Origin of the sequence: Flaviflagellibacter deserti (assembly GCF_042652085.1) — a bacterium.
Lineage (GTDB): Bacteria > Pseudomonadota > Alphaproteobacteria > Rhizobiales > Methylopilaceae > Flaviflagellibacter > Flaviflagellibacter deserti.
This window is the reverse complement of record NZ_JBHSJF010000006.1, coordinates 958225-1015895: the sequence shown is the minus strand read 5'-3', so window position 1 is coordinate 1015895 and position 57671 is coordinate 958225. Positions and strand designations below refer to the sequence as shown.

The 57671-nt window shown below is 63.2% G+C and carries 47 protein-coding genes and 2 pseudogenes (2 of these 49 only partly in view); 11 read left to right on the top strand and 38 right to left on the bottom strand.

Annotation, left to right across the window (positions count from 1 at the left end; genetic code table 11):
• Positions 1–173 carry the 3' portion of a hypothetical protein gene (locus tag ACFPFW_RS11910; RefSeq protein ID WP_114956094.1) on the top strand. Its footprint begins 244 nt before the window's first position, so 173 of the gene's 417 nt are visible here — the last part of the coding sequence; its start codon lies off the left edge, out of view; the stop codon is at positions 171–173.
• A gap of 44 nt (positions 174–217) precedes the next feature.
• Here the strand turns inward: ACFPFW_RS11910 and ACFPFW_RS11905 are convergent, their stop codons facing one another.
• From ACFPFW_RS11905 to ACFPFW_RS11845, 13 genes are all read right to left on the bottom strand, one after another.
• Positions 218–1531: an HlyD family type I secretion periplasmic adaptor subunit gene (locus tag ACFPFW_RS11905; protein ID WP_114956095.1), complete on the bottom strand. Its 1314-nt coding sequence runs from the start codon at positions 1529–1531 to the stop codon at positions 218–220.
• A gap of 11 nt (positions 1532–1542) precedes the next feature.
• Positions 1543–3738 (bottom strand): calcium-binding protein, encoded by a 2196-nt coding sequence (locus ACFPFW_RS11900; protein WP_114956096.1) that lies wholly within the window; start codon positions 3736–3738, stop codon positions 1543–1545.
• A complete protein-coding gene (locus ACFPFW_RS11895) occupies positions 3735–5474 on the bottom strand; it encodes a type I secretion system permease/ATPase (RefSeq protein ID WP_114956097.1) in 1740 nt (579 codons plus the stop codon). The genes ACFPFW_RS11900 and ACFPFW_RS11895 overlap by 4 nt, the downstream gene beginning before the upstream one ends.
• Before the next feature lie 64 nt (positions 5475–5538).
• A complete protein-coding gene (locus ACFPFW_RS11890; protein WP_114956098.1) occupies positions 5539–15774 on the bottom strand; it encodes a peroxidase family protein in 10236 nt (3411 codons plus the stop codon).
• A 322-nt stretch (positions 15775–16096) separates the two neighbouring features.
• Positions 16097–16765: a LuxR C-terminal-related transcriptional regulator gene (locus ACFPFW_RS11885; RefSeq protein ID WP_114956099.1), complete on the bottom strand. Its 669-nt coding sequence runs from the start codon at positions 16763–16765 to the stop codon at positions 16097–16099.
• A 412-nt stretch (positions 16766–17177) separates the two neighbouring features.
• Positions 17178–17369, bottom strand: coding sequence for a hypothetical protein (locus ACFPFW_RS11880; RefSeq protein WP_114956100.1), 192 nt, complete (start codon positions 17367–17369; stop codon positions 17178–17180).
• Positions 17370–17379: 10 nt separating this feature from the next.
• Complete coding sequence (locus tag ACFPFW_RS11875; protein WP_114956101.1) at positions 17380–18090, bottom strand: hypothetical protein; 711 nt, start codon at positions 18088–18090, stop codon at positions 17380–17382.
• Positions 18091–18094: 4 nt separating this feature from the next.
• Positions 18095–19141, bottom strand: a complete 1047-nt coding sequence (locus tag ACFPFW_RS11870) for a formate dehydrogenase subunit gamma (protein ID WP_114956102.1) — start codon at positions 19139–19141, stop codon at positions 18095–18097.
• Positions 19142–19151: 10 nt separating this feature from the next.
• Positions 19152–19748, bottom strand: coding sequence for a formate dehydrogenase FDH3 subunit beta (gene fdh3B, locus ACFPFW_RS11865; RefSeq protein ID WP_114956103.1), 597 nt, complete (start codon positions 19746–19748; stop codon positions 19152–19154).
• A 15-nt stretch (positions 19749–19763) separates the two neighbouring features.
• Positions 19764–22703 carry a formate dehydrogenase subunit alpha gene (locus tag ACFPFW_RS11860; RefSeq protein ID WP_114956104.1) on the bottom strand — a complete coding sequence of 980 codons (2940 nt, stop codon included), beginning with the start codon at positions 22701–22703 and terminating at the stop codon, positions 19764–19766.
• 7 nt (positions 22704–22710) lie between these two features.
• Positions 22711–22932 carry a formate dehydrogenase gene (locus ACFPFW_RS11855; protein ID WP_114956105.1) on the bottom strand — a complete coding sequence of 74 codons (222 nt, stop codon included), beginning with the start codon at positions 22930–22932 and terminating at the stop codon, positions 22711–22713.
• A gap of 40 nt (positions 22933–22972) precedes the next feature.
• On the bottom strand, positions 22973–23596 hold the full coding sequence (locus ACFPFW_RS11850; RefSeq protein ID WP_379770838.1) for a TorD/DmsD family molecular chaperone: 624 nt from the start codon (positions 23594–23596) through the stop codon (positions 22973–22975).
• 132 nt (positions 23597–23728) lie between these two features.
• Positions 23729–24430, bottom strand: coding sequence for a DUF3306 domain-containing protein (locus ACFPFW_RS11845; RefSeq protein ID WP_114956107.1), 702 nt, complete (start codon positions 24428–24430; stop codon positions 23729–23731).
• On the opposite strand from ACFPFW_RS11845, the gene ACFPFW_RS11840 reads away from it, so the two are divergent.
• Positions 24417–25679: a c-type cytochrome gene (locus ACFPFW_RS11840; protein WP_114956200.1), complete on the top strand. Its 1263-nt coding sequence runs from the start codon at positions 24417–24419 to the stop codon at positions 25677–25679. The two genes, ACFPFW_RS11845 and ACFPFW_RS11840, sit on opposite strands and share 14 nt — an antisense overlap.
• A gap of 149 nt (positions 25680–25828) precedes the next feature.
• On the opposite strand, the gene ACFPFW_RS11835 is transcribed toward ACFPFW_RS11840, so the two are convergent.
• Positions 25829–27559, bottom strand: a complete 1731-nt coding sequence (locus ACFPFW_RS11835) for a 4Fe-4S dicluster domain-containing protein (RefSeq protein WP_114956108.1) — start codon at positions 27557–27559, stop codon at positions 25829–25831.
• Between the two features lie 84 nt (positions 27560–27643).
• Here ACFPFW_RS11835 and ACFPFW_RS11830 point away from each other — a divergent pair, with 84 nt between their 5' ends.
• From ACFPFW_RS11830 to ACFPFW_RS11810, 5 genes are all read left to right on the top strand, one after another.
• Positions 27644–28336 (top strand): biotin/lipoate--protein ligase family protein, encoded by a 693-nt coding sequence (locus ACFPFW_RS11830; RefSeq protein ID WP_379770833.1) that lies wholly within the window; start codon positions 27644–27646, stop codon positions 28334–28336.
• The gene (locus tag ACFPFW_RS11825) at positions 28327–28869 is read left to right on the top strand and encodes a DUF6505 family protein (RefSeq protein WP_114956109.1); all 543 of its coding nucleotides are present in this window, start codon (positions 28327–28329) and stop codon (positions 28867–28869) included. Before ACFPFW_RS11830 ends, ACFPFW_RS11825 begins: the two co-directional genes overlap by 10 nt.
• Positions 28866–29864 (top strand): DUF6352 family protein, encoded by a 999-nt coding sequence (locus ACFPFW_RS11820; protein ID WP_114956110.1) that lies wholly within the window; start codon positions 28866–28868, stop codon positions 29862–29864. Before ACFPFW_RS11825 ends, ACFPFW_RS11820 begins: the two co-directional genes overlap by 4 nt.
• On the top strand, positions 29864–30313 hold the full coding sequence (locus tag ACFPFW_RS11815; protein ID WP_114956111.1) for a DUF3305 domain-containing protein: 450 nt from the start codon (positions 29864–29866) through the stop codon (positions 30311–30313). Before ACFPFW_RS11820 ends, ACFPFW_RS11815 begins: the two co-directional genes overlap by 1 nt.
• 153 nt (positions 30314–30466) lie before the next feature.
• Positions 30467–31567, top strand: coding sequence for an HD-GYP domain-containing protein (locus ACFPFW_RS11810; protein WP_114956112.1), 1101 nt, complete (start codon positions 30467–30469; stop codon positions 31565–31567).
• Between the two features lie 39 nt (positions 31568–31606).
• Here the strand turns inward: ACFPFW_RS11810 and ACFPFW_RS11805 are convergent, their stop codons facing one another.
• The 5 genes and pseudogenes from ACFPFW_RS11805 to ACFPFW_RS11785 all read right to left on the bottom strand — a co-directional run bounded on the left by ACFPFW_RS11805 (position 31607) and on the right by ACFPFW_RS11785 (position 36157).
• Positions 31607–33199, bottom strand: a complete 1593-nt coding sequence (locus ACFPFW_RS11805) for a gamma-glutamyltransferase family protein (protein ID WP_114956113.1) — start codon at positions 33197–33199, stop codon at positions 31607–31609.
• Between the two features lie 7 nt (positions 33200–33206).
• Entirely contained in the window at positions 33207–33470 is a 264-nt protein-coding gene (locus ACFPFW_RS11800; RefSeq protein ID WP_379771475.1) for a TRAP transporter large permease subunit, read from the bottom strand.
• A 118-nt stretch (positions 33471–33588) separates the two neighbouring features.
• Positions 33589–34533 (bottom strand): annotated as a pseudogene (locus ACFPFW_RS11795) (TRAP transporter large permease); the annotation flags it as partial.
• Positions 34520–35071 (bottom strand): TRAP transporter small permease subunit, encoded by a 552-nt coding sequence (locus ACFPFW_RS11790; RefSeq protein ID WP_114956114.1) that lies wholly within the window; start codon positions 35069–35071, stop codon positions 34520–34522. The gene ACFPFW_RS11790 and the pseudogene ACFPFW_RS11795, both read right to left, overlap by 14 nt.
• Positions 35072–35077: 6 nt before the next feature.
• A complete protein-coding gene (locus ACFPFW_RS11785) occupies positions 35078–36157 on the bottom strand; it encodes a TRAP transporter substrate-binding protein (protein WP_114956202.1) in 1080 nt (359 codons plus the stop codon).
• A gap of 377 nt (positions 36158–36534) precedes the next feature.
• On the opposite strand from ACFPFW_RS11785, the gene ACFPFW_RS11780 reads away from it, so the two are divergent.
• The 3 genes and pseudogenes from ACFPFW_RS11780 (at position 36535) to ACFPFW_RS11770 (ending at position 40243) form a co-directional block, all read left to right on the top strand.
• Positions 36535–38868: an acetamidase/formamidase family protein gene (locus ACFPFW_RS11780; RefSeq protein WP_114956115.1), complete on the top strand. Its 2334-nt coding sequence runs from the start codon at positions 36535–36537 to the stop codon at positions 38866–38868.
• A gap of 170 nt (positions 38869–39038) precedes the next feature.
• Positions 39039–39552: pseudogene (locus ACFPFW_RS11775) on the top strand (HlyD family type I secretion periplasmic adaptor subunit); the annotation flags it as partial.
• Between the two features lie 100 nt (positions 39553–39652).
• Positions 39653–40243, top strand: coding sequence for a biliverdin-producing heme oxygenase (locus ACFPFW_RS11770; protein WP_114956116.1), 591 nt, complete (start codon positions 39653–39655; stop codon positions 40241–40243).
• Positions 40244–40420: 177 nt separating this feature from the next.
• Here ACFPFW_RS11770 and ACFPFW_RS11765 read toward each other — a convergent pair whose 3' ends face one another.
• The 14 genes from ACFPFW_RS11765 to ACFPFW_RS11700 form a co-directional block, all read right to left on the bottom strand.
• On the bottom strand, positions 40421–41404 hold the full coding sequence (locus ACFPFW_RS11765) for an NAD(P)-dependent oxidoreductase (protein ID WP_114956117.1): 984 nt from the start codon (positions 41402–41404) through the stop codon (positions 40421–40423).
• Positions 41404–42003: a DUF1989 domain-containing protein gene (locus ACFPFW_RS11760; protein WP_114956203.1), complete on the bottom strand. Its 600-nt coding sequence runs from the start codon at positions 42001–42003 to the stop codon at positions 41404–41406. Before ACFPFW_RS11760 ends, ACFPFW_RS11765 begins: the two co-directional genes overlap by 1 nt.
• 2 nt (positions 42004–42005) lie before the next feature.
• On the bottom strand, positions 42006–42833 hold the full coding sequence (locus ACFPFW_RS11755) for an amino acid ABC transporter ATP-binding protein (RefSeq protein WP_114956118.1): 828 nt from the start codon (positions 42831–42833) through the stop codon (positions 42006–42008).
• Entirely contained in the window at positions 42830–43480 is a 651-nt protein-coding gene (locus ACFPFW_RS11750; protein ID WP_114956119.1) for an amino acid ABC transporter permease, read from the bottom strand. Before ACFPFW_RS11750 ends, ACFPFW_RS11755 begins: the two co-directional genes overlap by 4 nt.
• Entirely contained in the window at positions 43477–44133 is a 657-nt protein-coding gene (locus ACFPFW_RS11745; RefSeq protein WP_114956120.1) for an amino acid ABC transporter permease, read from the bottom strand. The genes ACFPFW_RS11750 and ACFPFW_RS11745 overlap by 4 nt, the downstream gene beginning before the upstream one ends.
• A gap of 17 nt (positions 44134–44150) precedes the next feature.
• Entirely contained in the window at positions 44151–44996 is an 846-nt protein-coding gene (locus ACFPFW_RS11740; RefSeq protein WP_114956121.1) for a transporter substrate-binding domain-containing protein, read from the bottom strand.
• A gap of 79 nt (positions 44997–45075) precedes the next feature.
• The gene (gene speB, locus ACFPFW_RS11735) at positions 45076–46026 is read right to left on the bottom strand and encodes an agmatinase (RefSeq protein ID WP_114956122.1); all 951 of its coding nucleotides are present in this window, start codon (positions 46024–46026) and stop codon (positions 45076–45078) included.
• 12 nt (positions 46027–46038) lie between these two features.
• Entirely contained in the window at positions 46039–47019 is a 981-nt protein-coding gene (speB, locus tag ACFPFW_RS11730; RefSeq protein WP_114956123.1) for an agmatinase, read from the bottom strand.
• 4 nt (positions 47020–47023) lie between these two features.
• A complete protein-coding gene (locus tag ACFPFW_RS11725) occupies positions 47024–47797 on the bottom strand; it encodes a creatininase (RefSeq protein WP_114956124.1) in 774 nt (257 codons plus the stop codon).
• A 9-nt stretch (positions 47798–47806) separates the two neighbouring features.
• Positions 47807–48502, bottom strand: a complete 696-nt coding sequence (locus ACFPFW_RS11720) for an SDR family NAD(P)-dependent oxidoreductase (RefSeq protein WP_114956125.1) — start codon at positions 48500–48502, stop codon at positions 47807–47809.
• Complete coding sequence (locus tag ACFPFW_RS11715; RefSeq protein WP_114956126.1) at positions 48502–49260, bottom strand: SDR family NAD(P)-dependent oxidoreductase; 759 nt, start codon at positions 49258–49260, stop codon at positions 48502–48504. The genes ACFPFW_RS11720 and ACFPFW_RS11715 overlap by 1 nt, the downstream gene beginning before the upstream one ends.
• The gene (locus ACFPFW_RS11710; RefSeq protein WP_114956127.1) at positions 49257–50033 is read right to left on the bottom strand and encodes an ABC transporter ATP-binding protein; all 777 of its coding nucleotides are present in this window, start codon (positions 50031–50033) and stop codon (positions 49257–49259) included. The genes ACFPFW_RS11715 and ACFPFW_RS11710 overlap by 4 nt, the downstream gene beginning before the upstream one ends.
• 7 nt (positions 50034–50040) lie before the next feature.
• Positions 50041–50901 (bottom strand): ABC transporter permease, encoded by an 861-nt coding sequence (locus ACFPFW_RS11705; RefSeq protein WP_379770819.1) that lies wholly within the window; start codon positions 50899–50901, stop codon positions 50041–50043.
• Between the two features lie 3 nt (positions 50902–50904).
• Positions 50905–51882 carry an ABC transporter substrate-binding protein gene (locus tag ACFPFW_RS11700; protein ID WP_114956128.1) on the bottom strand — a complete coding sequence of 326 codons (978 nt, stop codon included), beginning with the start codon at positions 51880–51882 and terminating at the stop codon, positions 50905–50907.
• A gap of 103 nt (positions 51883–51985) precedes the next feature.
• Between ACFPFW_RS11700 and ACFPFW_RS11695 the strand changes: the two genes are divergently transcribed.
• A complete protein-coding gene (locus ACFPFW_RS11695; protein WP_114956129.1) occupies positions 51986–52921 on the top strand; it encodes a LysR family transcriptional regulator in 936 nt (311 codons plus the stop codon).
• Here ACFPFW_RS11695 and ACFPFW_RS11690 read toward each other — a convergent pair.
• The 5 genes from ACFPFW_RS11690 to ACFPFW_RS11670 form a co-directional block, all read right to left on the bottom strand.
• Positions 52918–54060, bottom strand: coding sequence for an ABC transporter ATP-binding protein (locus ACFPFW_RS11690; protein WP_417387723.1), 1143 nt, complete (start codon positions 54058–54060; stop codon positions 52918–52920). The genes ACFPFW_RS11695 and ACFPFW_RS11690 overlap by 4 nt on opposite strands.
• Complete coding sequence (locus ACFPFW_RS11685) at positions 54041–54847, bottom strand: ABC transporter permease (protein WP_114956130.1); 807 nt, start codon at positions 54845–54847, stop codon at positions 54041–54043. The genes ACFPFW_RS11690 and ACFPFW_RS11685 overlap by 20 nt, the downstream gene beginning before the upstream one ends.
• Positions 54844–55707 (bottom strand): ABC transporter permease, encoded by an 864-nt coding sequence (locus ACFPFW_RS11680; RefSeq protein ID WP_114956131.1) that lies wholly within the window; start codon positions 55705–55707, stop codon positions 54844–54846. The genes ACFPFW_RS11685 and ACFPFW_RS11680 overlap by 4 nt, the downstream gene beginning before the upstream one ends.
• 53 nt (positions 55708–55760) lie before the next feature.
• Positions 55761–56792 carry an ABC transporter substrate-binding protein gene (locus ACFPFW_RS11675; RefSeq protein WP_379770812.1) on the bottom strand — a complete coding sequence of 344 codons (1032 nt, stop codon included), beginning with the start codon at positions 56790–56792 and terminating at the stop codon, positions 55761–55763.
• 279 nt (positions 56793–57071) lie between these two features.
• Positions 57072–57671, bottom strand: partial view of a 2-hydroxyacid dehydrogenase gene (locus ACFPFW_RS11670; RefSeq protein ID WP_114956133.1) — the 3' portion only. It continues 333 nt past the right edge of the window; the window shows 600 of its 933 coding nt (coding positions 334–933); its start codon lies off the right edge, out of view — the gene reads right to left on this strand; its stop codon occupies positions 57072–57074.

The window sequence follows — 57671 nt, the reverse complement described above, 5'->3', positions numbered from 1 at the left end:
CCGATGACGCCAACGCCTATGCCGGCTCGATCTCACCGAGCTCGGAGGCCGTGAACGACAACGGCGACTACGGTCGCTTCATCAACGAGGTGCTGGAAACTGTCCGCAATACGAAGTTCAAGCCGGCTATCGGCGTAGGCGACGACCGCATTAAGGGCTTCCGCGGCGGGTGAGGCCGCCAGCGGACCCCTTCACAGATCCAGATTCGCTAGCGTTTTCATTCCTCCCGGAAGGCGCGCTTCACCTGATCGACGAACGGCTTCGTGAGATAGGAGAGGGCGGTTCTCTGGTCGGTCGAGATATAGACCTCGACCGGCATGCCGGGAATGAGCTTGCGCTCGCCCAGCCGGGCCATTTCTTCCGCGGATACCTCGATATCGGCGATGTAATAAATGTCGCCCGTGACCGTGTCCCGCGTGGTCGCCGGTGAGACATAGACGACCTGTCCAGACAATTCCGGCGTGGCGTTCCGGTTGAATGCCGAGAACCGAAGGCGGGCGTGCTGCCCGGTCGCGACTTGATCTATATCGCCCGGTATCAGCTTCGCCTCGGTCCGCAGCGTAGCGTTCTCGGGGACGATCGTGATCAGCCGTTCAGCTGGGGTGATGACACCGCCGATGGTGTGGACGGACACTTCGTTGATGTAGCCCGAGAGCGGAGCGCGGATATCTGTTCGAGACAGCCTGTCCTCGACCGCGATCCGGCGTTCGTTCAGCTCGGATATCTTCGCTTCGACCGCGCTGAGTTCGCGCTGGGCTTCGGTGCGGCTGGTCTGGTCGACAGCGATGATCTGCAGGCGGATCTCGCTCATCGTCGCATTGGCGCGCGCGATGCCGGCCTCGACCTCGCCGCGGCTGCCGAGAAGCCGGGCCGCCTCGCGATCGGTGTTGTAGACGCGCAGATTCTCGATCAGACCCTTCTGAAGAAGGTGCTTCAGTTTGGTGTTCTCGGAATCGATCAGCTTGATCTCGTCGACCTTGGCGACACGCTGAGCTTCCAGGCCCGCGATCTCCTTTTCGACCTGAGCGACCCGGAGCTCGAGCTGCTCCTTCTGGCTTTGCCGGTGGGTGAGATTGCCCTTGAACAGATTGGTCTCGCTTGTGGCGACCGCGGACGCTTCCGCAGAGGATTCCACGAAACCCTGCGGGAAAGTCAGCTCGGAGAGCATGTCGCGCTCGGCGGCGAGGCGTGCCCGGCGGGCCGTCATCTCGATCAGTTGCGCGCGGATGATGGACAGTTCGGCGCGCGTCTGCGCGTCGTCGAGACGAAGCAGGACCTGGCCCTTCTGGACGAAGTCGCCTTCACGGACGGATATTTCGCCGATGATCCCTCCGTCGCGATGCTGGATCGCCTTCAAGTTCCTGTCGATCTTGACCGAGCCCTGCGCAACGATCGCGCCCGACAGTTCGGCAAGGACGGCCCACGAGCCGCACCCGACGATGAGCAGCATGCTGAGGAGGATGCCGGCAACGACCCGCCGGCCGATATGAAAGCCGAAATCACCGGCAGAGTTGGATTCCGCGCGAGACATGGTCGGCCTCCTCAGGAGATGTTTTCGGCAATAAACAGGATGTGATGACCATCGAGGTTGATGGCGAGTTCGAAGGTCATGTCGCCGTCAAGATCAGCTTCGATCTTCGTCCTTTCCATCTCGTCGACGCGCTCGTTCTGATAGCGGACCTGCCGCCGGTTCTGGCCGGACTGGTCGCCATAGACGCTGTCGAATGGACTGGAACCTTCGCCCTGCTCGGACGAGATCCGGTAGCCCGCGACGCGGATGCGGTCGCCGACGTCGAAGTCGTGAATGCTGTAGGAGCCAGGGCCGCTGTTGTCGCGTTTGGAGAAGTCGAACTCGTCGTCTCCGCCGCCGCCGCTTAGCGAGGCGGGCTCGTCGGATAGAACGAATGTGTCGTTGCCCTGGCCACCCATGACCTCCTCGATATCCCTGAGGAGGTCCGCGCCGATTTCGACGCCGACCGCCTGACCGGTGTCTAGGTTGACGAGGATGCCCATCGTCGCCGCCGAATAGTCGACAGTGTCGCTGCCGCTGCCGCCATCGTAGACGTCCGAGCTGGCGTCGGTTGCGGCCACGATGCAATCGTCGCCATCGCCGCCATAGACGGTATCGCTGCCGAGATCGTCGCAGATCGTGTCGTTCCCACCGCCGCCGTCGAGCACATTGTCTTCGGCGTCACCGCGCAGCACGTCGTCGCCATCGCCGGCGATGACCTTCTCGATATTGGCGAGGAGATCGGCACCGATTTCGACGCCTGTGGCCAGTCCTGTCTTCAGGTCGAGGATGATGCCGGTGGCCGCCGCCGAATAGTCGACGGTGTCCTGTCCGTCGCCACCGTCGTAGACGTCGGCGGCCGCATCCGTTGTGCCGGTGATGACGTCGTCGCCCTCGTCGCCGTAGACCTGGTCCTCGTCGGCGCCGCCGTCGAGCACATCGTTGCCGGTCATGCCGCGCAGGAGATCGTCGCCCGTACCACCCTGCAGGACGTCGTTGTCGGCGCCGGCATAAAGCTCGTCGTCGTCCGCGCCTCCATCGAGGGTGTCATCGCCCGGACCGCCGTCCAGCTTGTCCTTGCCGTCTTCGCCCTTGAGGACGTCGTCGCCTTCCTCGCCGAAGACGCGGTCATCACCGGCTCCCGCCCATACGACATCATTGCCGAGGCCCGCGAAGATGAGATCGTTGCCGGCGCCCGCCACGACGATGTCGTCGCCCGATCCGGCGTTGATGTGGTCGTCGCCGCCACCGGCCCAGATCGTGTCGTTGCCCGCGCGTGCATCGACATTGTCGTTGCCCTCACCGGCGTCGATCTGGTCCTTGTGCAGCGTGCCGACCAGCGCGTCGGCGGCCACGGTGCCGTTGATCTCATGATAGTCGACGACGCGGAACTGGGCCGTGTGCTGGACCGACAGTTTGCCGTCGCTGATTGTGTAGGTGAGCGTGGCGAAGCCAGTCATGCCTTCGGCCGGCGTGTAGATCCAGCCGCCGTTGACCGCCGTCAGGGTTCCGTTCGAAACCGAGACATTGCTGATCGAGAGGCGGTCCCCATCGGGATCGCCCGCGTTCTGCAACAGCGCCGCGAAAGCGATGACCGCGGCGTGGCCGCTGACGAAATCGCCGAGATAGGCCGTGCCTTTCGAGCGCGGCGCGCGATTGACCGGATCGTCGTCATCATCGTCGCCGTTTCCCGGGCCGTCGTCGCCTGGATTCGATGATCCGTTGCCGCCGCCACCTCCGCCGGAGTGATTGCCGCCGCCATTGCCGCGGGCGAGGCCCATATTGTCGTTTCCGGCACGGGGCCGAACTTCATAGGAGTCCGGCCGAAGGCGGACCGCTACGTCAGGAACCTGGTAGGAGATGGGCGGGGAATCGAACATCACGAAGGATGGATCCTCCGACTGGATCGTCGGGCTGCCGGAACTGTTCGGCCCCGGTTCTTCCTCGGGGATTTCCTCCTCCGGAACCGGCCCATCCCCTTCGACAGACGCGGTCTCCACCACCGGCGCGCCGTCTTCGTCCGGCTGCGGTGCCGGCTTGTCCTCGTGGGGCGGGGCCGGCTCGGCCATGCTCGGGAAGAAGGTCTTCAGATAGAGCAGGAAGGCGGAGATGAGCACGCCGATATAGATCGGCGTCTTCGTGAAGATCGCGCCTTTGAGGAGGTAGCGATCGCGGGATTCCGTGGGATTGGCGGCGTCGGTCTTGGTCGCCTTGACGCTGATGGTCATGCCGGCACCCTCATTTCTGTCGTTCTGCGGTTCGCTTTCGACGGAGCCTGGGCAGGCGACGAGATGATCTCGTCCTTCGGTCCGAAGCCGGCGAGGCGGCCGTTCTGGACGACCGCGACGAGATCGACTGCGGCGAGCGCGCTCGGCCTGTGCGCGACCACGATGACGATGCCGCCGCGAGCGCGGACTCCTGCGATGGCTTTCGTCAGGGCGGTCTCGCCGTCGCTGTCGAGATTGGAGTTCGGCTCGTCGAGAATGACAAGGAAGGGGTCGCCGTACAGTGCGCGGGCAAGGCCGATGCGCTGTCGCTGTCCCGCCGAGAGAACCGCGCCCTGCGGTCCGATCCTGGTCTTGTAGCCCTCGGGCAGACGGACGATCATCTCGTGCACGCCGGCTGCGTTAGCCGCAGCGATGATCGTTCGCGGATCGGGGTTTTCGGCGAAGCGCGAAATGTTCTCACCGATCGTCGCATCGAGCAGCGCGACCTCTTGCGGGAGGTAGCCGATGCAGCGGCCGAGGTCCTCGTCGCTCCATTGAGTGAGTTCCGCATCGTCGAGACGGACGCTTCCGCGCAGTACGGGCCAGACACCGGTGAGCGCGCGCACCAGCGTGGTCTTTCCGCCGGCGCTCGGTCCGATTACACCGAGAGCGTCACCGGCCTTCAGCTCGAAGCCCGCTTCGCTGAGCAGAACACGGCCGGAGGCGGGAGCTGCGACGGTGATCTTCTCGACCTTGAGCGTCGAGGTGGGAGCGGGGAGAGCCATCGGCTCTTCGGCCTTGGCGAGCGCGACTACGGTCTCTCGGAGGCGAGAGAACGCCTGGCGGGCGGCAACGACGCCCTTCCAGTTGCCGATCGCGAGATCGATCGGCGCGAGCGCGCGGGACGAGGCGACCGAGGAGGCGATGATAGCGCCCGCGGACAACTCACCCTGGATGGTCAGATAGGCGCCCAGACCGAGCAGGGCGGACTGGAGCAGCATGCGTAGGACCCGCGAGATCGCACCGAACGTGCCGGTGATGTCGTTGGTGCGGGTCTGGAGCTGCAGGTGCTCGTCGTTCGCCGCGTTGAAACGCTCGACGGCGCGGCCGGCAAAGCCCATCGCCTTCAGGATATCCGCATTGCGCGCGTTGGAATCCGCGATCGCATTGCGCGTGATGACGGCCTGCTGCGTCTGGGTGCTGAGCCGCCGCGTCATCAGTTCGGTGGCGAGCGTCAGGATTCCGAGGACGACGGCGCCGCCGAGCGTCAGTCCGCCGAGATAGGGATGCAGCAGATAGACGAAGATCAGATAGATCGGCATCCAGGGCAGATCGAACAGGGCGATCGGGCCCTGGCTGCCGAGGAAGCCCCGCACGGTATCGACGTCGCGACCACGTTCGAGCGATTCCGCGGTCGAGAACCCGAAGCGGGGCATGTCGATCGCAACGCTGTGGGCCAAAGGCGCGACCTTCTTGTCGAGCCGCGCACCGACGCGGACCAGGACCTGCGATCGGATGACGTCGAACATGCCCTGGAAAAGATAAAGCCCGATCGCCAGCACCGAGAGGGCGATCAGAGTGGGGATGCTGCCGCCGGTGAGCGCGCGATCGTAGATCTGCAGCATGTAGAACGAGCCCGTCAGCGCCAGGATGTTGATCACCCCGGACATCAGGAACAGGAAGAGCATGATGCCGCGGAATCCGCTGATCAGCTTGGCTGCATCCTGCCTCCGCAAAGGCCGTTTGTTGGTACCCATGACGGTCACGCTTTCTGGCTAATGACGGGCCGGAGGAACCGGCCCGTCGTCTTGGCGTCAGAAGTCAGAGCTTGAGGTCGTCCGGAACGAACTCATGCGTGCCCTTGAGACTCAGCTTGAAGTCGGCCGTGTTGTCGCCGCCGGTATTGCCCTGGATTACGGTGTAGTCGCCGTCAGCCCTGGTCTCGTAGGAGACCATCAGTTGCGCGGCCGCCGTGAAGGTCGGGCCTGCCACCAGCGAGAACGCCTGGTTGCCCGTGACTCCGCTGTTGGCGTCGATGCCGGTGAGGTCGACCTGGTCGCCAACCTGGAAGTTGACGATCGTGTCGCCATTCGCGGCCGCGGCGCTCAGGAACCGGAAGGTGTCGTTGCCGGCACCGCCATCCATGACGTTCACGGCTTCGCTTGCCGTGATCGAGTCGGCTCCGGAGCCGCCGATCACGTTCTCGACGCCCCATAGCGCGTCGGTCCCACTCTGCGCACTCGTCGTGCTGCCATGGCCGCCGACACCGGTTCCGAGATCGACCGTGATCGCCGCCGTGATCGCCGACATGTCGAGCGTATCGATGCCAGTTCCGCCATTCGGCTCGTCGCCAAAATAGCTGTCGTTCCCGTCTCCGACCTCGGCGACGAACAGATCGTTGCCCGCGCCGCCGACGACCGTGTCGCTTCCAGCGCCCGCATTGATCAGGTCGTCTCCGGCATCGCCGAACAGGCGATCGTCGCCGGCATCGCCGTAGATCATGTCAGCCGCGCCGCCGCCGAAGACATGATCGTCGCCGGCATTCGCCGAGATCACGTCGCGACCTTCACCGCCATTGACGAAGTCGTTGCCTTCGCCGGCGACGATCGCGTCGTCTCCACCATGGCCCATGATGACGTCGTCGCTGGCGAGACCGATCAGATTGTCCGCCGCGGCGGTGCCGACGAGGACGTCCGCTAGAGCCGTGCCGACGCCGGGTTGGACAGGAGGCGGTGGGACGGTGGTGTCGTCATCGTCCTCGCCAGTGGTGTCGTCGTCATCGTCGTCGTCACCACTGGTGTCGTCCTCGTCGTCTTCGTCGTCTTCATCCTCGTCATCATCATCATCGGACCCGGACGTGTCGTCTTCATCGTCGTCGTCTTCTTCGTCTTCATCGTCGTCCGATCCAGTGGGATCGTCATCATCTTCATCTTCGTCATCGTCGCCACCGGTTCCGGTGTCGTCGTCATCATCCTCGTCTTCGTCATCGTCATCGTCCGGATCCTGGCCGGTATCATCGTCGTCGTCCTCGTCTTCGAGGTCGGCTTCGAAGATGTGCTCGGGCAGGTTGGTCAGGCCCGTATTGCGGGCGATGATGTCCGCGAACTCCTGGCCGTCGACGAACTCCTCGTAGAAGTCGAAGTTGTCGAACCTGTCGAGGTAGTAGAACCGGTCGCCTTCCTGCAGGCGGTCGAACTGCTCGTGCAGCACGACCCAGAAGGTCTGGCCGACCATGCCGCCATTGATGTGCTGCTCGGCCAGGCCGCCGACCCACAGATCGACACGATCGATGCCCTTGACGATCTTCGAGCCGTTCGGTCCATCCTGAAGTTGGATGTCCGGATTGACCTCGACGAAGGCGTCGATCTTTTCCTGCGTATCGAGGACGAGATCCGGATAGGCCTCCATGAACTGCGCGATGACCGTATTGCTCAGCCCGTTCCGCGCCTGGAAGTCTGCCCAGGACGTGTAGGGGTCCATATTGCCGGCGAAGCCGATCGCTTCCCGGATGTACGGGTCGAGCGAGGCCTTCAGGTCGGCGCGCACCTGATTGAGGGTACCGAGACCCACATCGCGTCCGCGGGCAACGTTGAAGGAGAACAGGTCGGCGTTGATGCGAACCAGGTCGTTGCGCACCGCGTCGACGATGTTGAAGTCGACCTCTTCGGCCGGCTGCTGTGCGATGCCGCCCAGGATCGAGCTGACGCCGAGCTGAGCATAGCCGGGCTGCGGCACGTAGCCAGGAGGCAGAGGCGCGGTGAACACGCCCGGGTCGTTGCTCGGATTGAGGAACGCGTCGAACAGCGCCACCTGCTTCGGCTGACCGTTCTCGTCGAGAATGGTCATAGTCTGGCCGATCAGGGAGTGACCGACGCGATAGACCGCCGAGGCGAATTCGTGCGAGATTCGGGCGTCGACCTCTTCGTTATAGCCCTCATGTCCGTGGGTACCCAAGCCGCGTATGCCGCCGATGAGAGCGTCGGCGAATTCGTCGAAGACGACCCGCTGATACTCCGCCTCGTTCAACATCTTCGCCGCCTGGAAGACCTCTTCATCCGTGCCGTCGAAGCCAGCTTCGAGCAGCTTCTCGACATGGAAGTTGTGGTTCCGGGCCCAGACCGTGTGCATCGCGGTCAGCGCGAAGTTCTCGTTGGCACGCCCGTCGCCCGCCACAAAGTGGTCGAGCAGGCTGATGAACGGATTTGTGTCCAGCAGAAGCGGGAAACCGCTGCCCATGAAATTGGACACAGCCGCGTTCAGAACGTCCGGATCGAACGCTCCCGTAACCTCATCGAGCAGGTTGCCGGTCGCACCACTTGGGATCGGATAGTTCGAGTAATAGTCGCGGAAACTGATTTGTCCGCCGGGTAGCGACGCGTCGTGGAAGATCGTGTTCGCCTCCCAGTGATGCTGGATCAGCTCACGCAGGGTCGGGAGCAGATTGAAATCCGGGTTCGAGGGATCGACGCCGCCCTGGAGCAGACGCATGCCGACGCCCTGGTTGCCGTCGCTCTCGCGCAGGAACTGACCGACCAGTTCGTTCGACCCGTAGGCCTGGTTCTGGTCGACGAACGGCGAGGTCTTGTTCATGTGCTCGGGATTGCCGTCTTCATCGAAGCCAGACACCTCGCCACGCGTCAGATCCGCCGGTGTGCTGCCAAACGGCGCGCCTTCGTCGGGACCGCCGATTTCGAGCTTTCCATACGCCGCGTTCTTCGGCAGGAAGTCGAGGCCGTGGTCGAAGTACTGGCCGAACGCCATGAAGAAGATGTTCGCGTCGTTGGCCTGCTTGGGAAGCCCATCCTCCTGCTCGCCCAAGATGTTGCTGATGTCGCGCGGATCGAGCCCGTCGAAGATGGGATTGATATCGCGATTGCCTTCATCGTTGAGATCGCCGTAGCGGGCTTCCGTCAGGCGGATGAAAGGCTGGTCGGCCGAGCCGAAATCGGGGTTGGCTACATTGTTGCCAGTGCCCTCGAGATCGCGGATGCCTTCATGACCTTCGGTATCGTCGTCATCCTCGAATGCAGGCCGACCCTGAACGAGGTTCTTCAGGCCCGCGATATCGCGAGCTGTCAGCTCGAACGCACCATCGATGACGTCGTCGTCATCATCCACGATCACCGGATTGCCGTTACTCGCGAAGGTGATCGAATGCGTTCCGTTCGACAGGGTCGTTGTGCCGTTCGGATTGACCGTAGTCGTGTAGTTGGCGAGCGATTGTCCGTCCGCGAGTTCGATCACGTCCTGCGGCCGCATTGTGCCGACGATCGTGTCGTTGCCACCGTTGGACTTGAAGACGATACGGTGGGCCGATGTCAGGCTGGAGATGTCGACCGTATCATTGCCTTCGGAACCATCGATCGTGATGGTGTTGAAGCTCAGGCTCGTCGGCGAGAAATCGCCGATCGGCAGCACCGTGTCGTTGCCGGGCCCGGTGTTGATCCGGATCTCCTCGATGTCCGCGAGTTCGGCGATCACCGAAGCGAAGTTGGTGCCGTTTCGCGTGATCACGATTTCCGTGGCTGCGGCGAGGCTGGCACCGTCATTTCCGGCAACTGCATCCCAGGCAGCGCGTGTATAGACCCGATAGGTCTCGGCCGCGTTGGTGCCGTTGATGACGAATGTATCGCCCTCAGTGCCCTCAGTGCCGCCGTTGACGATATCGCGGCCGTCGGTTCCAGCGTTGTAGACGATCATGTCGTCGCCAGCGCCGGCGTTGATCGTGTCGTTGCCGCCGAAGCCCAGAAGCAGGTCGGCATTGACGCTGCCCGTCAGGGTATTCACGCCGCCCGTGCCCTGGACGAGGGCATAGACGCCGTCGTCAAACTCAAGCTGTTCCACGCTGCTGAGCGTGTCCGTGCCGCCCGTGCCGGTGACCTCAAGACTCGTGCCGTCGAGCGTGAAAACATGAGCGGAGGCCGTGCCGGAGAACACCACGCGATCGGTGCCGCCATTGCCGGTGAACACGTTGTCGTCGGCATTGCCACGGAACGTGTCGCTACCGGTCCCACCGGTGACGTTGTCGACGCCGGCAATCGATGTGAAGCCGGTCGCCGTGCCCGCCGCCAGATCGACCGAAACGGCGCTTGCTGTGTTGTAGGCAAGGGTGTCGCTGCCGGCGCCCAGGCTCGCGGTGACGCTTTCCACGTCCGCCGCAACCGAGCCGCCGCCCTCGATCTGGGTGATGCGGGTTCCGTCGAAATTCACCGACAGGGTCTCGGCATCGTTTCCGCCTTCGTCGACAATCGCCAACGTATCGGTGTTCGCGCCGCCGGTGATCGTATCACCGCCGCCGTCGCCCTCGTCGATGTCGTAGACGATGACGTCGTTGCCGTCGCCGCCGCTGACCGTATCATTTCCATCACCGCCGACGAGAAGGTCGTTGCCGGCGCCGCCATTGAGTATGTCATTGCCTGCTGCGCCGAACAGAAGATCGTTGCCGGTCCCACCCGTCAGACGATCCGCGCCGGTTTCGCCGGCGAGCAGGTTATTGCCCGACGCAACGGTGACCGTCCGGGCGGTCGGAGTCCCGCTATTGGCCGGATCGGCCGTGCTGACCGTGTAGTCGGCCGAACCGAGCTGGTAGCCGGCATAAGAACCACCGTCGAAGTTGATCAGCTCGACACCTTCGTTCGTGTTGTCGAAGTGATCGATCGCGGTCAGGGTCTGGCCGTTGAAGGCGATGTCGAGGTTGCCGTCATTCGTGCCGGCGCCATCGTCGGAGACGGAAAGGGATGCGAGCGCCGCTCCCGCCGTCAGGATCGTAATGCGATCCTGGCCTCCGAGCTCGTTGATCGTGTCATCGCCACCATTCAGGTCAACGCGATAGGTGTCATTGCCGGTCCGACCCGCCAGCAGGTTGTCACCGGCATTGCCAGTGAGAACGTCGTCGAAATTGCTGGCAGTGACGTTCTCGATGCTCGTCAGCGTGTCGTTGCCATCGGCACCGGTCGCCAGGCCGGTAGCGAGGTTGACAGTCACCGCCCCGGTCGCAGCCACGTACGTCACCGTGTCGGTGTTGGCACCGCCATTCAGAGTGTCGTTGCCCGCACCACCGTTCAACGTGTCGTTATCATCGCCGCCATTGATGACGTCATCGCCTTGACCACCGTTCAACGTATCGTTGCCGTCGCGTCCGTTGATCAGGTTCGGGTCGGCAGTGCCGTTGAGGGTGTCATTGACGCCGCCGCCGTTGTTGTCACCGACAACGGCCGTCATCTGGGACGTGACGGTTTCCGCGTAACCGCTGTCGTCCGTATAGCTCACGGCAACCCGGTAGAACCGGTTATCGTTGTTAGCGACGGCGAACGTTGGGCTGTTCGTTCCGATATTGGTCCAGCCATCAAGGCCGTTGTTCGAAACCTGCCACTGGTAATCGAAGTCCGCGGCGGGTGGCAGTCCGTTCTGGTCGGCGATGCCGTTGATATTGGCTGTCAGAACGTTCTCGGTGCCCGTGATCGTCGGGAAGCCGGTAGGCGCGCGATTGACGAGCAGAACGTCTTCATCGAGGAACCTGGCGATCTCGACGTTGTGCAGTGTATCCACGCCGTCCGAGACGAGATTGCGCTCGGTTAGCGGATCGATGACCACACTCACCGTGACATGGGTGACCGTGAAGCTGCCGTCCGTGTTTCGCTCGACCGTGTAGTTGGCGCGGACGTCGTTGAAGAACGCGATGTCCTCGTCGGTCGCAGTTGCGCCGGTGTCCACGATCTCGCGGACGATCTGCATCTGGGTCGGCACGATCGTGCGATTGACCAGCAGTTCGAACAGCGCGTGACCGCGCCAGGCGGCGGGCACCGATGTGTCGTCGGCGGCGAAAGTATGCCGCATCGTATCGACAGTCGCGAGCTCCGCCCCGGTTCCGTCGGCATTTGCCCGGATACTGATACGGACGTTCAGCCAGCGATCGCCATCGAGAATGTCGTCACCGCCGTTGCCGCGCAGATTGTCGTTGCCCGCGCCGCCGAGGAGAATGTTGCCAGCCTCGAAGAAGCCGGTTTCGGGGTTGACCCTCACGATTGCGCTGAGACCCGTGATCCGGTCGATACCCGCCTGGTCGAGCCCGTCGTTGAAGAAGATACCTTCGGTGGTCGCCACCGTATCGCCGGGCGCGATTTCTCCGAAAACACGGTCGTCGCCCAGCAGGGTGTCGTTGCCGTTCCAGCCGGAAAGCGCCTCGACCTTGTCGAAGCGGTTGCGCAAGACATCTTCCTGCTCGGTGGTGAAGATCGGGATGCGCATGTCGGCGTAACCGTCGATCTGCGCATCCTTGAAGATCGCCCAGTCGAAGCCGAACATGCCCTCATTGCGCATGACGCTTTCGCCCTGAACCATGATGTCGTCGCCGGACTCGGCGTCGAAGTCATGCTCGTCGTCACCGGCGAACATGACGTCATGGCCTTTGATGGCGCTGTTGAAGAACAGTTCCGAATTGTCGCCTGCCGTGGTGTCGAAGCCGCCCGCGGCCTCCATCCAGTCGTCGCCCTCATTGCCCATCAGCAGGTCGACACCGGCGCCGCCGGCAATGAAATCGTCGCCTTCGCCACCGAAGACTTCGGTGTCGTCGACACCGACAAAGATCGCGTCCTTGCCGCTGCCACCCATCAGGATGTCGAGGCCATTCGAGTTGGCTATGACGTCGTTACCCTCATCACCCTTGATGAAGTCGCCGCTGTCGCCACTGTCGGTGATGATGTCGTCGCCGGAGCCGCCGTTGACGAGATCGACGCCCGCGCCGGACTCGATGCGGTCATTGCCCGCATCGCCCCAGATGCCATCGTCACCGAAGTCGGTGATGATCGTATCGGCGTTGTTCGTGCCGCCGACCACGACGTGCTCGCCGCCGGTGAAGCGGATATAGTTGGCGTCCGGACCAAGGGTGCCCGGATTGTCGCGCTGGACCTTGCCGAGACCCATGGCTTCCAGCGCCGGGTCGTTGCCGAGCGGATCGACGGGGCCGGGACCGTCGAGATCATTGTTCTCGGGATCATAGTCGGCTTGATTGGCGGCGTTCACTTCCAGCACGAAGTCGTAGTTCGCGAAGGAATCGACGCCGATATGGCGGCTGATAACGTCGTCGGCCGTGCCGCGGATACCGTCCGCGCCCGGCTGCGAGATGTCGGTGTTCGCCATGATCATTTTGGCGAAGGAGTTCTGCTCCAGCATGTTCAGGAAGTTCTGACCCTGCGTGCGGGTCAGGTAGTAGAAGCGGTCGCCGTCCTGCAGCGCCTCGAGCTGTGCCTCGAACACTGCGTTGAACGTCGAGCCGAGGAAGCCGCCAAACGGCATCTTCTTTTCGGCGAGGCCGCCGATCCACAGATCGATCGTGTTGAGGCCGTTGTTGCCGGCGTTGTAGTCGCCGGTGCTGTTGAGGAAATCCAGCCGGTCGGCCGGGACCACAGTGGCCGTTCCGACGGTCTCGCCGAACACGAGTGCCCAGGCGGCATCGCGTTTTTCCTCGAGCGTCTTGTCACGCAGCCCGGTCGGGTTGGTCGGCGTGACTGCTGCCGGGTCGGTGACCTGGTCGGTGATCGAGGCGTGGAGCCCATAGGCGGCGATGAAATTCACCACCGAGATCGGATTCTTCAGATTGGCCGCGAAATCCGTCCAGCTGTCGTAAGGCGTAAGGAAGGTCGAGCCGGTCGCAGCATAGAGCTGTTCGCGCGCCTGGTTGAGCGTCGGCATGCCCGTGTCGCGACCGCGCGCGATGTTGATCGTCGCGAGGTCCAGCGGCAATCCGAGCAGGTTGTTGCGCAGCGCTCCGGTGACGAATTCGTCAATCTCGTTGCCGCGTTCGATGGTCATGCCGCGGACGATGGCGCCGGCGGCTTCCTCGGCCGTCAGTGCACCGTCATTGTTAAACGCGATGGGGTTCAGGAACGAGTCGATCAGCCCCATGTCGTCGGTTGAGGCAACCGTTCCATCCTCGTTCAGCAGCACGCGGGGCATGCTGTCGGTCAGCATGGAGTGGCCGAAGCGGTACACGACGTTCGCGAACTCGGAGAAAATCGAGGGATCGATATCCGTGATCGAGTTGAAGACGAACGGGTCGATCGCCGGCTGCACCTTGCGGGCGAACTCCTCGAAGACGAGATGCTGGTACTGCATCTCGGTCGCGAAACGGCCGGCCTGGAACAAACGCTCGCCGTCCCAATTCAATGTTTCGCCGAACGCGAGTTGCTGAACGGCCGTCATGTCGGCGAAGCCGTCCGGCAGCGCGGTGATGTCGGACCCGACAAGCCATTCATTGATGAAATCTAGATCGCCGCTTTGCAGGATGATCAGCTTCTGCGAGTCGATCTGACGATTGTGCTCGGAATGGAAGACGTGGTGGACGGCCGTCAGGCCAATATTCTCGTTGCCGCGGCCATCGCCCGTGATGAAGTGGCGCTCAAGCAACTCGTCGTCATAGCGCTCGTTGATGCCGAACTGGTTCGGAATGAGCGGATTGCCGGCGACGTCGTCATCGTCGGGTAGAATTTCGATCGGTGCGGTAGCCGGGTTCCGGTCGTGATCGACGAGGCCGAGCTTCGGCACTGCATTGTGCGCGATGTCGTCCAGGAAGGCGTGGCGCGTGCCGAGCGGCGCGATGGTCGTGACGTCTGCCAGCCCGTGACCGGCAGGCAGGTCGGCGGCCGTAATGTTCAGCAGGTCAAGACCGCCCGCTTTGCCTTCGACTTTCAACACGGCGGTTCCGCCGGAATGCTCGACTTCGACGAGCACCTGTGCGTAGCCATTCGGACCGCGCTCGAACATGCCGTATTCGTCGGTCGCGAGTAGCGGCACTTCCAGCACATGCACGTCGCTCAGCGTCAGGCCGAGCATCGTCTGCGCCTGGTCCTTTACATCAGCCCAGGTCGGCAGGCCGTTCTTGTTAACGACCGAACCTTCGGTGTGGTGACCGTCGAGAAGTCTGCCGGTTGCGACAGCGCGAGCATCGGCAACTCCGTCGCTATCCGTGTCTTCCGAGAACTTGTACTCGCGCAGGAAGACCTGATGCGATGCGTGGGACGTATAGGTCTGGTTCTGGTCGACCCAGGACGTGGTTGTGTTGGTGTGCTCGCCGTTTTCGTCCGGCGCGGCGCGTGTGAGCACCATGAAATTGCTGTGGCCGCCGGGAACGTAAAGCGGGTCGTCCGGTTCCAGCGGAATGTAGACGGTGCCATTACCGCCTTTGGTGATCAGATCGAGGCCGTGGTCGAAGAACTGGCCGAAGAATGTCATCCAGGCGTTGAACGGCGCGGAGAGCCCTTCGTCGGGCGCGACGTTGGGAATGACCAACGAGCCCTCGCTGTTGATAACCAGGCCGAGTTCACCTGCCAGGGTTTCGAGCGCGGCCGCTGGATCGGCGGCGACCGTTTCAGCCGCTTCGAGCGTTTGCTCAGCGGCAGTGACGGCCTCGGCCGCATCCTGAATAGCGTCGATGCTGGCTGTATCTCCCGGGACGTAACCAGCGACGGCCGCATCCAGGTTCGCGTTCGCCGTGTCGAGGGCCGTCTGGGCGGTGACGACAGCGGCGTCGGCTTCCGCTTGCGTGACGCGCGCATCGAGAAGGCGCTGCAGGTCGGCATGCGGATCCTCGGATCCGGCGAAGGTGAGTGCAGCAATCACTGCAGCGGGATTGTTGAGACTCATATCGACAATGAGATTGGAAATCGTGCGCGGATCGGCGTCCGCGACATTTCCGGGATTGGCGTAATTGCCATTGGTCGTCGCGGGAGCGGGACCCGGTCCGTCGGCGTCGAACTGGTCTCCGTCAAGATCATTGACGTAGTGCGGATCGAGCAGGCGGGGCATGGCCTGGTCCGCGGCACCGAAATTCTCGCGACCGGCGACGATGTTGTTGTAGGTACCGTCGACGGTGCGCAGACCGACAGGGACATGGGGATCCGGAATGGCCAGAACTGCTCCGGGCGTTCCAGCAGGAACGACGTTGCCTTCGGGGTCGACGTAAATCTCTGTCAGAGGCGTGCCGTTGGCATGCGCTTCGGAAACCTTGATCTGCTTCAGGATGAACTCGAGGTCAGCCCTGTTGAGTGTAAAAGCAGCCATGACACCCTCCGGCGCCCGATCGCTGAAGACCAGGCATAGAAATCCCGTTCCGAAAAACACATTTTCCGGCCGAATTATTTCGCGGATTTATTCGGTTAGTTATCCACGCCGAATATCGCGATTGGAGGCGATAATGCTTGATCCCGAAAATTCGAGTCAGATAACAAAGTCCAACGATTTTCCGGGATTGAGGTCCGACTTCAATTCTGGACTTCGGGCCGACTGATTATCAGACCTTGGTCTGAGCCAGCACCTGCCAAGGTCTCAGACGCAAAAACGCCGCGCTCGATAGCGCGGCGCTGACGATAGAAGTCTCTAAAGGTCAATTAGCGTAGGCGGAAGGCGAGCCACCGTATGGCGGCAGCTGCTGGGCGGCGATAACAACTTCAAGCCGGTTTCTGGCGTGAAGTTTCTGCATGATGATCGTCATATAGTGCTTCACGGTCTTCTCGCTGATCGCAAGGCTGTGGGCAATCTCGCGATTGGTTCTTCCGCGGAGCAATTGCTGGACGATCTGCTGTTCACGCAGGCTGAGCTTGTCTTTTTCCGCAGCGGTCTTGAGCATTGCGGCCTGCCTCAAGGCCGCAATGACTTTCGCTGCGAAGCACTGATTGATAAAGGTGTCGCCACGTCCGACCGCTTCGATAGCCGCCAACAGTTCGGGGACTGAGCTCCCTTTCAGGACGTATCCCCGGGCTCCCGCGTCCAGCGCCTTCACCGCAACATCGATGTCCGTGACCGACGTACAGACAAGGATCTTCGCGGTTTGCGCGAGACGCTGCAGTTCCTGGATTGCGGCGCGCGTCTCGCCTGCGAAGGACAGTTCGGTTATCAGGAGATCGGGCTGATGTTCGTGCGTTATCGCAGCGAGATCCGACGGCGACGAACCGGTAGCTACGATCTTGAACCTGTCGTCCGATCCGAACAAATTCGCCAGACCGGCGAGAAAAAGCGGTTGCTCGTCGACAAGCGCCAGATTGATACGGAACATTGGCGTTAGCCTCGGTGGTATTCTTCTTATCTACAACCGACGTTAACACTCCATACGAAAGTCGTAAATTCAAATCCTCGAAATGTACTTAATCCCGCAATTCTGCTATTGCGAACCATTCGCAAAACTGAAGCTATGTTACCGAGCGTTATCGTGTTGGCATTACTATAGGAACGAAGGGTTCGTTCCGAAGTTTGATTCCAATCAATTTCACTAAGCTAAATCATTAGAAAAGCTATAAATAATCTTTCTAAGGCAGTGCCTTCACAACTTCCGCGGCTCCCACGGGTTTCTGACGGATCCAGTCCGGTCGAAGGTGCTCCAAGAGCTTTGAAAAAGCGGGGGTAGGGGAGAACGTGCCTCCAGCGTTTATCGGTCTACAGCCTGGCGATCACCCGACTGTAAGGACACCTCAGAGATCGCGATCGGGTGCGTAATTCTCTCCGTTCCATTTCGGCCCGACGAGATTGTGGCCCGGATCGCCAACCCGCACGCTTTGGGTGGCGTAGACCTGGAAGGAGTCCTTCTGCGCTTCGGACAGCGCGAACGCGGCCACCACGGCCAGCGCCAGGGTCACGCAAATTCCGGCCAGGATGGTTCTCACGGCTTGCCTCTCATTGTGCCGGCACGGTTGGGCCGGCCTTTGCTTGATACTTAAGATCGAGTGCCGCCAGTGCGATCAGCGCAGGAGGCATGTCGACGCCCTCGCGACGGGTCTTCCGTGCCGCCGCATGGCACGCCGGGATATCGTTCGCGTCCGCCATTGCCTTGGCCTCGTCCAGCTTGATCGATGCCTGCTTCTTCGGCGGGTCCGGCGGCGTCGGCGTCGGCGCGCTCATGCCGGACGTCTGCGGTGCATTCTGGCCCTGTCCGGGAGCGGGGGCCGGTCCGGCTTTCGGAGCTTCGACAGCGGTACCCGACTGTCCTGATGCCTGCTGAGCCGAGCCGCCCGATGCGGCTGCCGCCGGAGGCGGAGCGCCGGGTGTCGATGTCGGTTTGTTCGGATCCTGGGTTGACGGCGCGACCTGTGCCGATCCCGCTGGTTGAGCCGAGGTGGCAGGTGCCGAGGCTGGAGCAGGAGCGGCGGGCTTCGGCGTCAGGAAAGCCACCAGTTCAGTGCAGATATTGGCCGGCCCGCTCGCCGGGGCAGCCGGTGTTGCGGCAACCGCAGGCGCCGCGGGAGCAGCCGGAGCAACCGGGGCCGGCGTGGGCGCCGCCGGTGCTGAAGGTTGGGCAGCGTCAGCGGGCGGAGGCGTCTGCGCGACGGCGGCGAACGGCGTCAGCGTGGAAGCGGCGAGCAGTGCCGCGAGGAGATGGCTCTTCATCGTCTCACTCCGCCGGTTGCGCGCCGCGCGGCCCGAGTTGCGGGCCGTCGATCGTCTTGGCCTGCTCTTCCTCGACCCAGAGGCTGTGATGTGTCTTGGCCCAACCGAGGTCGACCTCGCCGGAACCCATCGCGTCGTAGGCACCCTCCATACCGAGCGAGCCGATATAGATGTGCGCGAGGATCACGGCGATGAGCAGGACGCCCACGGTCGCGTGGATATACATCGCGATCTGCATGCCCTCGATCCCGGCTACGGTGAAGGGAAAGAGCATGATGATACCGGTCGCCGACAGCGCGAGACCGCCAATGACGACCGACCAGAACACGACTTTTTGGCCGGCGTTAAACCGGCGGGCCGGGGGATGCTTGCCGCCGATGAAACCGCCGAATTGCTTGATCCAGACCCAGTCGACCCGACTTGGGACGTTGTCCTTGATCCAAACCAAAATCATGATCACCAGGCCGACCATGAACGGCCAGGACACGAAATTGTGGACGTATTTCGCGTACTGGCTCCAAACGGCGAAGGCGTCCGGTCCGATCAATGGAAAGATCAGCCGCTTGCCGAAGATATAATTGAGCCCAGTCAGGGCGAGCAGGATGAAGGCGGTTGCCGTCATCCAGTGATTCAGCCGCTCGATAAAAGTGAAACGGAGGATTTTCCGCCCGGATTCTGGACTGTCCTCCAGCGTGATCCGACCGCGCGTGAAGTAGAAGGCGAACAGCGCGATGAGCATGCCAATGATGGCGATGCCGCCGATCCAGGGCAACCATTCCTCGCGGAAGGCACGGTATTCGAAGCGGCCGGCAGGTTGTTCCAGCACGGCGGATTTGTGATCCGGGATGCTGACACGCCCTTCGAGCCGCCCGCCTTGCAATTGGTTGAGGAGCTGCTGCTCGGTCGGCGCGTCGGCCGTCGGATTCTGGCCGCTCGGATTTTCCGTCGCCGGGGCGGGAAGCGGGTCCTGGCCATGCTGGGCGAAGGCCGGCGCCGCCGCGAACAGTCCCGCAGCAAAGACGGCCGCAAGGATGAGACGTGTCTGCTTCATCGCCGTCTCCTCAGGTCTGCACGGTTTCGCGGTAGGCGGTCTTCCATCCCCATGCGCCGGTGCCGTAGCCGCGCTTGGCCACACGTTCTTTGTAGATCGTGGCGATGATCTCGCCGTCGCCGGCGAGCAGTGCCTTGGTGGAGCACATCTCGGCGCAGAGCGGCAGCTTGCCCTCGGCGATGCGGTTACGACCGTATTTTGCGTATTCCACCTCGCTCATGTCCTGCTCCGGACCGCCCGCGCAGAAAGTGCATTTGTCCATCTTGCCGCGCGAACCGAAATTGCCGACGCGCGGATATTGCGGTGCGCCGAACGGGCAGGCGTAGAAGCAGTAGCCGCAGCCGATGCAAAGGTCCTTGGAGTGCAGCACCACGCCGTCGGCAGTGGTGAAGAAGCAGTTCACCGGGCAAACCGAGGCGCAGGGCGCATCGGTGCAGTGCATACAGGCCATCGAGACCGAGCGTTCGCCCGGCTTGCCGTCATTGAGGGTAACGACGCGGCGGCGATTGATGCCCCAGGGCACGTCGTGCTCGTTCTTGCACGCGGTCACGCAGGCATTGCACTCGATGCAGCGGTCCGCGTCGCAGAGGAATTTCATGCGGGCCATTTGAGTTCTTTCTCCTTACGCCGCCGTGATCTGGCAGAGCGTGACCTTGGCTTCTTGCATGCCAGTGACGGGATCGAAGCCGTAGGTCGTTAGCGTATTGACCGCCTCGCCGAGTACGATCGGGTCGGTTCCCTGCGGGTAGTTCGGACGAAGATCCTCGCCCTGATACCAGCCGGAGAAGTGGAAGGGCATGAACGCCACGCCCTTGCCGACACGCTCGGTAACGAGCGCCTTCACCCGCGACCGGGCACCGTTCTCGGCGCCGGAGACCCAGACCCACTGGCCGTCCTTGATGCCGCGGTCGGTCGCGTCCGCCGGGTTGAGCTCGACGAACATGTCCTGCTGCAGTTCGGCCAGCCAACGGTTGGACCGGGTCTCCTCGCCGCCGCCTTCGTATTCGACGAGGCGTCCGGAGGTCAGGATGATCGGGAACTTCTGCGCCGCGCCGCTATCGACCGCCGCCTTCTGCACCGTCATCCCGATGTTCGGAATCCGGAACTGCCGTCCGTCCGGCCGGGTCGGATATTTCGCCACCAGGTCCGGCCGTGCCGTGTAGATCGGTTCGCGATGCACCGGCACCGGGTCGGGCAGGTTCCAGGCATTGGCGCGAGCCTTGCCGTTCCCGTAGTGGATGACGTTGTGATCCATGCAGACGCGTTGGATGCCGCCCGAAAGGTCGACCGCCCAGCTGACCGCATCCGGCTTGTCGCCGCCGATCTTCAAGATCGTCGCTCGCTCCTCGGCGGTGAGATCCTTCTCCCAGCCGAGTTTCTTCAGGATGCCGTAGGTGAATTCGGGATAACCATCGGTCAGCTCCGAATCCTTGGAATAGCTGTCCTCGGCCAGCAAGGTCACGCCGTTGCGTTCCACGCCGAAGCGGGCGCGGAAGCAGCCGCCGCCGTCCCACACCCGAAGGCTGGTGTTGTAGAGGATGGCGGAACCCGGATGGCGGACCTCCGGCTTACCCCAGCATGGCCAAGGCAGGCCGTAATAGTCGCCGCCGACCTCTGGAACATCCTTCGGAGCGCGCAACGTCACCAGGTCGAACTTGTCCTGGTATTTCATATGCGCCTTCAGCCGCTCGGGAGACTGACCGCAATAACCGGTGGACCAGCCGCCGCGATTGATCTCGCGAAGAATGTCCTCGGCCGAGACGTGTCCGTTCTCGACCTTGATGTTCTTGAACATCTTGTCGGCAAAACCGAGTTTTACCGCGAAGTCGTACAATACGTCGTAGTCGTTGCGGCTTTCGAAAGCCGGCTCGACGATCTTCTCGCCCCATTGCAGCGAGCGGTTGGATGCGGTGCGCGATCCGTCCATTTCGAGCGACGTGCAGATCGGCAGGAGATAGGTGCCGTTCTGGCGCTGCTTCAGCGACGCGAATGTCGTCGGGTGCGGATCGGCTACGACCAGGAGGTCGAGCTTTTCCAAGCCCCTCACCATTTCCGGCATACGGGTGACGGTGTTCCCGCCGTGACCCATGACGAACATGGCTTTCAGATTGTCGCGCTGGTCGACATCGTCCGCGGGTAGGTTGACCGCATCGAACCACCGCGTGGAGGTGATGCCGGGGGTCTCCATGTTCTCCTTCTTCGAGCGCGGTTTGCGGCCGCCCTTGGCCGGCACCTCGTCGAAGCGGTCCTGGAGATATTGGTAGTCGACCTCCCAGACGCGCGCCCAGTGCTTCCAGGCGCCCTCTGTCAGGCCGTAATAGAGGGGCAGGGTGGTTATATCGAGCCCGAGGTCCGTGGCTCCCTGAACATTGGTGTGGCCGCGGAAGATGTTCGCGCCCGTGCCCGGCGCCCCGACATTGCCGGTCGCCAGCAGGAACGTGCAGTAGGCGCGGACATTCGCCGTGCCGACCGTTTTCTGCGTCGCGCCCATGCACCAGATCAGCGTCGAGGGTTTCTCATGCGTGAATAGATAGGCGATGCGCTTCAGCTGCTCGCCCGGAACGCCGGAGACGCGCTCTACCTCGTCTGGCGTCCACTTCGCGACTTCCTTGCGCACGTCGTCCATGCCGTAGACGCGCTTCCTGATGAATTCCTTGTCCTCCCAGCCGTTCTCGAAGACGTGCCAGAGCAGACCCCAGATCACCGGGATGTCAGTGCCTCCGCGCAGGCGCACATATTCCGTCGCGTGCGCGGCGGTGCGGGTGAAGCGCGGATCGATAACGATCATGTTAGCGCGATTGATCTCCTTGCCCGCCAGGACGTGCTGCAACGAGATCGGATGCGCTTCCGCCGGATTACCGCCCATGATGATCATGGTCTTGGCATTGCGGATGTCGTTGTAGGAATTCGTCTGGGCGCCGTAGCCCCAGGTGTTGGCGACGCCTGCGACTGTGGTCGAGTGGCAGATGCGCGCCTGATGGTCGACCGAGTTCGTGCCCCAGAAAGCGCCGAACTTCCGCATCAGATAGGCCGCTTCGTTGGTGAATTTGGCCGAGCCGAGCAGGTAAACGGAATCGGCGCCAGATTTCTGGCGGATCTCCAGCATCTTGTCGCCGATCTCGTCGATCGCCTGTTCCCATGAGAGCTTCTGCCATTCGCCGTTGACGAGCTTCAGCGGATATTTCAGCCGCCTGTCGCCATGTACGATTTCGCGGATTGATGCGCCCTTGGCACAATGGGTTCCGCGATTGATCGGGCTGTTCCAACTCGGCTCCTGGCCGGTCCAGACGCCGTTCTGCACTTCGGCGGTGACCGTGCAGCCGACCGAGCAATGTGTGCAGACATTCTTCTTGATGGTGATCGGCACGCCCTGTTCGTGGACGCCACCGATCGCATTCGCCTTGCGGACAGAGCCCGGCATCATCGTGCTGAACGCGGCGAGCCCGCCAGCGGCGAGGCCCGAATTGCGAAGGAAGGTGCGGCGGTCCATCCCGTTCGCCGCCGGTGCGGCGTTCGAGGAGCGGATTTGTCCGGGCTTGCCGGCTTTGCGTTTGATCAGCATCGCCGCCTCACTTTTTCAGGGTTTCGTAGCCGTTGGTGCGGTAGAAGGCCTGCACGTCCGGCGCTTCGGGCTGATATTTCGACTTCGTCTCGTCCTGACCGGGATCGTATGCCTCGGCCTCGCTGACGAAGACCGGCGTCGTTGCCGCCACGGTCGCAAGAAGAGTGGCCGTCCCGCTCGCGGAACGCAGGAAGCTGCGTCGGTCGAGCGCGTCGCGGTCGTTGGTCATCGTGCTCTCCTTTGGACGGCGTTGGCCGTCCATTCCATTGTCACGCGGCCCAGGCGAGTGCCTCGGCCTCGATTTCCATGAACATCCTGCCGATCGCTCCCACGTGTCGGTAGAACGCCGCGCCCTCGGCGGTTTCGAGGTCGGCGAAGAAACGCGCCGCCCAGGGCTTTAGATGCCTGTCGAAGAACAGACTTTCGGACTCGGCCGGCGTCCCGAACCGGCCCAGAATAAGGCCGGCCATGGTCTCGCAGACGACGGCGATGTGATCCTCGGGCTCACGCAGGTCGGGCGATCGCTCGATGCCCAGCGCGGCCATGTCGGCGCGCAGACGAGCTAGCGGCCGTTCCTGCAAGAAGCCGGTCAGATAGAACGAGCAGAACGGTACGAGCTCGCCGCGTCCGACTCCGATGAAAAGCCTGAAATACTCACGCTGGAGCGCGCCGGGGTCGGCCGTTCGAGCGGCATCGGCGAGAGCGATGTGGGCGAGGCCAAGCGGACTTGGGCCGCCGGTAATCTTGGCGAGCTGCGCAAGCACCTCGTCGCTCGGAGCGCGGCTCAGAAGGACGGCAAGGAGGCTGTATTCGTGCGCACGCAGAAGGTCGTCATGGGTGGGCCGCTGCTCGGCCATTCCCTGATCTTCCACTCTGTCCGTTGTCTCGGACATTGGCAGTCTACCGTCTTCCATTCCCGACCTGATAAGGACTGGCTATCGACCGATAGTTGACACCAATCATACCGCGCTTACAGCACGCTGCAAGCTGTCTTTTTACTAGTTCTAGGGTGAAAAACAGAAATTTTAAGTGGGCAGGGCACTGCCATGACGACGTGGGCGGGGCGCTTCCGCCTCCGTTTCCTCGACTGTCTCTTCCCGAGCCATTTCCCGCTCCGGAGCGGGCATTGCCGGACACCTGTGAGCAGTCGGAGCGGGCGGCGCTTGCTCGACCGTTTTTTCGGCCGTGTGTTTGGCGATTTCGGGCATCTCCGCCTGGGAAGCGTCTTCTTCGCCGATGATGCGGCGAAGCATGCTCTGAACATCGGTCGTCGGGCTCAACGGACCCGAAACGGGGACACCGCCGGGAATATTCCAGTCCCACGAATAGTCGCGTGCTTCGCCGACGAAATCGCGAATCGACGGGTCCACCGTCCACATTCGACGTAGCGCGGCATTCTTCAGGACCAGCGGAACCCCTTTCCGGAGAAAGCCGGCAATGTCCGAGCCGGCGTGAAGCTCCTCTATCGGCGGTAGGGCCGCTATCTCTTCCTCCGTTATCGCGGTTTCTGCCGGAACCGGCTCAGCCGCTTCAGCCGCGATCTCCACGTCTGCGATTTCGGCCGTGGGCTCGTTCGGCGTGCTCGGCTCGGCATTAGCCAGCTTCCGCCGCGACCACCGGGAGAGGAAGTTATCGCTCATGCAGACCATCTTTGCGCAGCCCACCCGGATTGCAAGCTTGCACTCGGCGCTTCGATTGCCTTTCACTGCCTCGATGCGCCGCGCCATTATCGCCGGACTGTTTCTGATTTCTGCCTTCGCCGCCCAAGCCCAGGAATTGCGCGGCCATGGCGGTCCGGTTCGTGCGCTCGCGGTGTCCAGCGACGGCAAGATGGCGATTTCCGGCAGCTTCGATTCGACCGCGATCGTCTGGTCGCTCGAGCGCGGCGCGGCTCAAAGCGTTCTTCAGTTTCACAACGGCTCGGTGAACGCCGTGGCGATCCTTCCGGACGGCCGCTACGTCACTGCCGGCGAGGACGCCCGGATCGCGATCTGGAAACCGGGGCCTTCTGTGCCAGAGATCGTCTTGGAGGGACATACCGCTCCGATCGCCGCACTCGCGGTATCGCCGGACGGCCGCAGGCTCGCCTCCGCCGCCTGGGACGGAACCGTAAGGGTCTGGCCGCTCGAGGGCGGCGGCGCTCAGGTCCTGGAGGGCCATCAGGGTAACGTGAACGGCGTCGGCTTTCTTCCGGATAGCCGGGTCGCCTCCGCCGGATACGACGCGTCTCTGCGGATATGGTCCGAGACGAACACGCCGGAGATCATGAGGTTCCCGGCGCCGCTCAACACGCTGGCGGTGCTTCCCGATGGCCGTGTGGCTGTCGGTGGCGCTGACGGCCGCCTTCGCGTAGTCGACCTGACTACCAAAGAGATGAAAGAAATTGAAATCGGCTCAACGCCGGTGATCTCCATCGCGATCGGCACTCGTCGGTATGCTTCCGCAGTGATCGGCGGGGTTTCGGCGATCCTCTCAGCGGACAGACTGGAGATCGAACGGACGCTCGTCGGCCCCGGTATTCCGGTCTGGTCGCTGGCTTTCTTGCCGAATGGCGACGAGCTTCTGACAGGAGGCGGCGACCGGATTATCCGCCGTTGGAACGCTGCAACCGGAGAGACTATCGGACCGCTGGTCGCCGGAAACCCGCCGGATCCTCTCGCCGGTTACGCCGACGATCCCGGCGCCCAGGTCTTTAGAGCCTGCGTTGCCTGCCACACGCTCCGCCCGGACGAGGGCCTCCGCGCCGGTCCCACCCTCTATGGGATTATGGGACGCCGCATCGCATCGGTTCCCGGCTATCCGTATTCGGAGGCTTTCCGGACCCTGGACATCATTTGGACACCGGAGACGGTCGCGAAACTCTTCGAGCTCGGCCCCCATGCCTATACGCCTGGGACGAAGATGCCGGAGCAGACGGTCAACCGTCCCGAAGACCGCGAGGCCTTGGTGAGATTTCTGGAGCGCGTGACGAAGTGACATATCCCGGTCTGGGTGCAGCAAAGCTGGATCCCGAGAACCGGGACCCAGCGCATACTGGCGAAAGCCCTTTACTATAGAGCGCCTGCGGCGCACTTGGACGCTGGGCCCCGGATCGGCGTGCGCTCCGCGCTCTTGTCGGGGAACAATCACTCGCCGTTATCTGCGGACAGATAGTCGTCGGCGGTGCGGGGTTTCGGTCTTCCCGCGCCGGCATAGGGATCGAAGCCCTCGTTCAGAGCGGCTTCGACCCGGCAGTTCTCACACATCTTGATCGCGTCGAGCCTGCGCGCATTCTCGCCCGAGAACATCCAGTGCTTGGATTCGAGCTTGGCGATGATCCGTTCGATCGTGCTCTTGGTGCCGAAAGGCTTTGCGCATTGGATGCAGCAGAACGGCTCTTCTTCCTTGATCACGCGGCGAGGCGCATTCCAGGCGGTGAAGTCCAGGCGCGGTTCGAGGGCGATCACCTGTTCCGGACATGTCGCGGCGCAGAGGCCGCACTGGACGCAGGCACTTTCCTGGAAACGCAGCGACGGCCGCTCCTCGCTCGCGGAAAGCGCGCCGGTCGGACAGGCGGACACGCAGGACAGGCAAAGGGTGCAGCCCTCGGTGTTGATCGCCAGCGTCCCGAAGGGAGCACCTTTCGGAAGGGGCACGACATCGATCGGCGACGGGGCCACCCGATGGAGCATGCGTAGAGACAGCTCCAGCACGCTGCGTTTCCCGCCGCTTGGAGTGAATGTCGACGGGTTGGGAGAGGGAACGCCTACCGGCGAAAGCTCCAGCGCAGTCGCGAGATCGTCCGGTGTATCCACATTGAACAAGCCGCAGGCATCGGCCCCATAGCCAAGAGCTGCCGCCAGCGTATTGGCCGTTACGATCGTGCCAGACAGCGCGACGATACCGTTTTTCGGAGCCCTCCGCGCGATCACACGAACGGACGATGCACCGTAGGCGAGAACGGCGGCGAACGCCTCGACGCCCAATTGCTTGATCTCGTTCACGGCGAACGGGAGCACGTTGGCGGGAAGGTCGACTTGCTCGACGAGCGGCGCGCCGTGATAGCCGTCATGGAACAGCACGATCGCGTCGCGTCCGCCGGCCTCGCGATAGGACATCAGCAGAGTGCGGAGTGTGCCCAGCAGGTTGTCGACCGTCGGCAGGGTGTAGGATGCGGCGCCCGTCGGGCAGACGGCCGCGCAGTTGCCGCAGCCGGCGCAGACATAGGCGTCGATTTCGACATGATCCCCCGCCGGCTCGATCGCCTGCATGGCGCAGACGTCCAAGCACCTTGTGCAGCCTTTGATCGTCGAGCGGGAATGGGCGCAGATGTCTTCGTTGAAGGTGATGTAGCGGGGCTTATCGAACTCGCCGACGAGTTCGCCCGCATCCTCCAGCGCCAGGGCTAGACGTTCCGGGTTCGCCGAATCGACCTTGAAATATCCCTCTCGCGCCTCGTGCGCCGGAAAAAGCGCCGGTCGAGCCGAGATATCCAGGATCAGGTCGCAACGGGACACCGCGCCGTCGCGGCGGGCGCCGAGGACGATCGCTCCATCCACGCCTGCCTGCGGAGCTGAATAGCCGTCTACCGTGAGTTCATAGGCGCCGAAATGACCTCGCGCCGAGACGATCCGGCCGCGCGCCACTGGAAACACCAGTCCGGGAGGCACATCGAACGGTTCGGAGGAATCGATCAGAACCGTGACGTCGAGACGACCGGCGAGCTCCTGTCCCGCGAGAATCGCCCGGCCGTCGCTGCCATAGATCAACACCACGCCATCGCTTTGCAGCGGGATCATGGGCACCGAGGGTGAAGGTTCAGCCGCGATTGCCGCCAGTGCTATCGTCTTGGGGGACTCGGTAGGCCTTTCGGCCATTCGCTTTCTCCAGCGGGTCTTCCTCGCCCGAATTGGTTATAGATTAGAACTTCTATAGATCAGCGCAACCAGTGTTGGCGTGACGTGAGCAACCAAGAACTGATCCTGCCGCCGCCGTTCTCGCTGATCGCTCTCCGGGAGGTCGGAGATGCATTCCGCCACGCCCAGAACATCGCGGCGGAGAGCGGAGCAGGGACGATCGTCTGGACACGGCGGTTCGACATCGCCGAGTTCGCGATCGTCCTAGAACCGGACGAGCCGCTCCGGCTTTCGCGGCGGGCGATCTATATCTGCGGCAATGCTCTCGCCGATGCCTTGTCCGTCCATGCCCCTCCAGAACATCCGATTACGCTCGATTGGCCAGACGCGATCCGTGTCGACGACGCTCTCGTCGGAGGCCTGCAGATGGCCTGGCCCCAGTCGAGCGAAGACGACGTGCCCGATTGGCTCGTCGTCGGCATCATGATCCGCACCGTCGTGATGCGCGCCGGGGAGGCCGGATTACAGCCGCTTCTAGGAGGTTTGGACGAACAGGGTTTCGAGGAACTGAGTCCAGCCACTGTAATCGACGGCTTTAGTCGTTATCTTCTCAGGGCGATGGACGATTGGAATACCGAAGGTTTCTCGACGGTTCGGCGGTTTTGGCTCGACCGGGCCGCAAAGAAGACGATTCGGATCGCGGATGACGGCGATCTGGACGGGCAGGCGGGCAGTCTCCGCGATGCCCTGGCCAGGCCGTCGTGGCACGATCCTGAGACAGGCGCGCCATGGCCCTGAAACTTCCCCGGACAATTCGGCTCGACCCGTCCGACGAGTTCGTCTTCCCACTGGCGGCGCAGCCCGGTGAATGGGCTGTCTCCGGCGCATTCCGGTTCTGGGACGTCGACACGAACGAACTCACGGGGAAGGACCGGCAGGCCTTCCGCGCGGGCCTGCTCGGCATCGAGAGCTTCGGCTGGTCGACCCTGGGGGTGGTCAGCGATGCCACGGAGGACGAACTGAAGGGCGCGATCGATCGCCTTGCCGTGCAGTTGGTGGATCATCTTGGGGCGCCGAGTTTCGAAGCGGCCCGCGCCGCGGCAGCCGAGGAGATCGCCTTCGCATCCTCTCTTTGCGACCATCCCGTCAACACGCTCCTTGCCGTCCAGCGCTCGACGGAGCCGGAGGGGATACGCGAACGCTTCCGCACCCTCCACAAGCGCGATGACATCACCAAGCCGACCCAGGCTTTCGTAATCGTCGAGGACGAAACCGACGAGATCATCGAACACGTCGATCTCGCCACCTTGTCGAAGGCAGATTTGAAATGAAGGACTTCTGGATATCGTCCGGCCATCATCTGCTCGACCATGACGAAAACGGCCGGCTGGTCGTCACCGATGAATTTCTGAAGGCCTATCTGGCGCGGCCGGAACTCGTTCCGCCTGATGACGCCTGCGCTGCGGAACGGGCGCTACATTCGAGCCTTCTTGCCGAGCCGCGGCGAAAGGTGTCCGCTTCCGAGATCGATGCACTCGACGACGAGGACGCGCGCGAGAATTGGCGGGTCATGCTCACTTTTCGCGACCGGCTGATATCCGAGCCGACGCTCGAGGCAGCCTATCTCAATCTGGTGCGGGGTGATCTGTCCGGAACGCCGTCGCTGTTCTTGAACCAACTCACCCAGGTCGTTCTCCGCAATGCCTTGGACGGCTGCGAGGACCCGCACATCGTCAGGGCATCCGAGCTGTTTTTCCGTCCCCAGCGTGCGAGCGTCCACGAGGAAAGCTTGCTGCTGGCCGATCAGGAAATCATTGAGGAGCATGAGGGCCAGCGTGCGAACTCGCCATTGCTGCAGATGTTCGCCGGGCCGGCAGTGACCGATCTCGACGTTCTGGAGGCATCGAACGCCGACGGGTATTTCGAACGGAGCGACGCCTTCGACATGGTCCTGAGCTTCGCCGGCACGGAGGGCAGGGCAGGGCTCGCCCGCGCTCTGGAGATATGGATCGCCCATCTGCTCGGTATCCGCGTCTCCATCGAACCCGTTGCGAAGGCGGAAGACACCGACTGGGCGTGGTTCGTCGGCCTCGATGCCGAGGCGACCCGCATCGGCAATGCGCTGTGGCGCGGCCACGAGGTCGGCGATGACGCTCTCGACCGGATTGTCGGGCTGTTTCGCCTGTCCTTTGAGGAAAGCACCGTCGCGCGATCCGAAATCGCAGGACGACCGGTCTGGCTGTTCCTGGCGACTGCACCCGACAAGACGATCCGGCTCAAGCCGCAAAACCTCATCACCGGTCTGCCGCTGGCGGAGGCGAGCTGATGGCGTCAGTGGCTTTTAAGGTGGGGGTCATCGTCGAGCGGCATCCGGCGGTTACCCAATGGGCTGACTATTCCTGGCGCGTGTCCCAAGTGCTGGTCGAGCCGCCCGAGATCCCGATCGGTACCGTGTTGAAGAACGAAGCGGGCGTCCTGAGCCTCTTCGCCGGTTATGCCGAGGTCGAGTTCCACTCGGTTGAGAGCGGTAATTATCGCGACAATCTCGCGAGCGGTCAGCCGAGCCTCTGGGTCGTGCTTGAAGCCGGCGAGACCCCGGGCGAAATTGATCTGGTTGCGGTCCTTGCGGACCCAGCGGAGGGGGAGGCGATGACCGAAGCGGGCGATCTCATCGTCGAAGCGGTGCCGATGCCTGCCTCACTCGCGGCCGAACTCGTGATCTTCGTCGCCCAACATCACGTCGAACAGGTTTTCGTCAAGCGGATCAGAGATTAGGCCTGATACTCGACCGGCGTGTGCGACGCCGTCCACGTGGCATTTCATCCGTTAACCGCGCGTTAATTGAGGACAATCAATCTACAACTAAAGGGAGAATGACTAAGCGGCCACTCGCTCGAAAAAGGTGAGGACCGCATAGGTGATCCGACAATGCTGCGATCCCAGGACCTGGCGGCTGGTCACCACGACAAAGTCGCGGCGGTTATCGTCGTCGGCGACGATACGGTGTCGTCTCCTGTCTATGACTTGCAGGACGCGGACTTCGTCGACATCGCCGACGAAAAATGCGCGCGATACGATTTCGGATCGCCGCAGGCGGTGGTGTTCGATGTCGCCCTGTCCAGAGAAAACATTGCGATCATCCAGAGCCTAAATCCCGTTCTGCCGAAGAAGCGGGTTTTCTCCGTCGATCTGAAAAGCTTTCGGGCGCGGATCCAGGCAAACAGCCTCGGCGCCACCGCACTGATCAACCGTCCCATCAGGATGCGGGAACTCAACTACTGCATTCAGGAGCTGATCGGGACGACACAACGAAAGCGCGACCGGCGACAGGTCGAGATCGATCGGTCGATCAAGGGCGCCGCCAGCGCGCTGACGTCGATGTTCGACGGCATTTCGACGGGCGCGAAGCTCGACGTCGAGGGCGCGCTTCGGGCCTGCGGCGACATCGGTGCTGCGATTCCGGAATTCGGCCAGGAGAAATGGTTGGACAATATACGCAAGCACCACGTGAGCACCTTCCAGCACTGTCTCCTGGTCACGAGCGTGGCGACCATGTTCGGACAGTCACTCGGCATGAGGCGCGCGGATGTCGTGGCGCTGACCATGGCGGGCATGCTCCATGATATCGGAAAGGCGACCATCCCGGTGGCGCTGCTCGACAAGCCGGGGAAGCTGACCGACGCCGAACTCAAGATCATCAAGTCCCATCCCGAGGTCGGATCCCGCTATCTGTCGTCGACCGTGATCCGACCGGACATCCTGCATGCGGTCCGGCATCACCACGAGGCTCTAGACGGCAGCGGCTATCCGGACGGCCTGAGCGGCCATCAGATACCGGACATGACCCGAATTCTGACGGTTTGCGACATTTACGCCGCGCTGATTGAACGGCGCTCCTACAAGGAGCCGCTACCGCCGGCCGCGGCGATCGACGTGCTCCGCACATTGGCGACCGGTGGCAAAGTCGAAGGTGCTCTCGTCGAAGCGCTGGCATCGGCCGTCTTCGACCGGACAACCGCCTCGGCTTGAGCGGAGACAGCGTGCGGTGAGGAGAGGCGCGCCAAAGGATCAAAAGCCGTTTGCTGCGCCGTCGCTTCGGGGATCGGCTGCACCCTCGAGCAGGCCGGACTTTTGCCTGACGATGGCGCCAGCGTGCCCCATCGTCGATGTAAATTCGTCCAGCACTTCGACGTTGTGACCGGCAGCGCGAAGCTCTGAGATCATATCCGGAGAAAAGCGGTTCTCCAGCTTCAAGGTGACGCTCTCCTCGCCCCAAGTCCGGCCGAGCAGCCAGCGCGGAGCGGTGACTGCCGTCTGCAATTCCTGGCCGAACATCGCGTAGCGACTGAAGATCGCCGCCTGTGTTTGCGGTTGGCCCTCGCCACCCATCGTTCCGTAGACCATGTCGCGGCCATCGTCGAACCGGGCGAAGGCGGGATTGAGCGTGTGAAACGGGCGGCGGCCCGGCCTGAGCGCGCGGGGATTGTTGTCGTCCGAGAGGACGAAGCTGGCCCCCCTGTTCTGCCAGAGCACGCCGGTCTGCGGCAGGACGAGACCTGAGCCGAATTCGAAGAAGATGCTCTGGATGAAGCTCGCGGAGATACCGTCCTTGTCGATCGCGCCGAGCCAGACAGTGTCGCCGGCCAAGGGTGGCGCGGGCCAGGGCAGGGCACGGCCGGGGTCGATCTTATGGGCGAGCGAATCCAGAACCGAGCCATCAAGAAAAGCATCGGGCGCATGGGCCATCGCATCGGGATCGCCGATGATGCGATCACGGACGAGGAATGCCTGCTTGGTGGCCTCGACGAGCCCGTGGATATGGGAAAAGCCGTCCGCGTCCCGCACGCCAAGCCTGCTGAAGATGCCGAGGATCATCAGCGAGGACAGGCCCTGTGTCGGCGGCGGGAAATTGTAGAGCGTCGCGCCGGGCAGCTTCATCGACAGCGGCGCACGACTGCGGGCCCGATGCCGCTCCAGGTCTTCCCCGCGAACCGGTGAGCCACTGGTCTCAAGATCAGCCGCGATCTCGCGCGCCAGGGCTCCGGTGTAAAAGTCGTCGACGCCGTCGCGGCCGATACGGTGGAGTGTTCTGGCGAGCGCCGGCGATTTGAGCGTTTCGCCGGTCGCAGGCGCGCTACCGCCGGCCAGGAAGGCATCGACGAAGCCCGGCACGTCCCGCAGTTCGCCGAGTTTCGAGACAGTCAGCTCGTTCTGGCTCGCGGTGACCGGAAAACCCTCGTCGGCATACCAGACGGCATCTTCCACGAGTCTAGACAGAGGCAGCGCGCCGCCGTGTCCGGACGAGATGCGGAGCGCCTCACCCCAGCCTGAGACCGTCGCCGCCACGGTGTTCGCCGCGAGCGGACCGCGCGTCGGAATGCTCGCGAAGCCGCGTTCACGATAGTACGAAACGTCGGCCAGCGCCGCTGCCTGTCCGCAGGCCTCGACGGCCACGGGCTCCTGTCCGGGGGCGGCAATCAGCCAGAAGCCGTCGCCGCCGATCCCGTTCATATGCGGATAGACCACCGCCAAAGCCGCCGCCATCGCGACAGTCGCCTCGATGGCATTGCCGCCATCGCGAAGGATGCGAAGCCCGGCCTCGCTCGCCAGGTGATGCGGCGAGGTGACCATGCCCCGCCGGGCGCGAACCGTGTTCAGCATCTTGGTTCTACCAGCCGATGGCTTCGGGGAGCCATGTGGCAAGGCCGGGGAAGGCGAATACGAGGGTCAGCGCGATCAGCTGCAACACGATGAACGGCACGACGCCTTTGTAGATGTCGAGCGTGGAGACCTCGGGAGGCGCCACGCCGCGCAGGTAGAACAATGCCCAGCCGAACGGTGGGGTGAGGAAAGAAGTCTGGAGAATCGTCGCGATCAACGCCGCGGCCCAGACGAGGTCGACGCCAGCCGACTGCATCAGCGGCAGGAACATCGGCACCACGATGTAGCTGATCTCGATCCATTCGATGAAGAAGCCGAGCACGAAGATGGATCGCCAGCATGAAGATGAGGATGCCGTTCGTGCCGCCCGGAACCATGCTGAACATGTCGTGCACCAGACGCTCGCCGCCGAGGCCGCGGAAGGAGAGCGCGAAGACCTGCGAGCAGATAAGGATGAAGAACATCATCGCAGTGATGCGCGCGGTGGAGTTCACTGTCTCGACCAGCGTCTTGAGCGTTAGCCGGCCAGCGACGGCGGCGACGAGTATCGAACCGACGGCGCCCATGCTGGCGGCCTCGGTGGGGGCCGCAATGCCGCCGATGATCGAGCCGAGCACGGCGACGACGAGCGCGATCGGCGGCAGGCCGACCTTCAGCACCTTGAGCCAAAGCTCCTTGCGCGGCATCGCCTGGCGTTCTTCCAGCGGGATCGGTGGCACCTTTTCCGGCCAGATGATGCCGGAGGCGATGATCCAGGCGCAGAAGATCGCCGAGAGCAGCAGGCCGGGAAGGACGGTGGCGGCGAAGAGCGTGCCGACGGATTCGCCGAGGATGTCGGCCAGGAGGATGAGGATCGTACTCGGCGGAATGAGCTGGCCGAGCGTGCCCGAAGCGCAGATCGTCCCGCAGGCGAGGCTTTTGTCGTAGCCGCGGCGGAGCAGCGTCGGCAACGTAAGCAGGCCGAGGGTGACGATGGTAGCGCCGACGATGCCGGTGGTCGCTCCCATCAGCACGCCGACGAGCACGATTCCGAGGCCCATGCCACCGCGCAGGCTGCCGGACAGATGGCCGATGACCTCCATCAGCTCGTCCGCCATTCGCGATTTCTCGAGCATCACGCCCATGAAGACGAAGAGCGGGATCGCGATCAGCGTGTAATTCGCGGTGACGCCGTAGATGCGCGCCGGCAGGAGGTTGAAAAGGCCGGTGCCGAAGCCGAGCCAGCCAAAGAAGAATCCCGAGATCGCGAGCGTCAGCGCGACCGGAACGCCGACGAACAAAAGGACGAAGAAGGACGCGATACAGCCGAGGGCCAGAATTTCATTCCACGGCATTGATGCTCACCGTGCCGCCGGACGTTGCGTCCGAGCCGCCGAAGAAGGGTTGAACCGTGCGCAGAACCCAGGCCAGGCTCTGCAGCGCGAGAAGCACGAAGCCGGCGGGAATGAGCGCCTTGAGGATGAAGCGGTAGGGAAGGCCACCCGGGTCGGGCGAGCCCTCGCCGATGCGCCACGACTGCATGACGTAGGGCAGCGAGAGCTTCACGATGATCAGCGAGATCGTCAGGATCGACAGCGCCGAGAACAGATTGATCGCGTGCTGAACCAGGCGCGGCAGATAGCCGTAGAAGATGTCGACCTGGACGTGGCCTTCATGCTTGATCGTATAGGCGATGCAGAGCAGCGTCAGCGGCGACATCAGGTGCCATTCGAGCTCCTGCATCGCGACCGATCCGGTGTGGAACAGGTAGCGAAGCAGGACGTTCGTCGCCATCACCACGACCAGCGCGAAGCCGGACCAAGCGGCGATTCGGCCCGAGACCTCGACGATTGCGTCGAGGCCGTGGGCCCACTTTTCCAATGTCTCGACCATGATGGATCAGGCGCGGATCTGTTCTTGGTAGACGGCTTCCGAGATGCCGGCCCACTTGTCGTGCTTGGTCTTGAAGGCGGTGAACGAGTCGTAAACCTTCTTGATCTTCGGATCGCTGGCGGCGAGGTCGGAAAGCGTCTGCTTGGAAACCTCGCGGAGCTTCTCGACCACCGGACCCGGCAGCGGGCCGGCGATCACGCCTTCCTTGGCCACTAGTTCGTCAAGCGCGTCGGAATTGGTCGCCTCGCACCAGGTGTGACTCGTCACGACGCAGGCGGCGGCGGCGCTGCGGACGATCTCCTTCAGGTCGGCCGGAAGCGAGTCCCAGGCGGCCTTGTTGACGATCAGCTCGGTGACGTTGTTCGGTTCGTGCCAGCCGGTCGTGTAGTAGTATTTCGCCGCCTTCTGCAGGCCGAGGCGGCGATCCTGGAACGGGCCGACGAACTCCGCCGCGTCGATGACGCCGCGCTCGAGGGCGGGGAATATCTCGCCGCCCGGAAGCAGCTTCACGTCGACACCGAGCTTTGCATAGACCTTACCGGCGAGGCCGGGGATGCGCATCTTCAGGCCCTTAAAGTCCTCGACCTTCTCGATCGGCTTGCGGAACCATCCGGTCATCTGCACACCGGTATTGCCGAGCGGCATCGGGACGAGGTTGAACGGGGTGTAGAGTTCCTCCCAGAGGGCGAGGCCGCCGCCATGGTAGATCCAGGCGGTGTGGCCCTGGAAGTTCAGGCCGAACGGCACCGTGGTGAAGAACTGCGCCGCCGGCACCTTGCCGGCCCAGAAATAGGAATTCGAGGCGTTCATCTCGACCGTGCCGGCTGAGACGGCGTCGAAGCCCTCGAAAGCCGGGATCAGCTCGCCCGCGGCGAAGTGCTGGATGTTCAGGCGGCCACCCGACATATTCTTAACGAGCTCGCAGAAATAGGTCGGGCTGCCGGGGCCGGTGACGTAGAACGGCGAGCCCGGACCGTAGGAATTGGTCATCTTCCAGTTGAAGCTCTGCTGCGCCCGGGCGACGGCCGGCGCGGCGAGGGTTGCGGTTCCCGCGACACCCGCGGTGAGGAATTTACGGCGATCCATCTCGATCCCTTTCGTTCTGCGATGCTGCGACCGCAGCAGGACGTGTTTGACCGCGCCGTCCGAAGGACAGCGGTTCGGGTAGCGCATCCGGGATGCGCCCTGAGTTCTGTATTGGTGCCCGGCGAGGCGCCCCTGCCTCGTCGATGTGCAAGAAGTCTTGCAGGCTCTCTCGTCCGCCGCAATCCGTATCGGCCAAGAGAGGTCGGCGCTGGATTCACTTTCTTGTTCTAAAAAGAACAATCAGTTCAATATCTTATCGCTGATTGGCGCGCGACCGACGCCGCTCTGCGGCGGGTTTAGGCAAATTTTTGTGCGCGGTTCGTCAAGATGGCACGGAGCCTGCTAGGCAAAGTGGCAGCTTCTCCGAGTGCAGTCAGATGAACCGTCCGTTCGATCCCGTTTCCATCAGCGCCTTTCCCCGCGGCAAGCAGGAGGAAGCATGGCGTGCGACCTTGCGTTCGCTGTCGATCGTCTGCCGCCATCGCGACGAGGCGGGCTTCGATTTCGGCGAGATCGCAACCCGTTCGGTGCCGACAGGAGCGACGGCCACCCTGCTGCGCTCGACGGCGCAGGATTTTGCCGGGCTGCCGGAGACCAAGGACGACCGCATCCTGATCGGCTTCGTCCAGTACGGTCGCGGGCATATCGGCGACGGGGGCCGCCGGGTCAGCGAGTTCGCCGACGGCGACCTGTGGGTCTGCGATGCCCAAACGCCGTGGTCGCTGCAATTCAGGAACGATTTCGAGCTTCTGCTGCTTCAGCTTCCGCGCGAGCGGATGGCAGGACGGATGGGACGCGCGCCGGTCATCCCCGGCACGGTGCTCGGGGAGACCGTCGCCGCCACCGCCGCGCGGCCGGTGATGCGGGCGCTCGCCAGCAATTTCGCGATGGCCGAGGACGGTGACCTGATCGCGAGCGAGATCGCGATCACCGAACTCGTCCTGTCCTCGCTCTTGGCCGAAGCGCGGCCGGAGGAGGACAGCGCGACGCAGGTGCAGGCCGGTCATTTCGCCCGTGTCTGCGCCGTGGTCGAGGCGCGGCTGCGCGACCCGGACCTGTCGGTCGCCGATATCGCCAGGGAAGAAGGGCTGTCCCCGCGCTACATCCAGCGCCTGTTCGAGGGCCACGACCGCTCGTTCTCGGACTATGTCCGCCACCGCCGGCTGGAGCATTGCCGGCTCGACCTCGTCAACCCGCAGCATGCCGACCGCAGCATCGCCGAGATCGCCTTCCGCTGGGGCTTTCCCGACCAGGCGCATTTCAGCCGGGTGTTCAGCACGGCGTATGGCGCCTCGCCGCGTGAATTCCGCAAATCGGCCCCGGAGCTGAGCGCGACCCGATGGACGCGCGGCCGGCCGCTGCATACCGGGTCGAGGCCGGGAACGAGGCCGGCTGCTCCGCCGATCGAGGAAGCACCGGTCGCGGCGCTGTCTCGACCGTCGCCGCTGCCGCCGAGCACGCCGGAGCGGCATCATCTCGCGGTGTCGCGCGACACCGTCCATTGGGGCTATCTCAGCCGCTCGATTCCGCCGGTCCTGCGCGTCCGGCCGAACTCGGAAATCACCGTCGAGACGCTGACGCAGCACTCGTATGACGACCATGCGCGGATGATCGCGGGCGATGCGGGCGTGGAAAGCGTCTTCGCCTGGACGCGCGACTACAAGGCGGTCGATCGGCGCGGCGCGGGGCCGATGAACGCGACGATCTTCGGCCGCGGCGCAGGCGAGGGGTTCGGCGTCCATATCTGCACCGGGCCGATCTACGTCCACGGCGCCGAGCCGGGCGACGTTCTGGAGGTGCAGATCCTCGATCTCCGGCCGCGTCCCTGCGCCAACCCGGAATTCGCCGGCTATGCGTTCGGCAGCAATGTCGCCGCCGCCTGGGGTTACCATTACGACGACATGCTGGACGGTCCGCGCACCCGCGAGATCGTCACGATCTACCGCACCGAGGTCGATGGCTCGTCCGGGTTCGCCGAGCCCGTCTACAGCTATCGCTGGGTGGCGCAGACCGATCCGTTCGGCGTGGTGCACGAGACGATCGACTATCCGGGCGTGCCGATCGATCGCTCGAAGGTGCGGGAGCGGCACGGCGTGATGGCGGGAATGCGCATCCCGATCCGCCCGCATTTCGGCTTTATCGCGGTGGCGCCGCGCGAGGCGGACATCGTGGATTCGGTGCCGCCCGGCTATTTCGGCGGCAATGTTGACAACTGGCGGGCGGGCAAGGGTAGCTCGGTCTATCTGCCGGTCGCGGTGCCGGGCGCGCTGCTGTCGATCGGCGATCCGCATCTGGCGCAGGGCGACGGGGAGATCAGCGGTACCGCGCTCGAATGCTCGCTCACGGGTGACATCCGCGTGGTGCTGCACAAGCGCAACGAGACCGGAAAGCCCTTCCTCAACGGCCTGTCGAGCCCGCTGCTGGAGACGCCGGACGCCTGGATCGTCCACGGCTTCTCCTATCCCAACTATCTCCGCGAACTTGGCCGCAACGCGCAGTCGGAAGTGTTCAAGAAGTCATCGCTGGACCGGGCGCTGAAAAGCGCGTTCCGCACCGCGCGCAAGTTCCTGATGGAGCATTACGGCCTCGACGAAGACGAGGCGGTTTCGCTGATTTCGGTGGGGGTCGATTTCGGCGTGACGCAGGTGGCGGACGGCAATTGGGGCGTTCACGCCATCATCAGGAAAAGCATGTTTCCTCCAGCAGAGTGATCTTCGCTCCGGCGCAAGGCGGAGCTTTCATCAGGGAGGACCCGATCCGAAGCATTCGAGCGGAAAGCTCATCCGAATGACCGACGAGGAAGATCACCGGCAGCGCCGTTCGAGCCTATGAAAAGGTTGTTCTTCAATGGGGTAAGACTTGGAGACCGCGTCGGCGTACATCAAAGCTGCAGATCATCCAGATAGATCAGGATCTGCGGAGCGAGGTCGCGGCGGAGGATCAGCTGAAGCGGATCGATCTCGTCGCGCCGCAGGGCGGCATGGTCCACCAGCTCGCCGTCCATACGGTCGGGGGCGTGATCTCGCCCGGCGACACGATCATGCTCATCGTGCCCGACAGCGACAGGCTCATGCTGGAAGCACGGATCCTGCGACCAGATCGAACTCGGCCAGCCCACGGTGCTGAGGATGTCGGCTTTCAACCAGCGCGTGACGCCGGAGCTCAACGGAGAAGTCAGCCGCATCGCCGCCGATTTGACCGAGGAGGAGAGGACCGGTCTTTCCTATTTCGCGGTCAGGATAACGGTGATAGCCGCCGAGTTGGCGAGGCTCGGCAAGCTCACGCTCGTTCCCGGAATGCCAGCGGAGGCTTTCATCCAGACGGGCGAAAGAACCGCGCTGTCCTATCTCATGAAGCCGCTCGGCGATCAGATCGCGCGGGCGTTCCGGGAGGAATCGCGGCAGCAAAAAAATTTGCGACCGATGTCCGTAAATCGAGTTTTGAATCGTCCTAAGGATGAACGGCCATTTTCGCGGCCGAACGGGTGGGGGCGGAATGAACATCGCGACCGATATCGGCGGACGCTGGCAGCGGCTGAGGGCGCTGACCCATGATACTCACGACACACTGGACCGCCGCATCATGGGTGCGCGGGCATTCGAGAGCCGCGAGCGGTACGGCCTGTTCGTCCTAGTGCAGCGGGCCTTCCATCGCGATGTGGACGCGCTCTATTCGAATGCCTCGCTGGACGCGCTGCTGCCTGATCTCGCTGGGCGGCGAAGGCTCCCCCTGATCGAGCAGGACGTCGACGATCTCGGTCTGGCTCCGCCCGCTGACAATGGTTCGCCGGTATTCGACGTCCAGGCCGACATTCCGAGCGCGCTCGGCTGGCTCTACGTCGCGGAGGGCTCTAACCTCGGCGCGGCCTTCCTGCTGAAGGAAGCGGAACGCCTCGGCCTGTCGGAGACTTTCGGCGCGCGACATCTGGCGCCCAGCCCAGCCGGACGGGGCATCCACTGGCGTACGTTCACGGCCGCTCTCGATGCGGTCGAGCTGACAGCGCCGGAAGAAACCCGCCTCGTTGCCGGCGCCGAGTCTGCGTTCCGCCGCGTCCATGATCTGGTCGAGCGCAGTCTCATCGCGTGAGACGAGCGGATCGCCAGAGCTGCGGACAGGCTTTGCGGGTCTGCTTCGGCAGGCGAGGGCCAAGCCAGCCAGCCGGCTTTCCGGCAAGCCAGCCAGGCCGCTCTGACGAACTGCATGCCCAAGCCCCGTGGTCGGCGACGTCTTCGGTCATTCAGCCGAGATGCCTAACAACCCGCTTTAGTACTGCAGCTGAGGGTCCACGACATTCAGCAGGGGTTGTCCGGACCGAAGATTCACCAGGTTGCGAAAAACGAGATCGAGCGTTTTTGGCGTGTACTGCTCGGCGTCGTCCGACGAGCAATGAGGCGTGATGATCAGGTTGCGCACACTCCAGAGCGGCGACGATGGGGGCAGGGGCTCGGGGTCGAAGACGTCGAGAACAGCCGTGAGGCGCCCTTGCTCCAACTCGGCGCTGAGCGCGTCGTAATCGACGAGATCCGCGCGGCTGTAGTTCACGAGGCCTGCGCCGTCCTTCATCAATGCGAGTTCGTCCCGGCCGAGAAGCTGCTTGGTCGCGCCTGTCGACGGCGTCGTCATCAGAACGAAATCGGCACGGGGCAGCAATGTCCTCAACGCTTCGGGCCGATGCATCTCATGGACATGTGGATGCGGCTCTCCGCTCCGGCGGATGCCTATGACCTTGAGGCCGAAACGGTCGGCCCATTTCGCGGCGCCGCCACCGATATGGCCAACCCCGATGATCAGGACGGTCTTGCCGACGATTGAAGAACTGAACACCTGATCCCAGCGCGCATTGCGCTGGTTCGTCATGCTCTCCGGAACCCGGTTGTTGAGCATGAGCAGCGCCATGATCGTGTATTCGTCGGCCTTCTCGCCATGTACGCCGCGGCTATTGGTCAGCACTGCCCCCGAGGGCAGCCAGTCCAGCGGCATTAAATGGTTCACACCGGCTCCGTGAGCATGGACCCAGCGCAGGTTAGGCGCGCTTTGAGCCAGCGCCTTGTCGAAGCGCCAACCCATCAGCACGTCAGCAGTCTGCATCTCGCAGGCGAAGACGTCGCCATCGTATCCAACGGTAATCCTGAGATCCGACAAGTCCGGATGTCTCGCGCAGGCCTGGGCGATCCGCTCCGGCGTCGCCTCGAAGACCGGGCCGAGCGCGCGATTGTTCTCGATGTGAAGATGGATCGGCCGGGACATCAGACGACCGAGAAGTGAGCATCTGTTGGCGTGCAGTTCACGCCATTCACGGGAAGCATGTCCTGCGGACACGAGGAGAAGACGACAACGCAGTCCATCTCAGCCCGCAAGGTTACTGAGCCGCCGGGCTTCGATGGCGGAGCGGCGAAGCTGAGCGCGCCGTCGGCGGATACCGGGACGTTCATGAACAGGTTGAGCGGGCTCGGTACCTCTGGCGATTCCAGGCCGATCGCGTGGAGGGCATCGTGCAGATTGTCGGTGCAGCTATCGTGATGTCCGACATGGCCGAGCTGCTCGTAGCGATAGCGGTCGCAGGCCGCCATGAGCATGTCGTGGATTCCGCCCGACGTGTCCTCGATGAGTGTCAGGATCGGCCTGCGGTGGTTCGTCAGTAGAGCATCGCCCACGGCGGGTATCAGCTTCAGGAGGCGTGCTCGCGTGTGCTCCATCGACATGAATTCCGAGAGATCGTCCGCATTGAATGCCCAGGTGTCGACGACCTGTTCGCCGTGCGTGTTCCGGACGATTACGGATTGTCCCGCTTTCAGACGGGCGGCGGTGCCCTTACGGGCGGGAATGGTGCTGAAATTGTCCGGCATGATCACCCTGTGATTTCGGATACGGAGCCGCTCGCATTGCGCGACTTCCATGTGTCGAGGAACTGCGCGAGGCGGGGGCTCTCGGGTTTCGAGAACAGGCGCTGAGGCGGTCCTGCTTCCACGATCGAGCCGCCGTCCATGAAGATCACGCGATCGGCGACTTCGGCTGCGAAACCCATTTCATGGGTGACGACGACCATGGTCATTCCCTGCGAGGCGAGCTGACGCATGACCTCGAGGACTTCGCCGACGAGTTCCGGATCGAGCGCCGAGGTCGGCTCGTCGAAGAGGAGGATCGAGGGGTTCATTGCAAGCGCGCGGGCGATGGCGACGCGCTGTTGCTGGCCGCCCGAGAGGCGGTCCGGATAGGCGTCCGCCTTGTGGGCGAGGCCGACCGTTTCCAGCGCCTCTCGTCCGATCTTCTCGGCTTCCGCGCGGGTCATGCCTTTGACGATGCGCAGGGCGGCAATGACATTGCCGAGCGCCGTCATGTGAGGCCACAGATTGAACTGCTGGAAAACCATTCCGACGTTGCGCCGGACATTGGCGGTCTGGACCTCGGAATCCTTCTTCCGCGTGCCATCCGAGATCGAGTATCCGAGCAGGCGGCCCTCGACGTAGATCTCGCCCTCATCATAGGTCTCCAGGAAGACCATGCAGCGCAGCAGGGTGCTTTTGCCCGAGCCGGACGGTCCGATGACGCAGACGCGCTCGGACCTTTCGATATCGAGATCCACGCCCTTCAGGACCGTATTCGAACCGAACGTCTTGCCGACGCCGCGCAGCTGGATGGCGGCGTCACGCGCTCCAATGTCCCTCAACACGCTCATGCGCGGACCAGCCTTCTCTCGATTTGCCGGCTACCGAACGCGACCATTGCAGTTACGGACCAATAGGCGAGGCCAAGCAGCAGATAGGGTTCGACGACGACGAAGGTCTCGCTGACGATGCGCGTTGTCGTGAGCGTCAGTTCCGGCACGGTGATCACGGACAGCACGGCGGACTCCTTGATGATGCTGATCATCTGGTTTGTCGTCGGCGGAACGACGAGCCTCAGCATCTGCGGCAATTCGATATGACGGACGATCTTGAGCTTGGTGAAGCCGAGCATGCGAGCGGCTTCGACCTGGCCCGGCGGCACGGCCTCGAACCCCGCACGGAATATCTCGGCGAGATAAGCTGCGGTATAGAGCGACATGCCGAGCACGCCGGCTTGATACGAAGTCGGCAGGAAGCCGAAGGTCGGGCCGCCATAATAGAGGATGAAGAGCTGCAGCAGCAGCGGCGTGCCGCGCCAAAGCTCGATGTAGGAGCGGATCAGCCAACGCAGCGGCAGCCAGGGCAGGCGCGCGAGCAGCGCGACGCCGAGGCCGAGCAGAAGACCCAGGACCAGCGACACCGCGCAGATCTCGATCGTGACGAGGAGACCCCGTCCGATGGCCGGCGCGTATTCGGCGATAGCGGTGAAATCGATCATGCGGGCTTCGGCGTCAGCCGCCGTTCGAGAAAGCGTCCGAACGAGGACACCGCCGTCGACATCAGGAAATAGAAGAGGCCGCAGACGAGATAGGTTTCGAGCGGACGATAGGTCGAGGAGACGATCTGCTGGCTGATGCGCAGGAGTTCCGTCACCGCGATGATAGACAGGAGACCGGAACTCTTCACGACGTCAACGGCCTCGTTGGTCAGCGCCGGGATCGTCACGCGGAAAATCTGCGGCAGGAAGATGTGGCGCGCAATCTGGAGACGGCTGAAGCCGAGCATCCGCGCCGCCTCGGCGTGTCCGGGAGGAACGGTGAGAAAGCCGGCGCGATAGATTTCGGTCTGGTAGCCGGCTGTATTGAGCGTGAGGCCGAGGAGAGCGGCCGTGAGGGGCGTCGTTTCCACGCCGAAGTTCGGCGGGACGTAGAACAGGATCAACAGGACGACGAGGAGTGGCAGGCCGCGAAACATGCTGACAAACACCGCCGCCAGCGCCCGAAGGAAGATGTTCCGCGACAGCCGCGCCGCACACATGACGAGGCCGAGCGCGGCGCCGCAAAGCAGCGCCGCAGCCGAAATCCAGATCGTCGTCTGGGCGCCAGCCGCCATTCGCGGCAGCTGGGCTATGACGGCGGTGAAATCCAGCATCGACCTCTATTCCCCAATCACATCGTCGGTTCGCCGATGTCGTCGGGCATGTCGTAAGTGAAGCCGATCCACTTGGTCTGAAGCTCGGACATGGTGCCGGCTTTCTTGAGCTCGAGGATACCCTTGTTCAGGAGCGCGATCAGGCTCGCGCTGTCGTCTTCCTTGCGGGCCGCCCAGCCGAAATAGGTCTTCGGGCCGATCGTCTCCTTCATGTACTCGAACGTCTCCGGCTTGCTCTTCACGAGAGGAGCGACGTTGGCGCCGGACTGCGCGACGGCCTTGATGCGGCCGGCGGCGAGATCGGCATAGGCCTCGTCGAAGCCGACATATTCCTTGATCTCGGAGACGCCCTTGCCGCCTTCCTTCTCGAGCTTGGCGTTGAATTCCTTCAGGACCTGGAGCTGCGCGGCGCCGGTCTGGCTGCCAACGGGCTTGCCGGCGATGTCGGCCGGGGTCTTGATCGAGTCGTCGCCGGTCTTCTTGAGAAGGCCGGTGGTCGCCTCCGCGATCGGCGTCGTGAACGTGTATTTCTCGGCGCGGGCCTTGGTGATGGTCACGGCCGTGATGACGACGTCGTACTTCTTGGCGCTCAGGCCCGGCAGGATGCCCTGGAACGGCAGGTCGAGCTGCTTAACCTTCACGCCGGGCAGGTACTTGTCGAACACCAGCTTCATCATTTCGGGGCCGTAGCCGACGATCTTGCCATCCTCGACATATTCGAACGGCTGGAAGCGGGCTTCGGTCGCAACGACGATCTCGCCCTTCTTCTTGATGTCGTCGAGCAGGTCGGCCTTCGCCGCCGTCACGCCGAACACCAGTCCGGCTACGGCGAGGGCCATAGAATTCTTCAGCAGCTTGGACATGGAAACTCTCCGTCTTGGGGTTTGGAGATCCACGCAGCAAAGCGGCGCGAATGCCGACCGTCCGCTGCGAGGAAGGGTGCTATCGGGCATCGAGAATCCGCCCAATCAAATTGAGAAGGATCTGCGCCGCGAGGATCGACGTGACGCCGGCCGGATCGTATTCGCGGGCGACCTCGACGAGATCGACGCCAACGATCTTTCCGCGCTTGGCCAGGCCCGCGAGAAGCTCCAGCACCTCGTAGTACATGAAGCCGCCATGGCTCGGCGTGCCGGTGCCAGGCGCGATCGACGGATCGAAGCCGTCGATGTCGATCGTCACGTAGTAGCGTGAGCCGGCGGGCACGCGCTCCAGCACGGCATCGACACCGAGCTTCCGGATCTGGCGGACGCTGAGGATGTCCGAACCCATGCGGCGCGCATCCTCGTAGCCCTCGCGAGCGGTCGAGGAGACATTACGGATGCCGAACTGTGAGAGGCCCATGACATAGGGCTTCTCGGCCGCGCGGCGCATCGGGCTGCCATGACCGTTCTTCACGCCGTGGCGCTCGTCGACGAAGTCGAGATGCGCATCGATCTGGACGATGTGGATCGGCCCCTGGTCGTAGAAGGCGTTGATGCAGGGGATGTTGATCGAATGGTCGCCGCCGAGGACGACCGGGATCGCTCCGGCTGCGAGGATCTTGCGGACGCCGAGTTCGATATTCGCGTGGCTGCGGGTCGTGTCGGTGTGGATCATGTCCGCGTCGCCGATATCGACGATGCGGGTTGTCTCCGCCGGCAGGTAGACGGCGTCGTCCTCATGGTCGTAGGCGCCGGCGTGGCCGAACGAGAACAGGGTCGACGCCTCGCGGATGGCCCGTGGACCGGAGCGGGAGCCGGAGCGCCATTGGGTGCCAAGATCGAACGGTGCGCCGAGCACCGCGACATCGGCCTGGATGTTGTCCCAGTCCAAACACAGCGGGTATTTGCCGAACGTGCAAATGCCGACGAAGGGAAGGTCGAGGCGGCCGCTTTCATATCCGTGAGACATGTCGATCGCCCCTCAAGCCAGCATGGTTTGTGGCGCGGAGGCCGGGCGGCGCGTGGCGATTGAATCGGCGAGCACGCAAAGCAATTCGAACATCATGGTCGCGCCGGTCAGCGCGGTGATGCCGCCCTGGTCGAACGGTGGCGAAACCTCGACGAGGTCCGCACCGCGGATATCGAGGCCACGCAGGAGACGGACAAGCCGTTGCGCCTCGCGGGTCGTGATCCCGCCGATCTCGGGAGTGCCGGTGCCTGGTGCGAAGGAGGGGTCGATGACGTCGATGTCGAACGAGACATAGATCGGCTGTTCGCCGACGATCGCTCGCGCCTCTGCCATCACCTCGTCGACGCCGCGTGCCTCGAATTCCTCGATGAAGATCAGCCGGATGCCGGCCTGTTTCGCGAAATCGAAATTCGACGCGTCGGAAATGCCGCCGCGGAGGCCGATCTGGACCACGCGCTTCGGGTCGAGAAGCCCTTCCTCGATCGCCCGGCGGAACGGTGTGCCGTGGTTGTAGCGGCTCGTCCCGAAGAAGCTGTCATAGGTGTCGGAATGGGCGTCGAAATGGATCATTCCGAGCGGCCCGTCCGTCGCGATGCCGCGAAGGATCGGTAGCGAGATCAGATGGTCGCCGCCTGCTGTCAGCGGGACGGCGCTGGCTTCACGAACACGGCGATAGAAGGCCGCGATCTTGTCGAGGCTGTCGCCGAGATCGAGCGGGTTCGTCGGAACGTCGCCGCAATCGCCCGCACGGACGAGATCGAAGGGCGAGATTCCGGTCGCATGATGGACGCGACGGACCATGCTTGACTGATTGCGGATCTCGCGCGGACCGTGGCGTGGACCGGCGCGGTTGGTCGTGCCGCCATCGAAAGGCACGCCGATCAACGCGACCTCGACCTGTTCCGGCTCCGCCTGGGGCAAGCGCATGAAAGTCGGGACGCCGGCAAAACGCGGAATGAGACCTGAATCGAGAGGCTGGAAATCCTCGCTCATCGCGTCAAAGCCCAAACTCGATGCGGACGGCCTTGGTGATCAGCTCGACATGGTCGTCCATCAGCCACTGGCCCTTTTCGGCGGTCGAGCCCTGCGCGCGGGCGAGCACGCCCGAGGCCGGCACGAAGCCGTCCGGGATCGGGAACTTGTCGTAGGTCGGGAACTTGGCCGGACCGTCGCTCGGTATCTTCGACATGTCGACGAGGTCGGGACGCAGCAGCAGCATCAGCGAGGTTTCGAGCAGGCTCGCATGCTCCAGTTCGGTGCCGGGGAAGCCGTCCGGGAACAGCCTGTCGAGCGTCTCGCGGCGGACGAAGTCCCAGTATTCGAGTCGCATGAGCTGCATGTCGGCGATGCCGTCGCGGCGCAGTTCACGCAGGCCGAGATCGACGCCCTCGACTGCTGGCCAGGAGTTCTCGAAGTGTCCGTTGACGACGACGAGACGGCGCACGCCGTGGTGGCCGAGCGAGCGGATGACGTCGCGAACGACGAGCGAGAATGTGTTCGCGTCCAGGCTGGTCGTGCCGGGAAAGGCCTCGCCGCCGCCCGAGCGCGGCATCGACTTGTAGCCATACGGGATGGTCGGGGCGACGATGCCGCCGACATTCCTGGCCACACGCTCGCAGACGCCGGTCGGCAGGACGACATCCACGTTCAGCGACATATGCGGGCCATGCTGCTCGGTGGTTCCGAGCGGCAATAAGACCGGCACGTTCTCTTTCACCTTCGCCGCGAATTCGGGCCAGGTGAGTTCCGCCATCAGCACGCTATCGACCATGATCTGTCCTCAGTGCATTGCCGCGCCGCCATCGACGCTGATGCATTGTCCGGTGATGAAAGAAGCCGCCGGGGAGGCCAGGAAGACGATCGCGGCAGCGACCTCTTCCGGGCGGCCGATCCGGCCCATCGGGTTATCGATTTCGAGCGCCTTCTGCGCCTCGGTCATGCGCTCGAAGCCGAGAAGCGGCGTATCGATCGGGCCGGGCGCGACCGCGTTGACGAGAATGTCTGGCGCGAGTTCGCGCGCCCACGACCGGGTCAGCGAGATCGCCGCGCCCTTCGTCGCGCAATAACCGGACGCGCCTTGCCGCCCGAGATAGGCGAGCTCCGAGGCGATGTTGATGATCCGGCCGCCGGGCTTCATAGCTTTCAGCGCCTCGCGAGCGACGAGAAACGGGCCGCGCACGTTCACCGCGTACATCCGGTCGACATCAGCGATGTCGATGCTCTTCAGTGGCGCCTCTATCTCGATGCCGGCGCAGTTGACGACCACGTCGAGACCGCCGAGCAGTCGAACCGCATCCGCCACGCCAGCCACAATCTGGCTTTCGTCGGTCAGGTCGACGACCACCCAATTGGAATCTCCACCGACGCGATCGAGGCCGACCGCCTTCGCGCCGGCATTGCGCAGAGCCGCGAGTGCGGCCTTGCCGATGCCGCTGGCGGCGCCCGTCACAAGGGCGCGCTTGCCGTCCAGACCCATTACCAAGGCACTTCTCCACGATCGGCGCCTAAGCTCTGGCCGGTGACGTTGATGGCGAGATCGGACGCAAGAAACAGGTACGGGCCAGCGATATCTGACGGCTCCATCAGGCCGGGCAGGGCCTGCACGCCGACGATCTCGGCGAGAAGCTCGTCCTCGGGCTTTCCGGTTCGCTCGGCCATGCGTCCGAGCGAGCGCACGCTGGCGACGGTTTTGACCCAGCCGGGGCAGACCGCGTTGACGCGGATGCCACGCGGACCAAGCTCTTTCGCCCAGGTCTTGGTGAGGCCGATTACAGCGTGCTTGGACGCGACATAGGCCGAGAACAAGGGCTCCGCGACGCGACCCCAGACGGAGGCCGTGTTGATGATCGCACCGCCGACGCGGAGTCTGGGAAGGGCGGCCTGCGTGGTCAGGAACGTGCCGGTGACGTTGATGTCGACGATGCGCCGGAAGTTCGACTGATTGCCGGTACTGGTATCGTCGAGCGGCGTCATCAGTTCGAGGCCGGCATTGTTGATCAGGACGTCGATCTCGCCGCTTGCGGCGAACAGCGCCTGGACGTCATCCCAGCGCGAAATGTCGGCCTGATGTCCCTTCACGCCGAGCTTCGCGGCGGCCTCCGCGATGTCCGCGCCTTCAGACGCGATCTGCACCACGCAGCCGGCATCGACGAAGGCCTGGGCGATGCCGAAGCCGATGCCGCGGCTCGCGCCAGTGATGAGGACCCGGCGGTCCTGAAGGCCAGGAATGCTCATTCGTGTCCGGCTCCCGATTTGCGGAGCAGGCGCAGGATCTCGTTGCGGAGCTCGAAGAACCCGACGCTGTCGCGAAGATCGAGATGCCGGTCGGCGCCTAGCCGCGCGGTGATGTCGATATCGGCGACGACGCGGGCAGGGCGCTTGGAGAAAACGATGACGCGGTCCGCAAGGAACACCGCCTCCTCGACATCGTGCGTGACGAACACGACAGTCTTCGCGTCGCGCTTCTGGATGTTGCGAAGTTCGACTTGCAGCGTCTCGCGACGCTGAGCGTCGAGCGCTCCGAATGGCTCGTCCATCAGGAGGACATCGGAGCCTGATGCGAGCGTGCGGGCGATCGCCACCCGCTGACGCATGCCACCTGAAACACGGTTCGGATAGGCGCCGGAGAACTCGTAGAGACCGACGAGATCGAGATAGTGGTCCCGGCGGGCGAGCTTCTCCTCTTCCGTCAGATCGTGGCGGTAGCGCATGCCGAACTCGACGTTCTGCGCCACCGTGAGCCAGGGGAACGACGAATAGGACTGGAACATCATCCCGCGCCGCCAGTCCGGCGGACCGACGGGGACTCCCTGAAGCCGGATCTCGCCGCCCGACGGCGTATCGAGCCCGCCGATCATCCGCATCAACGTGGTCTTTCCACAGCCCGACGGACCGAGGAACACGACGAAGTCATTCTTCTCGATGCCCAGATCAAAATGAGGCGCGACAACCTCGATATCGCCGAAGGTTTTCGTGATGCGGTCGAAGGTGAGATAAGGCGTGTTCACCGGCGCCTCACAGATATTGGAAGGCGCGGCGATGGATCGCCCGCAGGATCTGGTCGGTGACCAGGCCGATGATGCCGATCACGACGACGCCGGCCATGACCTCCGGCGTCTTCATGTATCGGCGGGCGGTCCAGATGACGAAGCCGATGCCGCTGTCGGCCGCGACGATCTCGGCGATGATCAGATAGGTCCAGCACCAGCCGAGCGTGATGCGGAGATTGTCGACGAGGCCCGGCAGCATCGCGCGGAACGCCACGTCCTTGAGGATCTGGTGCGGCTTCGCGCCGAGCGTAGAAGCAATCTCGACATATTCCTGCGGGACGCGGCGCATGTCGTCGGCGACGAGCAGGACGAGCTGGAAGAACGTGCCCAGCCAGAGCAGGTAGATCTTCGTGCTCTCGCCGACGCCGAACCAGATGATCGATAGCGGTACGAGCGCGGGCACCGGCAGATAGCGAATGAAATCGATGACCGGTTCGAGCGGCGCGCCGATCACCCGATAGCTCGACATCAGGATGCCGATCGGGATCGCCATCGCCGCCGCGATGAGGAAGGCGACCCAGACGCGCATCGTCGAGATGCCCGCATGCCAGAGCAGGCTCTGGTTCACGATCATCCGGCCCATCGCTGCGATGACGGTGCTCGGCGCAGGGAAGAACACCGGATTGGTCCAGCCGAGGCGAGCAGCGGCCTCCCAGAGAAGCAGGAGGCCGACGCTGCCGCCGATGCCCAGCGCGATCTCGGCACGGCGGGCTAGCAGACCGCGGAAGACGAAGAACCGGGAGAGCGACGGCTTTGCGCGCACCGGCTCTTCAGTCTTGTCCTCGATCTGCCCCATGCCGGACACCGCCTGCGCCAGGTTTGTCACGGATTACTCCGAGACGCCCGCGAGAGCCGAAGGATCGATCTGCGTCGCCGGGTTCAGTTTGTTGTCCGCGGCGCCGTTCTCGAGGTTGAGCCCCATCACGATATCGAAGATGCCGTAGAGCGTGCCCGGCTTGTCCTTCGTGCCGATCAGCTTCTTCGTTTCGGCGAGGTTGGTGTAGCCGAGGCTCGTGTCGAGAATCTCCTTCACCTCCGCCTCGCTAAGATTGTAATGCGGCGCGGCGAGCTTGATGAACTCGGCCGGGTTCTTCTCGTAGAGGGCGACCGCCTGATAGATGCCTTTGAGGAAGTTCGAATACTTCTTCGGATTCGCCTTCAGGTCGTCCTGACGGGCGGTGATGACGTCGATGATGATGTCGCTGTCCTTCGACGACAGCAGGATCTTGCCCTTCCGGCCGGGGTTCGCGGTGATCGCCTGCGACTGGAACGGCTCATAGGTGCCGACGGCGGAGATCGACGTGTCGGCGAACACGGCAACCGTATCGGCGGTCGCGATCTCCTTCACCTTGAGATCCTTCAACGTCAGGCCGTCCTTCTTCAGCGCGAGCTGCAGGAGGAGACGGGCGGGGATGTTAGGCTCGACCGCGATCGTCTTGCCCTTGAGGTCGGCCACCGATTTGATCGAGCCGTCGGCGATGACGCCGTCGCCGCCCACCGACTTGTCGATCGTGCCGATGATGATGCCGGGCGTGCTCTCGTCGCGCGGACGGCCCTGGTGTTCGCCGACCGTCCGCATGTCGACCTCGATGTCTCCGCGCGCGTAGGCGGCCATGACGTTCGAGCGATCGTCTTCGAACTTCATCTGGACCGTCAGGCCGAGGTCTTTGAAATATCCCTTGTCGATGGCAACGAAGACCGGCGCGAAGCCGGGCCAGGTCGGGGACAGGACGCGGATCGTATCGGCTGCAAAGGAGGGGACGGCGGTCCCGATCAGCAGCGCGGCAGCAAGGACGGGGCGGAACATCGACGCTCTCCAGAATGCGGGACGAGCGGAGGATCGGCCAACTTCACATCGAAGAAAATTGCTTTTAGTAGAAGGATACATCGAAAAATGCAGAAGTGATTTCATGCGCCGTCTCGACAACATCGATCTCCGTCTCCTCCGCGTGTTCGTCGCCATTGCTGATGCTCACGGCTTCGCCGACGCGCAGATCGCACTCAATCTCTCGCAATCCACGCTTTCGACTCACCTGACCGCGCTGGAACGGAAACTCGGAGCGCCTTTGTGCGAGCGAGGGCGAAGGGGTTTCCGGCTGACCGAGTTCGGCGAGACGACCTACGCAGCGGCGCGGCATCTCTTCTCAGACATCGAGAGCTTCGAGGCACGGCTGGGGCGTGGACGCGGCAAGCTGGCCGGCCGACTACGCATCGGCATCGTAGACGGCGTCGTCACGAGCCAGGAACTCGGACTGCAGAGCGCGATCGGACGCTTCCGCGAATATGCGCCCGACGTGTTTCTCGACCTGTCGCTCGGCACACCGGCGGAACTCGAGCGTTGGGTGACGGACGGCCAGCGCGACCTCGTGATAGGACCCATGTCGCAGAAGGCTCCGGGCGTCCGTTACATCGCCTTCTACCGCGAGCCCCATGCCCTCTATTGCGGCAAGGACCATCCGCTGTTCTCCAAGAAGGACGAGGCGATCGACAGGCCGGCTATCGAGAATGCGGCGTTCTCGGTCCGGGGCTATCTCCACTTCGACGACCTCTATCGCCTCAATCATCCACGGCCGGCCGGTACGGTCGTGCATATGGAAGCCCAGGTCATGATGGTCCTGTCGGGCCGATTCATCGGTTTTCTTCCGCGCCATATCGGCGAGGACTGGGTCAGGCGTGGCCTGATGCGCGCCCTCAAGCCGGAGAGCTATGGCTTCGCCTCGCAGCATTTCCTCGCGGTTCGCATGGTCGACGCGTCCCGGCCGCTGGTGAGTACGTTCGTCAGCGAGCTGCTGGGGCGAGAGATACCGGGGCGTTTCGCGGAGCCATCCGGGACGGTCGCGAGTTAACCGGCGTCCCTCGACGCGGAGAAGGCCACTCCCGCCGAGGCAGGCAGAACGAGGCCGACATTCGCTCCATCCGGCCAGCGCGCGACCGCGTCCTGTCCATTCAGCCGTGCCATCACGGAGCCTTCGGCGAAAGGCGTTTCCATATAGAGGTCGGTGTAACCGCCCTGGTAGACCTTCGCTGTTACGCGACCGGCAAGGGTACCGGGTGTGCCGGCATCCGCGACCGCGAGGTCTTCCGGCCGAACGAAAAGGTCGGCAACTGGTTCGGCTGTGGGATCGTAGACGTCGGTCGACCGAACGCCGACGGTAACCCCGCCAACGGACACCGTGGACGGGGAACGACGCTCGGCCTGGAAGACATTCGTGTCACCGACGAACGAAGCGACGAAACGGTCGGTGGGTTGACGATAAATCTCGGTCGGCGAGCCGATCTGCCGGATCATTCCGGCGGACATCACGGCGATGCGGTCCGACATGCTGAGCGCCTCGCTCTGGTCGTGAGTCACGAAGACCGTGCTCACGCCGAGGCGGCGCTGGATCTGCTTTAGCTCGACCTGCATCGCGGATCTCAGGTTCTTATCGAGAGCCGAGAACGGCTCGTCCAGCAACAGGACCTTCGGCCGTATGACGAGCGCGCGGGCCAGCGCCACGCGCTGCTGCTGGCCGCCCGAGAGCTCGCGCGGCTTGCGATCGCCGTAGCCGGGGAGCTTGACCAGTTCCAGCGCCTCGCGGACGCGCTGCGCGATTTCGGCTTTCGGGACGCCGCGCATCTTCAGGCCGTAGCCGACATTCTTGGCGACGGTCATGTGCGGGAACAGTGCATAGTTCTGGAACACGATGCCGACATCGCGGCGATAGGCCGGCTCGTCGGTGATCGGCACGCCGTCGATGAAGATTTCCCCTCGATCGGATTCCAGGAAGCCGGCGATCAGATTGAGGATCGTGGTCTTGCCGCACCCCGATGGACCGAGCAGCGTCAGGAATTCGCCTTTCTCGACGGTCAGCCACGCTTCGTGCAGTGCGGTCGTGTCGCCAAAGGCCTTCGATACGCCGTCAATCTTGACCGCCGGCGTGTTACGGCGCGACGAAGACTGAGCGGCCGGTGCGAGATGCTGCGTGTTAGTGAGCATGGTCGACATTCAGGACTTTCCCGAGGCCAAGATAGAAATTGGCGACGGTGAGCAGGGTGGCGGTGATGACGATGTAGATCGCCGAAAGAGCGGCGAGCGTCGGATCGGCGTATTCGCGAACGTAGTTGTACATTGCGACCGGCAGGGTCTGGGTCGCCTGGCTGGTGACGAACAGCGAACCGGTGAACTCGTTGAAGGACAGGATCGCCGCGAACAGCCAGCCGGAGATCAGGCCCGGCGCGAGCAGCGGCAGGACAATGGTGACGAGAACCTTCCAGGGCGGCGCGCCGAGGCTGGCCGCCGCGAGTTCAAGACGCTGATCGAGGTTCTGGAGTGAGATGTAGACGCTTCGGATCACGAACGGCAGCACGATCACCACATGGCAGAACACGACGACCGCGAACGTCCTGCCGAAACCCATCTGCGATGCGAGCATCAGCAGTCCGAGTCCGATGGTGAAGTGGGGAATGATCAGCGACGACATCAGCACGCTTTCGAGCACGTGCTTGAGCGCGAAATCGTAGCGGTGCAGGGCGTATGCGAACGCGGCGCCGACCGTCAGCGCGATCGACGACGCCCAGAGCATGACGATGAGCCCGTTGCGGAAGCCGTGGCGGAAATCGTCGTAGGTCAGTGCCCGCTCGAACCATTTGAGCGAGAACGCCTGTGGTGGGAAGGTCAGGATGGCCCGGTCGTTGAAGCCGGCGATGACGACGACGACCGCAGGCAATACGAGAAACGCGACGACCGCGACCACTGCGAGCCTGAGCGCCCAGTCTAGAGGCGACCGGTTCATGCCTGACCTCCCAGTTGTTCGAGAGGTCGCGTCGCGCGCTTGAACAGCGCCAGAACAATGATCGTGAAAGCGAGCCCGGCCAGGCTCAGCGCCGCCGCGAACGGGAAATTGAACGAGGCGAAACCGAGCTGATAGACCAGCGTCGAGATCGTATTCACCTGACCGCCGCCGATCAGTTGCGGTGTCGCGAAGGCGCTGAATGTCCAGGCGAAGGCCGTGGTCACGCCGGCGATGATGCCGGGCATGGACAGCGGCAGTGTCACGGTCAGGAAGGTTCGGGCAGGGCTCGCGCCGAGACTGGCGGCGGCCTTCTCATAACCTTGGTCGATATGGGAGATTGCGGCCGAGAGCATGATCACCATGACGGGCAGGGTGACGTGCACCAGCGCGACGACGACGCCGAACGTCGTGAACATCATCTGGAGTGGCCGATCGATCAGGCCGAGATTGAGCAACACGCTGTTCACGAAGCCCGAATTGCCGAGCACGATGATCCAGGAATAGGTGCGCACGACTTCGCCGAGGAACAGCGGCGTGACAGCGGTGACCAGCAGCGCGGATTTCAGGACGCGGCTCTTCGCGCGCACGAGCATGAAGGCGAGCGGATAAGCGAGCACCAGCGTGATGAGAGCGGTCTCGATGCAAATCAGCAGCGTATCGAGGAATGCCCGCGCATAGATCGGCTTGCCCATCTGCGCGAAATTGCCGAGCGAGAAGCCGCCGGGCTCGAGCTCACCCGGGATGTAGGCCCTCAGGCTGAACTGCAGGATGGCAATGACCGCTGCGCTGAAACCCACCGCGATCAATGCGGCCGGCGACACGAACAGTCGCAGGAAGGGGCGGTCGGATAGGGCGGACAATGCCGGGTCTCCTTGTGGAGGCGGAGCGGTCTGGCTCCGCCTCTTTCAGCCGTTCAGCGAGCGATCATGTTCTCGGCGAACCATTTGCGCCATTCGCCGGTCTTCTCGGCGCGAAGCTTGTGGTCGATGATGATCGCCTGGGACTTCCACTGCTCGGGAGTGGTGAACACCCCCGGAAGAGCCGCGGTCTCGGGCTTCAGCTTTGCATTGTCGACCACCGGGCTGCCTTTCTTGAACTCGGCGATGGCGGCCTGCACGTCCGGGTCGAGCGCGGCGTTGATGAATTTGTAGGCAAGCTCGCTCTTCTTCGTGCCAGCCATGACCGCCATCGTGTCGACGCCGAGCACCGCGCCTTCCTTGGGGATGATGATCTCGACCGGAACGCCCTGCGATTTCATGTAATAACCGTTCATCGACAGCAGGACCTGGATCGGCGTCTCACCGGTCGACAGCAGCTGCTGACTGTTGGCGTCGTTGGTATAGAAGGCCTTGAAATTCGGCTTCAGTTCGAGAAGCTTCGCCTGGCCCTTTTCCCACGTCGCCGCGTCGCCGCCTGACAGCATGGCCGAGACCACCATGATGTGGCTCGGATCGAAGTCCGGCGAGGCGAGCATGCCCTTGAACTCGGGTTTCCAGAGATCCGCCCAGCTTTCGATCTTGGCGCCTTTGGGCAGAAGGTCGGGACGATATCCGATCGTATAGACATAGGCCCAAGAGCCAATGTGGTAGGGGCTGATCTTCGCCTGCTCGACAAGATGCGAGGCATTCGGGATCTTCGACAGGTCGAGCTGCTCGTAGAGGCCGTCGTTCGCGTACAGCCAGCCGACATGCGAGGTGGTGAAGGTGATGTCGCTCTCGGGCGCGCCCTTGGCGAGCTTGGCCTTGTTGAGGCGGTCGATCGTGCCACCGGTGATGTACTCGACCGCGACACCCGTATCCGCCGTGAACTTCTTGGCGATGGTTTCGGCGATGAGATCGCGGAAGCTGCCGCCCCAGGTGCTGACGACGAGTTTTTCCTGAGCTTGGGCCGGCCCTGCCAACAATGCGGCGGCCACGGCCATTGCCGAGATGATGTGTCTTTTCACTGACGCGACTCCTTGTTGAAATTGTCAGATCGCCTGTAGCAAATGGCGTGCCAGCTAAAGTAATGACGCTAATCAAAGATTGATTATTGGTGATGCTTCTAGAAGTATATGTAGAGTGAAGACACAAGTGTTCACACGTATTCTCGGAAGAATACTGAGTGAACACATATTCGACGACGGATCGTTCGATTGACCCCGCCTCTGAGACAGCGTGTCCCCAAGAGGTGGATCAGTAAAATATTTTTAGTTTTTGATTTGCATCGAGAAATCAGATGCAGATCAGTAGCCGCGTTTCACATCCACGCAAAAATCCAGCTTTTCACCGATGCGAACGCGGCGGATGTTCTCTGCAATCTGCGGTGCAGCAGAGGAGGGTAGGGCGATCGACGCCAGATGGGGCGTGATCAGGACGTTCGGCAAAGTCCAGAGAACATCGTCCGCAGGAAGCGGCTCGGTCTGGAACACATCCAGCGTCGCTTCGGCTATCCGGCCGCCTTGCAGTGCCGCAACGAGCGCCTGCTGGTCGACGATGTCGCCGCGCGAGACATTGATGAGCTTCGCGCCTTTCGGCAGCAGCGACAGTTCGCGAGCTCCGATCCGGCCTCGTGTTTCCGGGGTGGCGGGCAGCATTACAACCAGAATATCGGTTTCGGCGAGTACCTGATCGAGTGCGTCGGCTCCGGCGAAGCAACTGACGCCTTCGATATCCTTGAGAGAGCGAGACCAGCCACGGACGTCGAAGCCTTGGCGCACGAGTTCGCCCGCCGCATATCCGCCGAGCTCACCGAGCCCAAGCACGCTGACGCGGATGTCTCGTGCTTCTCGCGGGTGGACGTAGTGCCATCGATGCTCGCGCTGCGCCCGCTCGAAGACCGGGAT

Coding starts and splice junctions, on each gene's coding strand:
- fdh3B (WP_114956103.1), bottom strand. CDS start 19,748: ATGGCCCGCATGAAATTCCTCTGCGACGCGGACCGCTGCATCGAGTGC.
- ACFPFW_RS11870 (WP_114956102.1), bottom strand. CDS start 19,141: ATGAAGCAGACACGTCTCATCCTTGCGGCCGTCTTTGCTGCGGGACTG.
- ACFPFW_RS11900 (WP_114956096.1), bottom strand. CDS start 3,738: ATGACCATCAGCGTCAAGGCGACCAAGACCGACGCCGCCAATCCCACG.
- ACFPFW_RS11790 (WP_114956114.1), bottom strand. CDS start 35,071: ATGGTCGAGACATTGGAAAAGTGGGCCCACGGCCTCGACGCAATCGTC.
- ACFPFW_RS11750 (WP_114956119.1), bottom strand. CDS start 43,480: ATGATCGATTTCACCGCTATCGCCGAATACGCGCCGGCCATCGGACGG.
- ACFPFW_RS11760 (WP_114956203.1), bottom strand. CDS start 42,003: ATGCCGGACAATTTCAGCACCATTCCCGCCCGTAAGGGCACCGCCGCC.
- ACFPFW_RS11885 (WP_114956099.1), bottom strand. CDS start 16,765: ATGTTCCGTATCAATCTGGCGCTTGTCGACGAGCAACCGCTTTTTCTC.
- ACFPFW_RS11840 (WP_114956200.1), top strand. CDS start 24,417: ATGCGCCGCGCCATTATCGCCGGACTGTTTCTGATTTCTGCCTTCGCC.
- ACFPFW_RS11810 (WP_114956112.1), top strand. CDS start 30,467: ATGCTGCGATCCCAGGACCTGGCGGCTGGTCACCACGACAAAGTCGCG.
- ACFPFW_RS11785 (WP_114956202.1), bottom strand. CDS start 36,157: ATGGATCGCCGTAAATTCCTCACCGCGGGTGTCGCGGGAACCGCAACC.
- ACFPFW_RS11820 (WP_114956110.1), top strand. CDS start 28,866: ATGAAGGACTTCTGGATATCGTCCGGCCATCATCTGCTCGACCATGAC.
- ACFPFW_RS11690 (WP_417387723.1), bottom strand. CDS start 54,060: ATGTCGACCATGCTCACTAACACGCAGCATCTCGCACCGGCCGCTCAG.
- ACFPFW_RS11825 (WP_114956109.1), top strand. CDS start 28,327: ATGGCCCTGAAACTTCCCCGGACAATTCGGCTCGACCCGTCCGACGAG.
- ACFPFW_RS11905 (WP_114956095.1), bottom strand. CDS start 1,531: ATGTCTCGCGCGGAATCCAACTCTGCCGGTGATTTCGGCTTTCATATC.
- ACFPFW_RS11755 (WP_114956118.1), bottom strand. CDS start 42,833: ATGAGCGTGTTGAGGGACATTGGAGCGCGTGACGCCGCCATCCAGCTG.
- ACFPFW_RS11805 (WP_114956113.1), bottom strand. CDS start 33,199: ATGCTGAACACGGTTCGCGCCCGGCGGGGCATGGTCACCTCGCCGCAT.
- speB (WP_114956122.1), bottom strand. CDS start 46,026: ATGTCTCACGGATATGAAAGCGGCCGCCTCGACCTTCCCTTCGTCGGC.
- ACFPFW_RS11845 (WP_114956107.1), bottom strand. CDS start 24,430: ATGGCGCGGCGCATCGAGGCAGTGAAAGGCAATCGAAGCGCCGAGTGC.
- ACFPFW_RS11765 (WP_114956117.1), bottom strand. CDS start 41,404: ATGTCCCGGCCGATCCATCTTCACATCGAGAACAATCGCGCGCTCGGC.
- ACFPFW_RS11740 (WP_114956121.1), bottom strand. CDS start 44,996: ATGTCCAAGCTGCTGAAGAATTCTATGGCCCTCGCCGTAGCCGGACTG.
- ACFPFW_RS11720 (WP_114956125.1), bottom strand. CDS start 48,502: ATGGGTCTGGACGGCAAGCGCGCCCTTGTGACGGGCGCCGCCAGCGGC.
- ACFPFW_RS11835 (WP_114956108.1), bottom strand. CDS start 27,559: ATGGCCGAAAGGCCTACCGAGTCCCCCAAGACGATAGCACTGGCGGCA.
- ACFPFW_RS11800 (WP_379771475.1), bottom strand. CDS start 33,470: ATGTTCCTGCCGCTGATGCAGTCGGCTGGCGTCGACCTCGTCTGGGCC.
- ACFPFW_RS11815 (WP_114956111.1), top strand. CDS start 29,864: ATGGCGTCAGTGGCTTTTAAGGTGGGGGTCATCGTCGAGCGGCATCCG.
- ACFPFW_RS11780 (WP_114956115.1), top strand. CDS start 36,535: ATGAACCGTCCGTTCGATCCCGTTTCCATCAGCGCCTTTCCCCGCGGC.
- ACFPFW_RS11890 (WP_114956098.1), bottom strand. CDS start 15,774: ATGGCTGCTTTTACACTCAACAGGGCTGACCTCGAGTTCATCCTGAAG.
- ACFPFW_RS11895 (WP_114956097.1), bottom strand. CDS start 5,474: ATGGGTACCAACAAACGGCCTTTGCGGAGGCAGGATGCAGCCAAGCTG.
- ACFPFW_RS11770 (WP_114956116.1), top strand. CDS start 39,653: ATGAACATCGCGACCGATATCGGCGGACGCTGGCAGCGGCTGAGGGCG.
- ACFPFW_RS11715 (WP_114956126.1), bottom strand. CDS start 49,260: ATGAGCATTCCTGGCCTTCAGGACCGCCGGGTCCTCATCACTGGCGCG.
- ACFPFW_RS11700 (WP_114956128.1), bottom strand. CDS start 51,882: ATGTTCCGCCCCGTCCTTGCTGCCGCGCTGCTGATCGGGACCGCCGTC.
- ACFPFW_RS11875 (WP_114956101.1), bottom strand. CDS start 18,090: ATGAAGAGCCATCTCCTCGCGGCACTGCTCGCCGCTTCCACGCTGACG.
- ACFPFW_RS11855 (WP_114956105.1), bottom strand. CDS start 22,932: ATGACCAACGACCGCGACGCGCTCGACCGACGCAGCTTCCTGCGTTCC.
- ACFPFW_RS11850 (WP_379770838.1), bottom strand. CDS start 23,596: ATGTCCGAGACAACGGACAGAGTGGAAGATCAGGGAATGGCCGAGCAG.
- ACFPFW_RS11725 (WP_114956124.1), bottom strand. CDS start 47,797: ATGGTCGATAGCGTGCTGATGGCGGAACTCACCTGGCCCGAATTCGCG.
- speB (WP_114956123.1), bottom strand. CDS start 47,019: ATGAGCGAGGATTTCCAGCCTCTCGATTCAGGTCTCATTCCGCGTTTT.
- ACFPFW_RS11860 (WP_114956104.1), bottom strand. CDS start 22,703: ATGCTGATCAAACGCAAAGCCGGCAAGCCCGGACAAATCCGCTCCTCG.
- ACFPFW_RS11695 (WP_114956129.1), top strand. CDS start 51,986: ATGCGCCGTCTCGACAACATCGATCTCCGTCTCCTCCGCGTGTTCGTC.
- ACFPFW_RS11685 (WP_114956130.1), bottom strand. CDS start 54,847: ATGAACCGGTCGCCTCTAGACTGGGCGCTCAGGCTCGCAGTGGTCGCG.
- ACFPFW_RS11745 (WP_114956120.1), bottom strand. CDS start 44,133: ATGCTGGATTTCACCGCCGTCATAGCCCAGCTGCCGCGAATGGCGGCT.